This is a genomic window from Priestia sp. D51 (genome assembly GCF_053345675.1).
The window spans coordinates 1-56,172 of the sequence record NZ_JBLTIR010000008.1; the positions used below are offsets into that span (position 1 = coordinate 1).

Sequence of the window (56,172 nt, forward strand, 5' to 3'; positions counted from 1 at the left end):
AGTGAGAAAGAGCCGTCGAATTTTACACTTTTTGCTTATTTGCTTTTTACACTTCTGCTGAAAATACACTTTTTCGATGTTTCATTCGATAACTATCTCCATCCATATGAATGACTTCTACACGATGGAGTAAACGATCTAAAATTGCAGTAGTAATTCCTTGATCTCCCATTAGTTCACCCCACTGTTCAGGGCTTTTATTGGATGTAAGAATGATAGAACTTCGTTCATACAAATGATTAATTAAATGGAAAAACAAATTTGCTTCTCGCTGATCCATTGCCATGTACATTAAATCATCAATGATAATCAGATCGGCGCCTCTTAAGCGCTTTAGCTGCACTTTTGATTTGTTTAGAAACTCTTCCGTTTTTAAAAGATGAATAAGCTCACCCATAGTTACGAAATAGACGTTGAAACCTCTGTGAATAGACTCAACCCCCAAACCAATCGCTAAAAATGTTTTACCAACGCCTGGCGGTCCCAATAAAATTAAATTATACTGCTGCTCAAGCCAGTTTAGCTCTGCGATCTGGGTCAATTGACGTCCCGTTAAAGCTGTTTGCTCTTCTAATTTAAATTCACTTAATGACTTCACGTAAGGGAAGTGCGCCCACTTCATTCTTCTTTCTAAACTCTTTACTTCGCGTTTTCTAAGTTCGTAACGCGTAATAGATTCAAGAAATTCTAAATACGTCCAAGAAGATTTTTCAGCCTCACGTAGGAGCTTTGGTAGCTCCTCAGCTGTTTCAGATAACCTTAATTGGCGAAAATGTTCCTGCAAGTCATTTACAGTCTTATTCACTGTGGGTCACCTCCTAAAATACTTGTGTAAGCAGTAAGGGAGCGAGTTGTTACTATGATGTTGTCTTTACCTGAATGTTTTATAAAGGGAGGCTTAACCTTTTGGGTACATTCAGTTTGTAATGCATTTTGGTGGTTTGCGATATCCCGAAAGTCATTGGCGCTGTAAAGTTTATCTATAATGCATTTAGTCAAGGTGGCTTCAATCCACATTGGATATTTCTCAATGGTGTGTTGAATGATTATGAGCTGATCGCGCCGATACCGTGGGTATCTTAAACAAATTTCATTTAAATAAGAAGTTGCACGTTTCTGATCTTCAAAATGTGAAACCAGTTGTTGCTTAAATTCTTCAATACCTTTTGAGCGATCCCGGATATGATGTAGATGTTGAATAAGCTTTCCCTTTTCATTACTAATGCTATGTTCAGCAATTACTTCTCCATCTAACTGTTTACGGATAATCAACGTTGGCGGTTGGCTCGAAGTGACTTCAATAAAAACCTCATTATCGGAGGCTGCACTATACGTTCCGAGAGGAACGGAATAACGGTTTGATTTAAACCGTATTGTATTGTCCTTACTAATATTCCTTGTTATACTTGGGGTAATGACGCTTTCATATGAGAGTGGTGAAGAGACGGGCTGTAAGTGTTGCTTTTCGACGGGGAACACTTCAGCTGGTCTTTTTTTCGTTGTCTGATGAACATGTTGATTTCCAGTGCGATGTAGCCACTGTAATGCACGGTTATTCCAATCCTCAATATTGCTAAATACTCGGCTATCTGCGAAATTTCCCTTTATGTACTTTACAACGTTCTCAATCATTCCTTTTGATTCTGGGTCTGCCTTACGACATAAATGAACTTTAAACTTACGCTCATTTACATAGCTTTGAAACTCAGAAGTTAAAAGTAGCTGACCTGAATTTTCACTTACTGTAATTAAACGATCCTGATCATACACAATTTCTTCTGTACGTCCTCCATAAAATTGAAATGCATTTTCATGACATCGAATGGCATCATTTGTTGTAAAAGGCCGGTCCTGCCACTCCATATATTTGTATCGAGAGTGAGCTAAGACAAAAGCGATGAAATATAGTTTAATTTCATTCTTTTCAGTTGTCTTCTGTTTTGTTTCTCCCCAATCCACCTGGATTTGCTTACCCATAGGTTGTTCAGGGATTGCTTCATATTGCCGAATTATTACTTTTTTCTCAATCTGATAAATCTCCCGCATCTCTTTCACATAGGCTCTTACTGTACTCTCGCCAACAACTAAATCGGGATAACGCTCTAAGAGCCAATCGTGGATTTGTGCTGCACTGAGATGAGGGTATTCTTCAAGCCAAGCGATAATCCAATCCCTGTAGGGATCCAACTTCTTACCTTTGCCTTGAAGCTGTTCCATGTATGCTTTTGTCTCTTCAAACGTCATTTTTAAATATTTATAAACGGTTGGTCTTGATACTTTGAGCTCCTGTGCAATTTGAGATACTTTAAACTTCCGTTGATGTAATTGTTGAATATTTAAATAAAGCATTAGCTTCTCCTCCAAAACGCTGTCCCCCCAGTAAAATAACACCTTCTATTATTTTACTAGAGTTCTAGCTTATTGAAGCAAAAGTGTAAAATTACGTTGAGCAAAAACTGTCAATTATATTCTAGCGTTTACACCTGATAAGTGGGAACTTTTTTATTTGTTCCGGTAATACGTTTTATGGTAACTAAAGCATGTATTAGTTATGTTTGCTTCTTAATTATCTACTCTTTTTCCTTTTCCATAATAAGTTTGTGATAAATGCACTCAAAAATCCTATAAATATTAAACAAAAGATAATTTGATATAAGATAAAATTCCAACTATCTTCAGAAGAAAAAAGCGAAATTTTTCCTGAATCCATAATGTCGATAACAATAAATAACATGAGTGTAATAAGATATATTAAAGAAAATTTCTTGTAAAAGTATTTTTTATAATTAGTGCTCATTTTAATCACCTCAATATAATTGTACGTTAAGCTTATTTCAATGTTTATTGTATCTTTGAAAAAAGTGTTTAAAGAAAAGGGATTATTAAATTAAATAACAGCACTCTCCTTCCATTTAGGCGAGTGCTGTTATTTTTTTAATGTTCTTATAAGTGTAATTACAGTAACTAGACTTTATATTCTCCGTTAAAGGAACAAGAAAGAGATCAAATACTTACTTAGTCTCTGCTTAATTATTTTTCTGTCTTGATATAAGGAACTTTTTGTGCCGTTGCCCCTACAGAAGCGCCACGAATGAAATCTCTATTTTCTAACGCTTTAAAATTTTGGGTTTGGCCTGTCACCATCACCCCTAAAATTTTGACTTTATCAAATGATTTATCTTTATTCGATGCTAAAAACTTCTCAATCGTCTCATCTTCAGCGTCTGCATTGTACTTTTTAAGGTTTTTGGTAAATTCATTATAAGCATCTTTTGGCGAATCAGATGGATCAAACCCATAAACAGGCATGCCAGCAGGCCCTTTACTTTCATTTGCAATAGGCGATGCCATATACAACCATACAATGTTTAAATTATTGGGAATTTGTTTTTGTATTTCCTTCAATGTATAAGGATGATTAAAAGAGATAGCTACTTCCGCAACATAATTTTTCATTTGTGAGACTGCATTTAAGTCATTTTTTACGCCTCCATAGTAACTCTTAATAGATGGATGATAAAAAATTCCAACCTTCTGTTTAGTTTGTTTATCATAGTGATAGAGCTCTTTATCATACCGGTAGAATCCTGGCACTAATTCATTTGTGTCAATGTGAGACCTAAACCAATCATAAGAGCTTGTTAGTGTACTCCATTGGACTACATAACCATCAATATTCTTGGAACGATTTGTTACAATGTTACCTTCAAACATCGAGCGACCACTTATTGCTTGGGAGTCAATTTGAATATTAGGCCCTGAAATTTCATTATTTAAAAAAAGTGCGTCATGAAGTCTTGCAGTACTTTTGGCTGCAAAATAGCTTCCAGCTCTATAAAGGGTTGCTAATGCCACAATTACAACAACAATTGATATGATGACAATTTTAAAAGCTTGTTTTCGCTTGGCTTTTTGTAAAGCTTTTTGTAGTGAACTCTCCATTAATGTTTTCCTCCTGCTTTTGAGTGAATCAAATTACGTGCACGATATAACTTTTGCTTTACACTGTTTATTTTAACGTCCAACATGACCGCAATTTCTTCATAAGAAAAATCATAGTAATACTTTAAAAAGAACACTTCTTTGTACTCTTTTTTGATGTCCTTTAACAGATAGAAAATTTCATTTTTATTTAAAATGGCATCAAGTTCACAGTCTGTATATTGCAATTTAGAATAAATTTTTTCTGTTAAATAGATATTCTGCTGCTCCTTTTTTCTTTTGAAGTCTATGTATTCATTAAGTGCGACTCTAAAAAACCATGGACGTATTGTGTTCTCTCTTAGATCACCTAATAGTGTATATACCTTATAAAATGTATTCTGAATAATGTCCTCCGCATCTTCTTTCGTCGCACCCTTCGTTATTAACAGTTTGAGTACTTCCTCTCCTAAATCGATAAGATAGGAGGCGAGTATGTCTTCTTTTTTCATCATTTATCCTCCCTATACTTATACAACGAATAAGTAACAATGAATGTATACACTTAAAGGAAAAAATAGAAATTTTTTATTATAAATAAAAGAAGCACTGGCTCTATAACCAATGCTCCTTCTATTTACTACTTATAACTGTGATTATGGTAACTAACAATTAATTAGGTCTCTTTATGTTAAAATGTACATAGAAACATGTATAAGTTTGGAGGCAAGGCCATGAAACGTGCAATAGGTGTACTTCTTATTGCTCAAGCTTTATTAACGTACTTAACTATTAATACAATTTATACTCCTAGTGCGTCCACCATAGTGGATAGAAACACGGGAGTTACGACAGTTTTACATACTTATCCTTGGGTGTATTGGTTAAGTTTTATCGGTTTGGGTATTGTGCTTATTTTGGGCATATATTTAGTTTTCGCTAAGGTAAAGAAGCAGATCTTCAATTAAAGGTCTGCTTCTTTTATCTACAGATAAATGGCTTTATGTTAACTAAAATCGTATGTAATGTAGAGATTAACAGCTATTTAGTACTCATTTGTATATAAAACTTGACTATCTTTTTTGACTGAGACCTGGACAGATTCTCTGGGTGCTTCAGGAGTGGTTTTTTCTGAAAGAATATATCCTTTTTGATCTAAAGATATGTTCTTTCTTACTTTTGTTCCGTCTTCAAATTCTATTTCTATATATTTTCCTTCTTGAATTAATTTATTATTTGTAATGTATATGCCGAGATATGGAACCCCTGATAAGGCTCCTGTAACCTGTATTGGCAAGGTTTTATCTATTGGTACTTCTATTCCCTTGTGCTCTTCAATTCCTTGCCTGCTTTTTGTAAGGATGTAAGTGCCCAATTTAGTATTATCTTTATATAAAATAAGAGCATGAGGATCTGGCTTAGATGTAATATTCTCCTCTTTAAGAATAGATAAGTTAGATTTTCTTTTATCTTCTATAAAATCATTAATTTCTCTTTTAGATAGTATCTTATGATGGTTACTGCTATATAAAAAATAACTACTAAAACCTATTATGATTAATAAACTCAGTAAAACTAATGTGAGATTACGGGATAAAGCCATATTTGTTTTCCCCTTTACTATGTCGTTAGAATTTAACCACATTTTAAGATTAGAAGAACAAAAAATTTATTTAATGCATTTTATGTAGCTTATATAGTTTAGGTTTGTACTTTAATAGTACGGATATTCTTTTTTATTCATGATAATGGAGTCCCAAAACCAGTATATGATGGCTGCACCGAGTGCAAATACAAACATTTTACGAAAATCCCCTATCGGATTAGACCAATTTCCTTGAAACTTATAAGAGATATAAAGGAATAGGATTGCTACGACAGAATAGGTACATAAGTAGAGAATACTAAACTTCTTAGGCCATTTATTTAGAAATAGCTGCAATGGTACGGCTGCAACAGAATAAGGAATGATTGTAATAAGTGAGATCATAAAAAATGCAATAACAGCTCTATAACTAGGCTCAATGATGATAAGAAATATGGAATAAGAAACGCTAGAGCTAATAACTGTTAACGCATGATATGGCAAAAGCTCTTTAAATGTCACTGACTGAACACACCCTTCTTGTCTAGTCTACGGATGTATATTATATAAAGATTAAACCTAGTTAACTTTAGTTTTTTTATTTAGCTTTTTTGATAAATAAAAACAAACTAATCCAGCACCTACCACCTTACAAAAAGGAATAAATGCATAGGAAGGTGCGATTAAAACACTAACAAACAAATAGGCACTTATAGCAAAGATAAGCCAACTGGTTATAAGTAAAAAGCTAGATAAAAAATCCTTCACAGACTTCATCCTTTGGAAAAGATTATATTTTTATCATAACAGATATATCTTCTGATAAGGATATTTTTTCCTGTAATTAGTTTTATATTAACTAAAAGTGAACATATATGTTCAGGTTTGGAGAACGTCATGTTCATTCTATTGAACATGACGTTTTTAATAAAGGTTGCATCAGCTATGCAACCTTTACATAGCAAATCTGCAATATCCTATTGCACGAGTAAAAGAAAAAGCAGGCTTTAGCCTGCCCCTATAGCCTTTAAGGCTAAATAATACAATTATTTTTGAACGTAGATTAATCTAAATGAACACGCTGTAAGCCATATTGTCGAGATTATATTAATATGACTTTACCAATGTTCCTTTTGTTATTTTTCCTTTGCCACTTTCACTGACTTTTACCTTGTAAATAAAAGAGTAGCTATGCTGTTCACCTTTTTCCTTTGTTGCTACCTCTCCCTCTACAATCACTTTATTATCATCGCTTGAATCAATAGATATTGTAGTTATCTCATGTGTAACACTTTTATAGCCCTTTTTAAATTTTTTATAAGAGTGTTTCTTTTTCCATTTAGAACTCCATAAGTTATATGCATCTTTATATTCTTTTTCGTTTAACTTATCAAAGTATTTATAGACAGTATCCATTGCATTCATTGCAGCTGTTGCATCTTCATTATCTAAGGAATCTGTGTCGTATATATCTCCATTTTCGTCATATCCTTTATCTGAATAACTATCTTCGCTATAATCTGTATCGTCCTCGTAATAAGTATCATCAGAATAGGAGCTATCTGAATCGTTATAACTATCGTCAGATGAATCATAGTCCGAGTCATAATAACTACCATCACTCGGTGAAGTCTTTGTTCCTTCTTCTCCCGTATAAGGATTAACGTTTCCCTTAGTGGACCAGTTGTTGTTAAAGTTGCCATCTGGATCACTCCTCATATGAGGTCTAACATACGTGCCATCTTTTCTGTAGTATCCACGTACACTTACATCAGCTTGTGCTTGTATAGTTGCCCCAAATACAAGAAAAACCAACAAAGCAATAAATATTCTCTTTTTATTCATCGTTTTTACTCCCTCTTACGCATTTGTCGTAACTACATTATATTTTATTTTCTTCCATATTTGGTCTTTTTGTGAAAATAATATAGTTCTTATTATCTAAAGAAATACATTTTATTGAATAAGGATAATCTATAACGTCTACATACGTGTTGTGTTGAGGTTTTTTTAACTTGAAGTGTTTTTTTAATAGTTAAATTGTCCATTTTTACGATATAGAACCAAAAATAATCCTTTACCTATGTAGGCAAAGGATTTTCAAATTTATTGGAATAGGGGGAATACGTTATTAGTCTGGCCAGATTTGTAGATTCATATACATATAACTTTAAAAATAAATATTTTAATTGAATAACCTCTTATAAAACAACTTTATTTAAGTGATATTATTTGTTGAGTAAATATTAAAGTATGTTAGTTATTACTAAGGTTTCACTATTTACTTTATGTGACGACAAATACGAAGTTTTTCTACAAGATAGGTAAATGGTATAACTATTTTTAATAAAATACGTTAACTATTACCTCTATTAATAACATTAAATTTAATTTATATAGATATCATTATGATTTTAATCATATACCATGTTTTAATAATGAAAATTAGCCACTCCATCAGGAAGATACGTTAATTAAATAACTCCTTCCAGAATGCTTAGATAGTTGTATTTTCCATAAAGCTTTTAATTTTAGTTACCATAATGTGACTAATAGGTAAAACACCAATTTATACTCACTGACTAAAACATTCGGGTTGAGGTGTGTTAGCATCGTCTTTCCCACCTATAAAAAAGGTAAAATAGTTTCCGTTGTAGTCATCTTCAGCCGTCATTTCCCAATTAATGTCCCTCTCCCAATTCAATTTTTTCACTTTTTTTCCCTGATCATTCACATAATAATATTCTGAATTGTGCCAACCTGAATCTTCCCTAGAATACCAACCAAAAGATTCTGGGGAAGATGTTTCTAACTTTCCATCCTTAGAAATTTTATGAATAACTTTATCATTCTGGACTTTTAAAGGTGGCTTTCCTTTTACGTTATAAAAGACACCAACACAGCCTTTATAACCATTTGGTATTAAATATACGGTATCTATTCCTCTTCGTTCGTGAAAAAATAAAAAATAGATCGTACCAACTAACAACAATAATCCCAAAAATATGTATCCGATTTTTTTCATTTTTTACTCCTTCAATTTTAGTACAAACATTTAATGAATTTATAAAAAATACAAGTTATTTCATATGACAAACGTTATCACTAATAAAAAAGACTCCTCTTATAAGGAGCCTTCAGTCATATCAAGTCCTTTTTCATAACTTTACTTTATTTACTAAGGTAAAATTCATTATCAAAAGTAGATAGATTAACTTCCCTAGAACCTTTTTTATAAACTTGATCTGCTCCCATTGTTTCTCCCTTTCTCCATCCCCTTAACCAAATACTTACTTGGTACCAAGGAGGAATACTTCCTGCCTCAGAAGCAATAAACCATTTGTATTTTTCAGTGATGTAGTCTTCACCTACAGTTGTTTTTACTAAGTGAGCTTCGCGAGGTATAGGAAATTCTTCAACGTCATGAGATGGGGTATAAGCTAGCTTAAAATAACCGATTAATAACAATGCGATAATAACAACAGAAAAAATCTTTTTTCTTTTCTTCATCATAAAATGTATACCTTTACCTTTTTGTTATTAATATAGCACTATAAATAAAGGAAATATATGAAAAATAATAGATATATAGATTTAGTATTTGTTTTTTATTACAGTAACCTGTTTTGTTTTAAGTTCTAGTTAGCAAAATACAGCTTATGAGCACCAAAAAAGGCTCCCTGCAGAGCCTTTTTAGTAATTAGGTATGTCTGTCTTCAAAGGTCATAATACCTTCAACTTCACATCTCAATTTGTAAAACCCTAAAATTAATGGATTAACGTTAGAACTGTATTTCAAATTTTCCAGCTTTCTCTTGCCTAACCTTTTATCTAACATTGCAATAGCTTTGATAATAACACTCTCAGAATTTAAAGCATTGTCAATGGATAGTTGAGGATAGTGAGTAAACGCATCATAGACCACCTCGACATTAAAGATACTTTTATCCTCTAGAATCACTGTAGTGTAGTCTGAATCATTTGTCTTGCCAATGAACTCTGGAAAACATTCATATAAACAGTCAGGGAAAGGTTTGTCTGTTTCCTTTTTTATTTCGGTCCAAAGTTTATCATGTTCCATTAAATAATTTGCTGAAGACGCATTGAAGACTTCCTTTTTATCTAGAGTGATCCATATACGCTTTTGCTCCCCACGAGAAACGTTATATTGAGTCAAATGGATACTTAATCTGTGTTTTAATTTATCGCAAATGAAGCTCTCTATATTTCCTTTTACTTTTGTCCATTTCATAGCATCATTTTACTCCAATTTTTCTTTTGAAACTAAATCTTACAATTGAAATCCTAGAAATATATTATACAAAACATTCTTATTTTAAATAATATTTTTATTGTATACTCTATGCAATAGATTTCCTGAAGTATATCTGTTTAAATGATGTAAATATGTAACTTTTATGGAACTTATTCGTATATATTATAGGAGGCGGTAGTATGAACATCATAAGTATTAATTGGGCAGATATAATTTTTCAAATCTTTTGGTTAGTTTTATTAGTTTCTCTAGGCTTGTTTATTTGGAGAGTTATTAATGTTAGAAAACAAAATAAGCGTTTGAATAAGAACTAATAAGCTGTTTGTCTATACATAGGATACGGTGATTATAAATAAAAAGAGGTGTTTATTTGGAAAAGATTATAAAGAAATACGCATTCATATTAACAGGCTTTATATTTGGCTATCTTTTTTTAGTATTATTTGGTGTAGATATCTCTAACAATACTTTCAAACTATTTATTCCAGTAGCAGTTATCGGGCTCTTATTTGGAGAAATTATAAAAATAATATTTAAACAGCAGAAAGCCAACTTAAGTTAAGCTAATGAACCATATTAAGCAGAAATTCCGTGTGTACTTTATTACGTATCCAATTGTTTGGATCGTTGTGTCTATATTGTGGTTTTGGTTTAAGGATATGAAAGAAAACATTGTTAGTTCTATGGCAATCATCGCTGTGTACTATGTAATTATGAGTATCACGTTTTCATTTAATCTTAAAAAAGAGAATAATTCAGTTGAAAAATAAGAAAAAAATCTTATCTATTTGTAGATAAGATTTTTTGATGGTTAGAATATTGGTTATGTGAACTAAAAGGTTTACCTCTATACAATTTTAATTGTAGTGGATTAAAAGAAAGAGTATTAATTAGCATTACTTAAATGTAAAATTTAAAATAAATATTAAAATCTAGGGTTGGGATAGTATGTTATTAAAAGAGAAAAAATTATACAGAATTGAATTTATAAAGCCTTGTCGGATATACGCGAGTAATTCACTAATGAGATTTAGAAACTCTAGTATTTTAGATATAAACAATCTAAAATCAGATCAGTATGGAATTATTCCCAAAGGGGTTAAAGGGTGGGTTTTAAAAAAGTGGGGTAAATTGTATTTCTCCCCTGACGAATATCAGAAAGAATTAGAGTTCTTTACGCCTCCTGAACAACCTCATATTCTTATCTCCTTAAAAAAGATAGAAAACCATTATAAAAAGGTAATTTCATAGATAAATCTGTATTAATACCTAAGAAAAAGACAAGGAGCACTGATAAGTAATCAGATGCTCTTTTTGTGCCTATAAGATACACTGTGCTTAACTAAAATTGAAAATAACATATCGTCTATAAAGATACATTATTTTTTGTACGTCCATAAAGATTAATTATATTGACTAAATAGACACTTTGTCATTTGATTATAGATAGACTAAAAAGGTGTACCTTTTTAGACTGTTGAGAATGATAGAAGAACTTTGTATTTGTCGTCAGTTAGTGTAAATGATACAACTAAGATTTTTATAAGTTAGTTTATCTATTTACTTTTATAAATAAAATACATTATTTTTGTATTCCTACTTAAAAATATCTAGTTAAAGACATTGTAAGATTAAATATTTCACTATTTTCCTGTTAGGATAATATAAACAAATCAATGTCTTGAAAGAAAAGTAGAAGATAGATTAGTTATAATAAAAAGCTTAATTATTTACTTCTCATTAATATTGATCCTTGTTACGTATTCTCAATAAGTATTATAGTGCTTTATTTCGTTGTGAAAGAAACAAAAACTCGTTATACTGTATACAAATTAGGGAGGAGTTAGTATGGATAAAAGGCAGCAGTTAATGAGTGAACTTATGGATTTGTGTAATGAAATAATCTGGCGTAATAAACCGGAAGTAGAATTGGCTTTAAAGGACTATAAGTTGAGTGAAATAGAATTAATCGAAAATATTGCTTTAATCCCAAATGCAAATGTAACAAAGCTTGCAGCTGCAAGCTACATGACTCGAGGTGCTATAAGTAAGCTTACTAAGAAGCTAATAGCTAAAAATATGATTGAGAGTTATCAAAGTGTTGAAAATAAAAAGGAAATATATTTTCGCCTAACAACCAATGGACAAAAAATAAATGATGTCCATCAAGAATTACACCAATCTTTTCTTGAACGTGATAAAGAAGTATTTAAGTACATGACCGATGAGGAATTTGACACTATTTTTCGTTTCATTGGTCGATATAGACATCATTTGAAAAATATCACTGAGTAAGTGGTGTTTTTTTATGTTGTTTTATTGTTGACAAGGAAACAATAAAACAATAAACTTGTATTTGTTTCCTTAGAAATAATAAAGTCAAAGGAGAACTATTATGCATACTTCAATAAATAAACATGCCCTAACGTTTGGGCTTATCACGGTCTTCTTAACGGGTCTTGGATTGACTATAGTTAGCCCTGTTTTACCTTTTTTAGTAAGGACTTATACTAGTAGTCCCAGCAGTCAGGCTACTGCAGTGACATTACTTACTTCTATATACGCTCTTTCTGTCTTCTTGGCTGCACCAGTCTTAGGTGCGTTAAGCGATAGATATGGTCGTCGTCCAGTATTAATTGTTAGTCTAATCGGCTCTGCCTTTGGTTATTTTATCTTTGGAATTGGAGGTGCACTTTGGATTCTCTTCATTGGCCGTATCATTGAAGGTTTGACAGGTGGTGAAATTTCAGCGATTTTTGCTTACTTTGCAGACATCACACCTTCAAACGAACGCACTAAGTACTTTGGTTGGATTAGTGCTGTTGTTGGGGTGGGCACTGCTTTGGGTCCTATCATTGGAGGTGCACTTGCGACTTTTGGAAACAGTGTTCCTATGTATGCTGGTACGGTTATTACATTACTCAATGCCATATATGGCTATTTTTTTATGCCTGAGAGTCTTGAGAAGTCCAGACGCTCTTCCAGTATCTCTGTTAGACATCTTAATCCATTTATACAATTATCAAAGGTTTTTTCCTTTCACTCTGTAAAATGGCTGCTAATTGCCGGTTTTCTAATTTGGATTCCTAATGGATCATTACAAGCTATCTTCTCTCAGTTTTCAATAGATACATTTGCATGGCAGCCTATATTGATTGGCCTGACATTTTCTATAATAGGTGTACTGGATATCTTTTCCCAAGCACTTATTATGCCACGACTACTCAAATCTTTGACGGATAAAAAAATTGCTCTATTAGGCATGATAAGTCAAATTATTGGTTTTATCCTTATTGCCATTTCAGCCGTTACAGCCTTTTCTCTAGTCTTTATCGTTGGGATGGTTTTCTTCGGACTCGGTGATTCAATCTTTGGGCCATCATTTAACGGGATGCTTTCAAAATCTGTTAGTGACAGTGAACAAGGTCAAATACTAGGGGGAGCTCAAAGTATTCAATCTCTAGCCCGATTTAGTGGACCTATCATTGGTGGTCAGCTGTATTCAATAGTTAGTCACACTACTCCAGCCATCATGGGTGTGGTAATGATTGGTATCTCTGCTCTCGTTTTATCCAAAAAGCATCGTTATATTTAATAAAAAACAACCATTAAACAAGAACAGAAGAACTGCCTTCACCGATGGCAGTTTTTTCTGTTTTATAAATGTATACCTTATAAGCGTTTAGTTAACATAAAACCAATTACAGGAACCAAAGGCCCATTATTCTACAACATAGAAAAATGGGCCTTTAATTACCTATAATTACTTTCTATAAGTTCTCCTAAATTATCCAAATCTTGACTGATATTTAAGATAATTAAGTAATGCCATTCGCCTTTACGTTTCCCTAAATTGACTACTTGATGGACTTCAACTTGATCATTTTTATATTCTCTAGCTGCTTCACACATTTCCCACAACTTACTGCCAAACTCTGTGTTATCCCAATTTCTTATTGTCAAATCGATATAAGACTGGCTCTTTTTTAAATTCATATCCCACTCTCCCTATTACTAAAAATAACATTAAAGTAATAGTTCATGTAAAAAACTTAGTTACCATAATCACTCTTATCGGAAATTTTAATTATAAAACAAAGCCCCTGCTTATCAGCAAAGCCTTTGTTTTATTCGGCTGATTCTTTGATAAGATCAATAAATTCCATTGCATGAGATTGATCTTGTTTTATCATCTTTATTTTTTGAGGATCTAAAAGGATCCTTTTTATTTGTTTGTCCTTCCAAATTGTAGTGTTATAAGACGGAACCTTATACAACTCTTTAAACCACTCCTCCGTTGTTAACTGTTCAATAGCTAATTTTAACTTAGAATAAGAAGTAGGCTTCATTAAAATGCCGTAAGATAGTAAATCTTTAAATTCATCCATCTTGTCACCTTCCCTATATTTAGACTTTATTAAATACTAAGATTATAAATCACCATGTATATTAATCTATAAATATGGCCAAACTAATAACGTATTCCCCCTATTCTAATAAACTTGAAAAACCTTTGCTTATGTTAGCAAAGGATTCTTTTTTGTTCACTTAATGATGAGATTATAAATCGAACTTACTTTTTTAACTTATTTGCTTAAAATATTTGGATCAGGTTAATTGGCTACAAACACCACATAACAAAGCCAATGTACAAGAATCCAAAAGAAACAAATAAAATATACTTTAATATATGTAGACGTGTTTGAGACGTCATATTTAGTTCATTACTCTTCACTTCTTTGTTCATTTCTAGTTACCTCTCATTTTGATCGAAAATATACACATTTGATCTAAAACTAATACTTAAAACGAGCCCCATTAAACACATGCTGCTCATAAGAGAACTGCCCCCATAGCTTATAAAAGGTAAAGGGATGCCTGTAATAGGAAGAAGACCTATACACATTCCTACATTCTCAAGAACATGGAAGAAAATAACGGATATAATTCCTGTACAAATGTACGTAGAATATTTATCTTTTGTATGAAAGGCGACCGTTATAATTTGATAAATTAATACCATAAACAAAAGAAGAACCAAACTTGTTCCCACAAACCCATAGTTCTCTCCAATTGCACTAAAAATGAAATCTGAATGCTTTTCCGGAACATATACAGCATAATGGGAGGTATCTCGCCCTGATATAGAACCCGAACCAATTGCCTTTACAACCTGCAAGTAGTTGTAGGAAAGACTTCCAGCATATGATTCTGGATCAAACCAAGCATAAATACGATCAAACTGGTAGGGGTGTAAATGAAGGTATTTTTCTAGGATTGCCGCATGATTCAGTACCATGTATAAAATGATAGAAGCGACTACTCCCATAGAAGTAAAAATAGGAAGAATGAGCTTCCACGTGACACCTGAAATAAATAACATCATAAAAAATAAAAAAATCATTACGAGTGCTGTTCCCAAATCGGGTTGTTGCATAATCAAAAGTATCGGGATGGAAAGAGTTGCACCCAATTTTCCAATTAGCAGCAAATCACTCCTGACATCTCTAACTCTAAATTTTTCATTGTGTTGTTGAATTACTTTACTAAACGCTAATATTAAGGAGATTTTCATGAACTCGGATGGCTGTATTGAACCAATTCCAGGGAGCACAAACCAACTTTTCGCATTATTTTTGAGAGGAGCAATACTTGTGGGCGAAATAATTAGCAAAATAAGAATAAAAATAGTAAAACCGTAGAAAAACCACGTGATCCGATTCAATTGGTCTTCATCAGGCCTCATCATCATGAAGATAATGACTCCGCCTACAATGTACCATTCCACTTGTTTAACGACAAAGTTTGTTGTGTACTGTCCTGTTTGTTGGGCATTAAAAATAGCGACACAACTAATAATAAAAAATAATAAAAGGGTGAAAGCAAGCCCATAATTAAAGCTTTCTGATTTCTTACGTTCCATTTGTAAAACACCATTTCTATATAAATTTGTTGATACTGTTAATTAGACGCTTCAAAAACAAAATAGTTTTCTATTTCTGAGAAAAATTCACTCATACATAGTAAGGTTATAGCCCGTATTCCGTTTGATATAAACTAAAAAAGAAGTACCCTGAGAAATAGTGAGCCTAATCCTCAGGGGAGGAACCCGTCTATTTAATTTAGTTTTTTCTTTCCTTTAGCGTAAATAATGATTTTATACGGATCACCTTTTATTTTAGCCTTCATGTCATCTGTTTGAAGGAATTCATCAATAATTCCTTCGAGTTCATTGGCAAACTGTTTATTCTCTTCAGAATTGCTTAATGAAGTATAGATCACTACTTGTGGCTCAGGATGAACGGAATAACCAACCATCTTCACATGATATTTTTCTTTCCCTAATAAATCTTCTCCAACGTCACTAATAATGTTTCCCCATCGCCCGTTTTGTTCTTGCTTTTTTAAGTTAATTTTATATACCTTTATAGGTGTTTTTTCTTCGTTGTTTTCAACAAGGACATCTTTAATTACTTGTTTAATCTCTTCGATATGTTTCTCAGTATCAAGTACTTCTAGAGCTACTCTTGCATCTGAGTCAAACCCTGCTATGCTAGCATCTAACACATGATAATTACGTTTTTTTAATTCAGCATCAATCTCTTGGTTTATTTTGTCGTATTTTTCTTGGCGAGGATCAGGTTTATACTTGTCTTGAGTAACATCATACCTTGTAACTTTAACTTTATACGTATCGTATTTGCGTGCTGTTAAGATACCCTTTGTAATCTTATATATATCTTCTTTAACGTCTTTGAAATATTTCTCTGAGCCACCCACATGCACCTCAATCTGTTTCCTGCCTCCATAATAGGTCTGTCCTAGAAGGTCAATTTTATAACCCTTTTCTCTTAACGTATTAATAATTTCAGTACCTACAGACTCTCTTTTAAAAATCTGACCCAAATAAGGTATTTTAGCAGCCACTTGAGCCATTGCTGGAGAAACAAATGCTGAACTAATGAATGCACCACTCAAAATAACAAGTGCAATACCACAGTACACAACATTTCTTAGAAGGTGATTTTTTTTCATAGGTAATATATCGTTTCCAGGCTTTATTGATTCTGATCGCTCTAATTGATCAATGGCTTCTAGAAGTCGCTGCTTCTGTTTTTGTTTTTGATTTGATTTCCAGACCAAATCCTCATTCAGTTTTTCTAGTGAACTATCATCCATAAAAGAATTAAATCGTTTCTTCATATATATATCCGTCCTTTACTAACTGCTTTCTCAAAGCAGGAATTGCCCTGAACTGGGTAGACTTTACTTTGCTTTCAGACCACCCTAAAATGGTCGCCGTATCCTTAACAGAAAAACCTTGAACTTTTCGCAATAAAATAACCTTTCTGTGTCCGTCTTTCAGCTTTTCTAACGCTTGATACAGCTCTAGAGAAGTTTCCTTAAGCTCAATCATCTCTTGAGGTAAGCGATTAGGGTCTGTTTTTGATAGAATAAAATCTTTCAAAAGACTTAAAGGTTTCTGTTTTCTAAAATAATCAATGGTGACATTATGCGCAATGCGGAACAACCAAGTCTTTTCGCTAGAATTTTGCTGAAAGGAATCGTAAGAGAGGTAAGCTTTCACGAAGGTTTCATGCGTCAAATCTTCAGCTTGCTGATAATCTTTCACCAGCATTAAAATAAATTTTAATATGGCGTCGCTATGGTCGTCATACCAACGCTCGATTTCGTCTTTTTTTATATTTTCCAATATCCTGACCATCCTTTTAACCAATATTCGTTACTTAGACGAGAGTTTTTCAAAAAAAGTTGTGTTTTTTATACAAAAAATAAAAAAACTCTCTTATTTGAGAGTTTTTAATAAAGATCTTCATACTTTTCCGTACCTGTTTTATAAAATGAAAATATAGATACATTTTTTAAAACTTTCATTTATGCAATAGGATTGTGCGAAATTGCTATGTAAAGATTGCATAACTGGTGCAACCTTTGAGTAAACTACTTGAGAAGTCTTTCAGGACTCCACTTACAACCTAATATTTATCAGTAGAAAAAGCCATCTTCCCCAAAGATGGCTTTTTCGCCTTTTATTTAAGCTTTTAGTTGCTTAACTCCTTCTTTTACGTTCCATACAATAACACCAAACATAATGAGTATGATTAAAATACTACCACCACTAACTAATATAGAATTAGGTGTCTGTGTTCCAGCTAATTTTGCAGATATGTAATAACTGATTCCTATCACGATAAGGGTCGCAGTTGGTATTAAATGAGATATAAATGCTCTTTTTCCATGCTGCTTCATTTCTTTATAGCCAAATATTAGTGTAATAAGTGGAAAAACAATTGGAGCAAAAAACAAACTAAAATAGTTTAATGCAGACAAAAGACTACGATTAGAGAACATACCTGTTCCTCCCTTTACTTTAATTTTACCTTGCAAAGAATGATCACCTTTTATTAACTCATCAAGACTAATTTCGAATAGTTCACTGAGCAGGATTAGATTTTGAATGTCCGGGTATCCTTTTCCACTTTCCCATTTATAAATTGCTTGTCTGGTAACATTCATTTTTTGACCTAACTGCTCTTGTGAAAGATTTTCGTTTTTACGTATCTTTCTGATTTGTTCAGCAAGTTTCATCTTAACTGCCTCCTTCACATTCAGTTTATGATTTTAATCAATATAAAGCTATAAACCCTTGGTATACATGTGACAACGCTTAGTTTACATTGAGAAAAAGATCACTATTTAGCAAAAAACATTCGCTGAAATAAAAATATGATTTAAAAAAGTTGTTGTAGAAAACAACTTTTTTAAATCATATTCATTTCCTTATTATACCACTAGAAAGAACCGATATATGGTGTCTTTTGAGGAAAAACGATCATAAATAGCTAGTTACCATAATGTGCGCTCTAGGAAGTTTGAATTAGTTTTCCACTTTAGTAATTTAGATTAAAAGATAAATGTTACCATTAATAATACAAGAATATTCTAGGAGGTATTTTAAATTAATGGATAAAGAGAATAAAAACAGCATAAATGATGTTGAAGATCATTTAAATAAGGTTTCAGGAAATCCGACGAAAATCAACACATCAGGAGTTCCTAAAGGAATACGTATAATAGGATACTTTTTTATAACATTTTTTGTGTTATTGATTTTAACTGCTTTTTTTACTTCAGTTCTTAAATAAAACGTTAGTTTAAATATATATGTCTAAGTAAAAAAGATAGTGACGTGTTTATAAAAGTTTAAAAATTAATACTTTGAAGGGATTAAAATTGTGAAAAAATTATTATTTATTCTTAGCATTGTAATAATAGTCCTTATTATAAATGGACGCAGTAATAACTCTGTAAAGGCAATAAAAGCAGATTATGTTGATATTGGTTTAGGGCAAAGTTTATATGAGGGATATGATAAAGTTGAGCGAGAAAGGGTTCAGTCGCTTGTTAATTCATATAATCAAATCGAATATATAGGACAAACCAACCAACAACTGAATCTTGATAAGACAATATCAATAACATTTGTCTATCATGATAAAATTTCAGGAACTTTAATGATAGATGATAAAGGGATTTGTCATACAGATGATAGCGCAAAAAACTATCAAATTGCTTCAAACAACGATACATATGAACAAGCTTTAAAGATATACAAAGATTTGAAACAAGAGTATTAAAATTATGGAATATAAAAGCAGAAAGTATGGATTTTTTTAAAAGCTACGTGTATCACAAACAGGGTTACGGATTATGCGAAATAAAAAGTGGCAACTTCTCATACCAAGTTGCCACTTTTCATAACTTTAAATACTTTTTAACTTGTTTTGTTTAGGTACTTGATTCTTGTATTTTTTCTCGTAATTAGTAAACATCGAGATATTTGTTAGCACTCCCATTGCTAGCATTAATAATGTGAGGGAAGAACCACCAAAGCTTACAAAAGGTAATGTTACACCTGTGATAGGAAGAATACCTGTTACTGCTCCAAGGTTAACAAATGCTTGAATACCAATCATAACTGAAATACCTATAGCTAATAATGCTCCAAATGGATCGTTACACCTTCTTGCTATTTTTAGTCCTTGTAAAATAATAAAAAATAGTAACCCTAAGACAAGAAGTACTCCCCAAAAACCTAACTCCTCAGCAATTACAGCCATAATAAAATCCGTATGTGATTCAGGAAGATAACCAGCTTTTTGAATACCTTGTCCCAATCCTTGACCTTGCAGCCCACCAGTTCCTATAGATAAGTAAGAATTAACAAGTTGATACCCATCTCCCTGTTGATCTCTAAAAGGATGTAAAAACCCTGTAAAACGGGCTAAACGAACAGGGGAGAATACCGTATCGATATGACCTGTTACTAATAAAACAAATAGCATAACAATAACGCCTATTACTCCTAATAAGGCAATCTTTATCATTGATTTTCTTGAGATACCTGAACACAAGACAATCGCTGCGACAATACCCAAGATGAGGAGAATACCACCATAGTCAGGCTGCATCGCAATCAAGAAACAAATAAAAAGTACAATGACAATAGGTGGAATAATAGAACGCTTTAAATCATTGATATACTCTTGCTTGTTCGTAAAGACAGCTGCTAAATATACGATAATTGTGAGTTTGGTTAACTCTAATGGTTGTATCCTAATTGGACCAAGTACGAGCCAACTTGTTGCATTTCCGGCTGTATGTCCAAAAACAAGTACCAAAGCCAAAAGTGCAATGACAGCTACTAACAAGATTTTTAATATTTTTTTGTCTTGATATATTTTATAAGGAATAAAAGCTGTCACACAAAAAAAGAAAAATCCTGCTATAAGAGCAAGTTTTTGCTTTTGATAAAAGTAATCTCCTGCTACTCCATATCGACTAATAGCCGTTACCATGCTTGCACTGTAGACCATTACCAAACCAATAAGGCATAGAACGACTAAAGCCGCGATGAACTTGTAATCATAACACCTTATAATTTTCTTTAACATAAAACTTCCTCATTTCTTGCAAATATAGAAAATCACAATACTTTTAAAAAAAGATACTTAATAAATTATATAAACCAAACCCTGAACTTGCTGCTATTGCCGTGATCCCTGTTGCTTTATTTCTGGTAGTTAAATAATAGTTTACGGCATGTAGTATAAAAGCAATGGAGACAACTAATATAGCTGCTTCGTACCACACAGAACTATTTAAATACCACCCTAAGCTCATAAAAATAAGAAGAAGAGCTAAAGAGATACCTCTTATTTTACTTTCTGTAATAACATCTACGTACTTCATATAACACTCCTATTATTCTATGGAATTACGTTTTTTTACTTTTGTGCTAGCAAATAGTTAAACTTCCTTTAAAAATGGACTACTTATTAAGGTATATCTAGAAGTAAAACTCTTATAAGAGATCTCTGTGAAAGTATTTCCTTTTTTTATTAAAAGTGTGTGATGTTTATCGTCTTTTTCTGTTAAGGTGTACCCTTTCTTTTTCATCATTTCGATGTATGTATCTAAATGTCCTTTAGGTACTAGATACATAATGTTATTATCAACATCTGTCGTTTCAGCTATATCTTTATCTTTAAATTCTAATTGGTACATCGCTTTAGCATTTGCTATAGGTCTGGTGTCACCAAAGATATGCTCCCAGTTAATAAAGATAACGGAGAGTACGATAATGGTTGATATAAGAATAGCTAAACATAATACCAAAATCTTTTTTGCTTTATCCATTATTTCGTTCCTTTCAGAGTTAATTACTAATGTCATTTAGGAAATAAACACATACAATTATTACATAAATTAGAAAATATTTAAATTTATATTTTGAAATATATTTAATTCTGTTTTTTTCTTTGAAAAATATCTTGTTTTGGATGCACAAAAATAAGCAATGCACCATTTTGCATGCATTGCTTATCCTTTATAAATTGCTTCGTAAACTACATATGCAATGAACAAAGCTATAAAAGTAATTCCTATTTCTATAAACAATCCACAGATTATACCTTCAACACATATTTGGCCATTATAAAAAGACACTCCCACAGTTAACATCCTATATAACGACGTTAAAGTATATGTTTGTATGTGTCTTTCTAGTTAACATAAAACGGCTTCTAAGGAGCGTCAAAAACCCACTTCAGGGTCTCATCTTATTATGAAGTGGGTTTTATTTTAATTAATATATAACGTAACTTTTAAATTTTAGTGTTAGCAGCGTCGAGGTCAACTACATCAGGAACATTCTCATAAGCAGAATTAGCATACTCTTGAAGTTTTTTTAGAAAAAGTAGAATCTCTGTACCTTCCATTTTGGCATGAGTAAGATGAAAAATATTATCTTTCCCAATATTAAGCTCATCTTCTGATAAGTATAAAGGCAACGTTCGGAATACATACCAGGGATAATAAAGAGAGATGAATGTTTCTCTAAAATAAATTCCATTTTCACCAATAATAATACCGTCTGTCTTCTTTAAAGGAAACGTACATAAAAAAGCAACAATCTCTTTATTAGGTTGTAAATTAAAATACTTTATTATTTTCTTTTTCAAATCTGAAGGAATATGCTGATTTACTAACAGGCCATTATTAGGCTCAAAAGCTTCTTCATATTTCTCAAATAATGTACTTATATTCATCAAGTCATTATACGTTACAGAAGAAGAAACATTGTGCGGTTTTACAAGTAATTCGTACGAATATTCGTTTAAGAAATCTCTTATACTTGTTAAAAGTTCTATAAATAATGGGATTGGATACGTATTTCCTCCACCTATTAAACATGCTTTTCTATTGTCGAAATGAACTTCGACATTATTTTGAACTGTAATTTGATTGACTTTACCGAATTCAGTCCATTCAATATTGCCTAATTCACCACTTAGATTTTTCCACCTTAACCCCTTATCGGTAAAACACACACCAATTTTCCCCAATCCAAATATCGTACAGTCGAGAAAAGCAACTACTTCTTCATTATTTGAAATGTTAAACCTTTTATTTGCCTTGGATAAAATAGAGAGAGGAATTTCTTCAATAAAAAATTTGTCTTGCTGATACCTTGAGCATAATTCGGTTAAATAATTGAATTTTATATTGTGCATTTCGACAATCCCCGTTCATTTTAATAAATATTTCCAATATCTATTAAAACACAATTTTTAACTTTTATTCCATTAAAGTGAAAAAATTAACTGCAATGTAGTAAAATAAATATGTTATATACTGTAATTTATAGAGGAGGAGTCATAGTTTGAAGAGGGTTTTAACTATATTACTATTATTGCTTATTATTACCGGTTGTTCGAATGGAAATGATAACAAATTAAAGTGGTTTACAACGCAGGATAAAGCTATTAATCAAGGGATTAAAGACGGCGATCTAAATACAAAGGAAAATATTGTTGGAGAAATGAAAGAAAATGGTGAAACATTTGTTTTTTACAAGTTAGAAGAAGAAAATAAGGATATAGTCATCGGTATAGCTAACATAGCTAAGCAGAATGGTAAGTATGCTTGGTACAGAGAGAGCGCAAACATTGGAATTAAGAGTGGTAATAACCCTTCTACTCCCGTAAGTTGGGATACAGAAACACAATCAGGAAAAAAATTCACTGCTTATACAGGAACAGCAGAGGACAAAAATATACCAATTGAAACAGAAGGCGGTGAAGTTACACCGAAAATCAATGAAAAGTTTGGTGTTTATTATTATATTGAACCTCGTAAATAAATCTACTTTTATAACGCATTCATACGATTCTTGTTACACATAAATATTTTCTTAGAGTTTGACTATATTTTGGGAGTATTTATCTTGAAAACATAAAAAATGACCTTATCAAGTTAAATGTATACCATATACACAGCTAGTCAATATAATACACCTTATCGGTAGAAAAAAAGCCTTTAGCTTCAGTCTAAAGGCTTTTTCTCACTTTTCTTTCTTAAAATCCTTTTTTATAGTCCAAAACATTTTCTTAAAATCATCATAAAGAAACATCGTTAAAAAACCTAATATTGTAATACCTGCTGAAAATGTACCTAAATCTAAAAATAATCCTACAAATACAAGAATGATACCAATTAAAAAACCAGGATCAGATAAATCCTCGATGTTGTTCTTTTTTTTATCTATTACTATTTTTTTTTGAAAAGAATGGTCATCTTTAATTAATTTATCTAACGTTATATTGTATAAATCGCTCAACTTAATAAGGTTTTCAATATCAGGATATCCTTTATTATTCTCCCACTTATATACAGCCTGCCTAGATACATTCATCTCTTGAGCTAATTCTTCTCTAGACATGTTTTTTTGTTCTCTTAACTTTTGTAATTGTTCTCCTAATTCCATGTACCATCGCCCCCTCATGTACCACCTTATAACATTTATGGTGTAACTACCACAAACGCTTAGTAACACTGTGTAAACCATTGGTTAACAGAGAATAAATTATAGGAATAGCTTCCGAAATCGTACAATATAAACATCAACTTTAAATAATCACAGTTATCGGAAATCAATAATAAAAGACGCTTAGAATATCAATTCTAAGCGCAGGTATCTACATTTGTTTAGAAGTCTTAGATTCATTATTATTTCTCCTTTTCAATTCCATCAGAAGAGCAATAATCCCAATTAATCCACTTGTCGTAAAGAGGTAAGAAGCAAATGGTATTGGTTCATTTATTAATAAACCTCTGATTCCAAAAATAAACAGAATAATATTACTGATTAAACCAATCACAACTCTAATATTTTTGCTAATGTTTTCCCCCTCCTTACCGTTGAATACCTATTATATGTACATGAGAATAATTAATTATGAATTTATTCTGTTTAGTATCGTTGTTCTGTTTGTAGTGAAAAGTATATAATTTTGCTTCTTAGTTTTAATGAAAATTCGATCAGTTGTTCCATAGGGAGGCCCTATACGGATTGCATCAGCGTCTTTACCTCCATACGTATTGTCTTCTGTAACTTCAATAATATCTTCTAGTGGAATATTAAATTTAGCAAGTTGCCATTTTATAATTAATTCTTTTTCTGTTTTCTTTACATCGATCCCAACTGTAAATATATTAAACATCCCCTTTTTTCCTTATAATTACATTTTAACATAATATAAGGATAGGGAAATGAATGAATATCGTATACAAAGGAAGTTAACACAATGGATTTTCTAGATACCCTTTTGTTATTTATTGGTTATTTTGTTATATTATTTAATAGTTGCAAATAATGAAGGGGGACGAAGAATGAGTGTACTAATAGTAAGTATTATCATTATTTTATCGATCATTGCGGACTATTTTATTTTCGACTATGACGATAAAAGATGGGGCTGGCTAAAAGGACGTTCTAAACGTTTAAGAATAGGAATTATTAGTTGCTACTTAGTTATGTCGTTTATTATTTATTTTGCTTTAAGCCTTAAATATATTTCGTAAGGTTTAAAGCTCTTTTTATGAGGTGAAAAAATTAAAAGTAAACGGGAGGTAAATACTTTGTTAACCTTTATAGCAGGATTGTCTCTTGTGTGGGGAATTATTATTTTCTACTCATCTCTATTTAAAATGAAAAAGAATGATTACAAGAGTGAAAGCCCTATTGGAGTAAGTGGTTATATTGAGCTTGAAGTTTTAATTAAATTATGGAACAGGTTCCCAATGCGTATAGCAAAAACATTAACCATTCTAACAGGTTGTTCTTTTATAACCTTTGGAACACTAGCCCTGTATACGATATACAAAGTTAGTTAACATAAGCAACATTCTAGGTAACCTGTATTTTGTAAAAAGTAAGCAGACTCATTGAGACATAACTGTTCAATGAGTCTGCTTATTTACATCTCTTCTAATTTCTTTTTTCCTTTCTTTAAAAGTTTAAAGCTTAATCTATTTACATGCTCTTCATTATTTACTAACAACGTATACGAATAAAGAATAGGGAGTGTTCGAAGTAGGATATATGAGCTTATAGCAATCATACCCAAACAGAAGGGATAATAAGGAACTAAATCTCCTGAAACAATGCCCTTTCTTTCAAATAAGAAAGGCATTACGCCTGCTGCTAATAAACAAAATCCTACTACCATTACAACAGCATACTTCTTTTTAGTATGATTGTATTTTAAAGATAATTCTTTGAGATGATGATGATCCAACAGCAAAGGTTCTTTACTAAGTACCTTATACTGATGTCCTCCTAAAAAAACGGTAGAAACGATAACGCCTACACCAAATGTAGCAATTAAAATAATTAAAAATGTAGAAAGTGCTTTGTTTTGGTCAAACAACCAGTAAGGTATGCTCGATAGGATGAGTAAGCTAATCCCTAGGGATACATATTTGTATGCTTTTCCTTGATAGGCTAAAAACCCTTCAGCCATTTCCTTACTTACATAATAGCCTTTTTCACGGGTACTCTCTTGCACTACTGTATCTTTTAACAAATAATCAATTGAGACTTCAAATATATTTCCTAACATTAAGAGCTTTTCAGTCTCGGGAAAGCCCTGGCCATTTTCCCACTTACTAATCGCCTGTCTTGTTGTATTTACCTTTTCGGCTAAAGCTTCTTGTGAGAGACCTTTTTCTTTTCTTAATTTAAAAAGTTTTTCACCAAATGTCATATAATAATGACCTCCTATCTTTCGATAGATTAATCATCTCAAATACAACGCTATTTTTCCATCTTATTACAGATGAACATTATCAACTTGTAGTTGCAATCCTGTTATGTGGCTACTTTTATGTATGGTTTCTTAAATAACATATAAAGTGAGTTAACATAATGGATTCTCTAGGTACGCTCTCACAAAAAAGAAATATAATGGTAATATATAGGTGTATTACTTTTAAAAAAGAGGGATTATCAAATGAAAAAAGGACTCATAACGGGCGTAATTGCACTACTTATCGTACTATCTATTTCTTATTTTTCAGGAATTTGGAGTTTTACTTATTACTTATGTGGAGCTATAGGATTAGTATCTATAGTGCTTTCTGTAGATTTTTTAATTTATAGTTTAGGTAATAAACGATTATCAACCTCCGACAGAAAAAAACATAAAAGTCGTTTAGAGGATTCTAAAAAGTTTATTTCAATTGCTCTTCCTAACTTAATAGCAGTATTGATCTATATAATAAACTAATAAAAAACAGCACTACCCCATTTGAATGGACAGTGCTGTTTTTTTATTGGCTGCTTTTTTATTTAAATGGATACGATGTGAAAATCTAGTTACCATAATTACAGTTAGTTATTGGTATAAATAAAAAGAAAACGCCTTTTACTGCAAGTTTTCTTTTTATGCTTATATTATTAATCTTAAATAAACATAAGCAATGTTTCTATATTTCACTCTGTTTTTTATTTCTGAATAAATACGTCATCCCGTACGTAATAATGAAGATAACTATAAAAACACCAATATTCTCAATCCAATTTAGTAAGCCTGAAGGAATTAAGCTTTCTTTTAAGATAACCTTTCTCCATATCACAAAGAGTGCAATACCAAGTAAAGTAGAAACTTCCTCTGCTCTATTTTTCTTTTTCTCATTTTCCTCTAATAAGTCATCTTTAGTTATTCTCATTGTAATTTGTCTAGCTCCAACGTAGATTATGTAAATAATTAAAATGAATAGACTCATACCCCATTCACTCAACGGATGGCTTAATACCAGACCTCTAATGATTACATCTAGTGCTGACAATACAGCAATAAGAAACCCTGCTTCAGCATAAGATCTGTACTCTAACGCTTGAACTCTTTCATCGTCATGTTCTGTAATACGTAGTATTTTTTTGAATTTATTCATTGCTCTCTCTCCCAAAATAGTTCGTCTAGAGTCTTATCTAATGTTTTTGCAATATCAATACATAGTTTCAGTGAAGGATTATACTTACCAGCTTCAATTAACCCAATCGTTTGTCTAGTGACATTTACTTTACTAGCCAAATTTTTTTGAGTTAAGTTCTTCTCTATGCGTGCAATCTTAATTCTATTAACCAAGATAAACCCACCTCTTATCTATATGAAAATCGATGTAAGATATATATTACTTTACGCAATTTATATCTTACATCGATTTTCAGTTTAAAACAAGTAAAAGTTAAAGTCCACTGGTATATTTCGACCAATGGACTCTAATATAACTTACATTAACTTTTTCGTTTAGGTTAGTTTACTTACAAAATTTTAATTAAATAAGTTCTTTGTTTTAATGCATACCGTATGCAAAGCTATTTTACATAAAACGGCTTATAGGAAACAAAAAAAGCCTTTTAAAAGGCTTTTTTTAAAACTTAACTCGTATAAATATTATTTCTTTCTTCAATTTCTAATATAATATCGTGTAAATTCTCCATAGAACTCATTACATAATCTGCATGATCAAAATTCGTATCTTTAGATTCTTGAGAAAAAAATATGGTTTGCATTCCAATTTTTTTTGCAGGGATAATGTCTTTATTATAATCATTGCCTACCATAATACATTCCTGAGGAGTAAAGCCTAAAGTCTGAACAATCTTACTAAAAAAATCAAGACTAGGTTTTGAAAAGCCCAGTTCTCTAGATGTAAAAAGATATTGAAAATATTGTTGTATATCAACACGCTTTAAAGCCATTCCTAATAGTTCTGAATTTGAGGCCCCGGCATTGGAAGCTACACAACATATGTAGCTCTGACTAACAATATGTAAAGATTTACTAACGCCATCTACGATCTCTACATATTCCCAATCAGCCATTGGTCCTTCATATTCAGAAAAATCTTTCATAAGGGTATCCCCCCAATCAAACACAATTGTTTTAATCTTAGGCATTATTTTCTCCTCCTTAAAATCTTCCCATTCTCAAAGCATCTGCCCAATCTTGACGCTGATTTATTTCTGCCATGGCAGCTGCCTTTTCCCATTGATATGGAATACTGATTTGATCAACTAGCCAATTAGCTGATTTCTTTTCAATAATTGTATAGTTCGCATGAGGAGATCCGGATTCCATTCTATGAGGTATCGGTAAATCATCTATGTATGCGGGAAGTCCTACACTACCAGGATTTATAATTAATTTTCCATTTGGTAAATAGAGCGTTCTTGGAATATGACTATGACCACATAATATAACGTCTTGTTCCACGTCTTCTAAATTATTTATAATATCTTTTGAGCTTTTTAAGATTGCTCCTTCTTCCGTCATTTCTTCTAATAAATATATTTTGTCGGAATTAGGTGTACCATGACATAAAAAGATATCATCCATAATTAAGCTACTAGGATGCTGTTTTAACCATTCGAGAGCCTCTGTAGTTAGGCTACGTTTCACATAATTAACTGTAGATGAAGAATCATCGTCTGATGAATCAAATATCATTCGATCACAATTCCCCATAATATGTGTAATATCATGCTTCATTAATAGTTTAAAAGTTCCAATGGGATCTAACGGTCCATACAAACTATCACCTAAATTAAATATAGTATTGATTCCACGATCTGAGATATCACATAATACAGCTTCTAATGCTAAGCTATTTCCGTGAACATCTGAGATAATAGCTATTTTTTGCTTCAATAAATACAACCTCCTTCCTTTATATGTTTTATTATACATAATATTGAATTTTATTCCATAATTTAATATAATAATAGGGGTTATATTGCAAAAAAATGAATATTTATAATAAATTAGGAGAGGTTATTTCTTTGGTTACTTTATTTTTAGCAAATGTATTATTAGGTCTCTCTATCGCTCTACCTGTGGGTACAGTAACAGTGGAGATGACGAAACAGGGATTAAAAAATGGATTTATGCATGGTTGGATTGTAGGTCTCGGTGGTATGACCATCGATTTACTTTTAATTATTCTTCTCTATTCAGGACTAGCTAATTTTTTGGCCACACCCGTTATCCAAATTATTATGTGGTTAGTAGGAGCCTTATTTTTATTATATATAGGGTATGACAGCATCAAAAACGCAGATCATGATATCTCCAGCCCTGGAGAAAAGGTAGAAAAGTCCTTTAAGTCCTCTTACTTAAGTGGTTTACTAGTAGCTATTTCTCCAAGTAATTTAATTTTTTGGTTAAGTGTTTTTGGTACAGTACTAACGAACTCTTTCGAGACAGCTAGTTCTTTTCAATTTTTAATTGTAGGTATAGGTATTATAGTTGGAATTCTTATTCATGATTTAGGGTTGATGACACTGGTAGCTGGTACAAGACGCATGTTAAATACACTTTATATTAAATGGATATCCGTGGCAGCTGGATGTGTGCTAATTGGATTTTCTGTGTATTTCCTTTATAAATTTATCGAAAATATGAAGATGTATTTTTAAATTAATTATGCATATGATATACATTGCTAGTTTACATAAACACTCTTTTCGGAACCAAGCAAGCAAAAGAACCCTTGCGGCAGTAGGGTTCAGCTAAGGATTCTTTTGCTTGAGTATGCAGCTTTTTATACACCGTTGATATGACGATGATCTTCAGGTGTGTGGTTGAAGAAAGAATGTATAAAAAGCGCTCCTTTTATACATATGCAAAAACAAGAAAAATATATATTTATTGGTAAAATATGATATAATTTAGTCGTTGTAGCATTCATTCTTCAACGAGCATAAAAAGCAACCTCGCTTGCCAATTGTCGAGGTTGCTTTTTATTTTGTTAACTATGTTAAAGTAACAATATCTTCGCTCTTAAAATATGTTATTCTTGAATAAAAAAAAGGCGTCTTATAAAATAAGACGCCTTTTTCCTCGGTTTAAACACTCTTTAACTTACGTTGTTTAACTAATTCACCCTTATGTTTTTCTTCGAACTTATTAAACATAGAGATATTAGTCAATACGCCCATAGATAACATTAATAATGTGAGAGAGGATCCACCATAACTCACGAACGGTAAAGTTACACCTGTAATAGGTAAGATACCAGTTACTGCTCCAAGATTCACGAATACTTGAATACCAATCATAACTGAAATACCTATAGCCATTAATGCTCCAAAAGGTTCTTTGCACTTCTGTGCAATTCTTAGCCCTTTAATAACAATAAAAAATAATAAACCCAAGACGATAAGTACACCCCAAAAACCTAGTTCCTCTGCAATAACAGCCATGATAAAATCTGTATGAGATTCAGGTAGATAACCAGCTTTTTGTACACCCTGACCTAGACCTAGCCCCTGTAGCCCACCGGTTCCTATAGCCAGATAAGAATTAACAAGCTGATAACCATTGCCTTGCTGATTTTCGAATGGATGTAAGTATCCTGTAAAACGAGAGATACGTACAGGAGAGAAGACGGTGTCAATATGGCCAGTTACTAATAAAACAACAAGCATAACTCCTATGCCTACTACCCCTAACATTGCAATTTTCAACATTGATTTTCCAGAAATACCAGAACATAAGACAATGGCTGCAACGATTGCTAAAATAAGAAGAATCCCACCATAGTCAGGTTGCATAGCAATTAAAAAGCAAAGGAAAAAGACAATAAGAATAGGTGGAATAATTGCACGCTTTAAGTCATTTATATATTCCTGTTTATTTGTAAAAACAGCTGCTAAATAGACAATAATTACGAGTTTTGTTAATTCCAATGGCTGTATTCTAACTGGACCAAGTACAAGCCAACTTGTTGCATTTCCTGCCGTATGTCCAAATACAAGTACCAGAACTAACAGGGTAGTTATTCCTCCTAATGCAAGCATCAAGAATTTTTTTTCTTGGTACATCTTATAAGGAATAACGGCTGTAACGCAGAAAAAGAAAAGCCCTGCTAAAAGTGCAAACTTTTGTTTTTGATAAAAGTAATCACCCGTGAATCCATATCGAGCGATAGCTGTTACCATACTAGCACTGTAAACCATAATTAAACCAATAATACTTAAAACAACTAAGGCTATGATAAACTTATAGTCATAACACTTTAAAACCTTTTTAAACATAGAAAGATCCTCATTCCTTGCAATATAAAAATATGTTTTTAAAGAAAAACTCTCAATAAATTAAACAACCCAAAGGTTGAACTTGCTACTATAGCCATAGTACCTACTGTTTTGTTCCTTCCTGCTAAATAATAATGTAAACTATGTAAGATAAATGCAACTGAGACAACCATGATGACTGCCTTGTACCAAAAAGAACTATCTAAATACCATCCTAAACTCATAAAAATAAGTAGTAGTACTAAAGATATTGTTCTTATTCTACTTTCCGTGACAACTTCTACGTACTTCATATAACACTCCTACCATCAAATAAAATTCCTATCATATGGTTAATTACCATGTATTAACCATAAATGTAAACGAAGTTATAATTATACCATAATAATTCCTTAAATAAGCTAAAGTATGTTAGCCAAAAATATAATAGTCATTTTGTATATAGGTTGTTCGTTAGCAGTCAACATACTCGTATATCAGAGCAAGCGAAAAAACTCCTTTTACCATCAGGAGTTTAAAAAGCCTTCTTATTATAGCTTAGTGCATAAAAAGTAAACCTTTTATACATATCACAGTTTAGGAAATGATTTTGGATTCAGATATGATACGATGTTAAATAACTGATTCAGCGTCTTAACATACATTTAAAGATGCAGTCCGTAAAGGTATATGTTTACGGATAATTTGCTTATATAGGAAATCTATTATTTTTCCGTTCATTTAAGTTTAAAGATAATTTATGAACGTTCTGTTTAAAATATAGACTTTTACAAACTGTTTTTCTGCATAATATACATATTGATTTAAATTCCCTATAAAAATGCAAAAGAAGAGACGTAGTCTAAATATATATAGGGAATTCATAAAAAGAGTCTTTGACTTATAAAAAGTAAAGACTCTTTTTGGATTTGTTTTATTTAAGATAATTAGAGTAAGATTATCATTTGTTTAACCTTGTTGATTTAGAAGTGAATGGCTCTTTATTTTTAAACATGTTAACTCCATAACCTGCAAGGCCTCCTATAATTGCAGGTAATATCCAGCCTAGTCCAATATGGTAAAGAGGAAGATAGTGAGTAAATAATTGATTAATACCAGGTATGTGTAAGCCAAAATCATTTAATCCATTTACTACACTTACAACAAACGTTAAGAATAGGCTACCTTGGTATACTTCAGCACATCCTCTAAATAAAGAATGAAGGAAAGTCAAAAAGATTAGAACAATTGCTAATGGATAGAGAACTGTTAAAACAGGAACTGAAAAAGAAATTAATTGATTTAATCCAACATTTGCGATTATTGCGCTAAACAAGGATAAACTAATCGCAATTTTCTTATAAGAAATAGATGGTAATAATTTATGGAAATAAGAAGAGCATGCCGTAATAAGCCCCACACTAGTTGTCAGACAAGCTACTGTAATCATTAAGCCTAGTAGTACTCCTCCATATTCTCCAAAATAATAATCAGAAACTTTCGCTAACACCGCACCACCATTATCTAAATGCCCAAGCTTTTCTACACTTGAAGCGCCCATATATGAAAGGGCAGAATAGATAGTTGCAAGAATAATAGCAGCGATCCCCGTAGCTTTTAGGCAAACAGTGATAATTTGTTTCTTTGTTTTAGCGCCTTTCTCTTTAATTGCATTGATAATAATGATTCCGAAAACGAAAGATGCAAGAGTATCCATTGTTAGGTATCCTTCTTGGAACCCATTAAAAAAAGAGTTTGTTATATATTTCGCTGTCGGTGCTTGAAATCTTCCAATAGGATGTATAAAAGCAACTAGAACTAAAATTCCAATGAATATTAATTTAATCGGCGTTAAGAACTTTCCGACAATATCGACAATTTTCGCAGGATTAAGAGAAAAAAAGCATGTAATACTGAAAAATATAATAGTAAATACAAGTAAAGCTACAGAACTAGAGCTTTCAGAAATGAATGGCTTAAGTCCGATTTCAAAAGAGACGTTACCTGTTCGTGGGATAGCAAATAAAGGTCCAATAGCTAGATAAAGAACAGTTGTAAAGACTAACCCAAATACAGGATGCACGCGACTTGCTAATGATTGTAAATCTTCTTTTCCTGAGAATCCAAAAGCTAGTACACCAAGTAAGGGTAGGCCTACTCCAGTAACTAAAAAACCAGCATTTGCTGACCAGATATTTATTCCGGCTGACTGACCAAGCATAGCAGGAAATATTAAATTTCCAGCTCCAAAAAATAACGCAAATAACATTAAACCAATGATTACTATAAAGGAAAATGGCACTTTATTTGACACGGTAAAACCCCCATTAATCACATCTTAAAAGATTAAATTTTCAGATAATTCAGATTGTAAATCACTTATCTTTTTTGTATTATAAACAGTTAACTTACATATTTCAATATATAAATTAAATTTTTTCAGAAAAATTAAAAATATATAAATTTCCCATTATGATCTCGTGATTTAAATGAGAATAAGATTAGAAACAAAATTTTTCATTCAAAACGCGTACATTGATTGCCCTAGAAGCAACAATATGGAAGTTAGAGAAAACATAAGACGTATTCGTAATGCGTATATTATTCCATCATTGGATTTAAGTAAATAGCATGTAAGTAGCTTAAGAAAGTATTATTACAAAATCTATAATGTTTTTTAGCATAAACTGAATTTCTATAAATCAAAACAGCCATCTAATATATATTTAATTCTCAAGAAAAAGATTTTGATTTTCTTTTTATTTGTCTTAGGAGTACCGGTAATCAAACTTATGTAAACTCAAAAAAATAAGCCTATCTTTAAAGAAAAAAGCTACTTCCTTACCTGTGGAAGTAGCTTTTTCTTAAGAATCTCATACATGAAGAATAGTAGGAATTGGGGTTCCTATACTCTTAGATCGCTCAAAAATTTTAATTTTATGCTTTTATTTTGAGTGAAAAATCAGTATAGAAGCCAGAGACTGTCACCTTAATTTGCTTGCTATAATAAAAATTTTTATAATTTCTCTATAGAAATTCTTTTCATTAGTCTTTTTAATTTATTTTCTGTATCTGTTTCCTCTACTGGTGTGTAGATACTACACCGCAAATCCATATCCCCTTGAACTTGAAGGGAAGTTAAATTAAATAACATTTTCCCTGCTTTGGCATGTCTAAATTCAATAACCATTTCAGGAGCTTTACTCACTTGGCTTTCATTCCATAAGGCCTGGAATTCTGGATGTAAATGACTCATCTGACTAATAAACTGGTTGTACCATTCATCACCTAAATAGTGTCCATAATAGGTACGGAAAATAGCAAGAAAACCTTTCGCAAAATGCTCCCAATTGACAGCTAATGCTTTCAATTCTTTTCGGGCGAACACTAATTGAATTAGATTTCTTTGATCATTTGGAATTTGTTCGAAATCTAGAAAAACATGAGCTGCTGCGGGGTTCCATCCTACAATATGGCAATGGCGATCTGTCACGATAGTCGGACAATAAGTTAATTCAGCGAGTATTCGATTTAGAGAAGGGCTAAGCTCTAATTGATCTTTTTTTGGATGAACAATTTCTAACTTTGTTTCTAATGCTAAATCATATAAATAGTCTCTTTCATCGCTATTTAGTTGTAGAGCTGTAGAAATACAATCAAGCACAATCGAAGAAACTTTTATATCTCTTCCTTGCTCTAACCATGTGTACCAAGTGGTACTTACCCCTGCTAATTGTGCAACTTCTTCTCGTCTTAATCCGGGTGTCCTTCTTCGGGTTCCAGCTGGTAACCCAATAGACTCTGGCTTAATTTGAGCACGTTTAGCTTTTAGGAATGTAGACAGGGCCTCAAGCCTAGTTTTATCGTTCATTTTTAAAACTCCTCATCATACAATTTACCCTAGTAGTAGTTATACCAGGATAAACAATCCCTTGTAATAGGATAAAAGGACTGTAAAATACAAGTATATTATTGATTTGGAGTGATGAAAAGTGGAAAGAGTTGTGATTACAGGTATGGGAGTAGTCTCTCCTATAGGAAATAACATCAGAACATTTTGGAACAACCTAATTAAAGGAGAGTCCGGAATCTCCTCTATAGATACATTTGATATTACTGACCATAAGGCAAAAATTGCAGGAATTGTTCGGGATTTTGATGCAGATGAAATTTTAGGAAAGAAAGAAGCAAGGCGTTTAGATCGCTTTTCCCAATTTGCTATAGCTGCAGCTGAACAAGCCTGGGCAGATTCTAAGTTAGATCTCAATCATATAGATCCAGAAAGGTTAGGCGTATACGTAGGTTCAGGTATAGGCGGCATTGAAACCTTAATTGAAAATATTGATGCACTTAGACAGAAAGGGCCAAGGAGAGTCAGTCCAACTCTCGTGCCGGGTATGATTTCTAATGCTGCTGCAGCACAAATTAGCATCAAGTGGAATGCAATGGGTCCTTCTATGTCGCCTGTTTCTGCTTGTGCCATCGGGAATACAGCTATTGGGGAAGCCTTTAGACTCATTCGTTCTGGAGAAGTGGATGCTGTGTTCGCAGGTGGAACAGAAGCTGCTATAACAGACTTATCAGTAGCCAGTTTTGGAAATGCCACCGCATTATCAACAAGGAATGACAATCCTACTCAAGCTAGTCGTCCATTTGATGAAGACCGTGACGGATTTGTCATGTCAGAAGGAGCAGGAATTCTAATCTTAGAATCTTTATCTCATGCTTTGCGTAGAGGAGCAAACATTCATGCAGAAGTCATTGGATATGGTGCAAGCTCAGACGCACACCATATGGTTGCTACACACCCAGAAGGTAAAGGTGCTTATCTTGCAATGAAAGCAGCTTTAAAAAATGCAAACATACCCCTCGAAGAGATTGATGTTATTAGCGCTCATGCAACAAGTACAAAGGTGGGTGACATCTCTGAAACCAAGGCTATCAAGGAACTGTTTGGAAAACATGCTTATCAGATTCCAATAACAGCTAATAAATCTATGATTGGTCACATGTTAGGAGCAGCTGGGGGGGTTGAAGCAATTGCTTTATCAATGAGCCTTAAGGAAGGCATAATTCCTCCAACAATAAACTTAGAAAATCCGGATACATTATGCGATTTAGATTATGTACCAGGTATTGCTCGCCAAGTAAAAATAAATACTGGTGTATCTAATTCGTTTGGGTTTGGAGGTCATAATGCAGCTATTGTTTTAAAGAAATACGAGTGAGTATATTTTTAGGGAGTTTAAATACTTGATAAAATATAATTGCAATTTGCTATTTAAGTTGGAGTAAAGATACCCAAAATCGAATCCATATGGCAAACCATGCCCTAATTATAGAAGTTCCTTAGGTACTGGCTGAAGAGCCAGATTAATGTCCTTTTATATCCTAACTGCCACCCTAAACTATATTTTCAAAATACTAAAAGAAATGTTGAGAAGTAACAAGCGAGCATTAAAGTAAAAGAGCACACTCTAGTGACAAGGAGTTTGCTTTTTTTATTTATGTCTTTTGAAGCCAAAACTCACCATATAAGCTATTACCAAGGAGGTAACAGTAGCAATACTAACCTTTATGTAAGAAAGTTCTAAGGCCCACGGACCGTATTTATGTGGATTCAAACGATACATAGACCACCACTGTCCATTTATACCTTCAAAGAATGAAATGACGATCCATAAAAGAACTAAAACTAAAAACCATGAAAAAAAGATAATATAATTAGAGCTTTTTTTAACCATTGCTCAATCCTCAGTCTTCTCAATTCGTCTACAATATTCTTCTCTCTTATTATAGTAACAATAATCGGGAAAACTTTAGAGTTTTTATTGATGAAAGAACGTTTGTTCGTATATAATATACAGAACAAACGTTCTTTTATTTAAGGAGTATTTTCAATGGATGATGAGCAGCTACCAAACAGAGTGATTATTTGTATAGACATGAAATCGTTTTTTGCCTCGGTTTCCTCTGTCATACGGGGGTTAAATCCGTTGAAAACAAGGCTTGCGGTGGTGGGAGATATCCAAAGATCAGGATCGGTTGTGCTAGCTGCCACACCTTTATTAAGGAAAGAAGGGATTAAAACTGGAAGTCGTCTTTTCGACATTCCTAAAAGGAAAGATATCCATGTAGTGAATCCATCTATGGAGAGATATATTAAGGCTTCGAACTATATTTCGAGTTTGGTGTTACAGTATGTGGCTCCTGAAGACTTTCATGCCTACAGCATTGATGAGTTATTTATTGATGCGACAGCTTCTTTGCATTTATTCGCTAAAACGCCAGAAGAGCTGGCCTATAAAATCATTAACGAGATTTATCGCAAGACACGGCTGACAGCTACCGCAGGTATCGGTCCGAATCTCTTACTGGCGAAGGTGAGCTTAGATCATGAAGCCAAGAATAGCCCAACAGGAGTTGCCTATTGGCGATATAAGGATATTCCCTTTAAGTTGTGGTCCATTCATCCGATGAAGGATTTCTGGGGGATCTCGTCTGCTACGGAAAGACGCTTACAACGGCTAGGCATTCACACCATCAAAGAACTCGCTCTTTCTTCAAAAGAGATGTTACAAAAGGAATTTGGCATACTAGGCGAAGAGTTGCACCAACATGCGAATGGCATTGATTATAGTCGCATTTCTGATGTGTACATTCCTAGCTCTCGTTCCTTTGGAAAGAGTCAAATTCTATTCCGTGATTATACAAACCGAAAAGAAGTGGAGTTATTGTTGTTGGAGCTATTGGACGATGTCTGTTTTCGTTTACGCATGCACCAAGTGGTGGCCCAAACGGTTCATTTATCCATTGGCTACAGTAAACAAACAGGTGGAGGCTTCTCCAGACAAAAGAAAATGGGGAGAGCTTCTAACTTAAGCCAGGATATCTTTCCATATTGTTTAACCATTTTACATACATATGATAGTGGGATGCCTATTCGCTCCATTGGCATTTCATTATCCAAAACAAGCATTCAAGAAGAGGAGCAAATGAGCTTATTTGAGGACATTGATCAGCGTGAAAGAGCCTATGCTCTTGCCAAAACGATTGATGACATTCGGCTGCGTTATGGCAAGAATAGTGTACTACGTGCGTCTAGTCACCTTCCTTATTCAACAGCTCGTTATCGAAACGGCCTTATAGGTGGCCATAAATCCTAAGGAGGAAAAAGATATGGAAGCTAGAGGAATGAAAAAATGGCGTCCATTCGCCACTATGCCCGAGCAATACATAGGATTAAAGGAAATGATGAATAAACAAGCAGAAGTAGCTCAACCTGTTTTAACAGAAGAGCAAATGGAACAAATTAATTTCACCTTGATTGAAGCCTTACATACAAATAACCAAGTATACCTTACTTATTATAAGAAAGGTCAATGCTTAACAGAGACAGGTTTCATTCAGTTTGTTGATTCCCTTGGGGACGTATTTATTTTTATTGATGAGGTGTTTGAGTTAAAGAACAAAATGAGATTAAGCGAGCTCGTCGATGTTCGCATGGCTTAGTTCCTGAAGAAATTGTGTAAAGGAATCATTTAATTAGGTGGAGGTACATTCATGTACAATTTTAGAATATATACGTTACGTGACGGTTCGAAGAGAATCGTTAAACTAAAAGAAGGAGAATCATTTAAACAGGAACTCCAAAAAGCCGGTATTCAAGAAACGCAAATTTTCCAGATGCAACTAGTGGAAAAACCAGAGTAATTTTAACATACCCCTTCTATGTGGATGTAATTGTGTTAGTCTAAGAAAAGCCAAATAGAAAAGAGTGATTAACCTGGAAGAAATAAAAGAGCAAGAAATCGATCTTGATAAAGTGTATGACTATGTGGAATTTCCTGATAAGGTCAGTGGCAGGTGCGACAACTGCAACTCAGCTTACTTCAAAAGTTCAGTGAAAAGTGGGGTTTTCTTGCGCGAATGTCGGGATTGTGGCATGAAGAAAAGTATCTAATCATAAAGGGCTATAAGGAGTATGAATATGGAACACATAGTTGATATATTAGAAACTAAAAAAAATTCTCTAAGTGATGAAAATCAAGAACTGTTAAAGAAATTGATACGAAAAATAAAATCATTTTCTACTAGCCCACTCAATCACAAACATTGTTTACGTATGGGGCCATTTGCTGACTCTAAAGAGATAACAGAAGTTGTGATTAATATTATACAACCGTACGAGCTGAAGTTGCTTGGCGACAGCTGCTTTCGTGGCTACGATAGCATTGGATATCACTATTGCATCTCATTACTTGCTTGCAGAGTTGCATTAAACGAGGTAGATGAATTAGAAGTTGTAACAGTGCTTGAACATGAAGTAGAGAAAAAATTGAAAGAACATGAACTGGTAGCCTCTAGAGGTGGAGAAAATTTTCATGTAATGCTTCGTATTTTTAATTGTTTTAAAAAAGATACAGATAAGTTAAATCATTTGATAATACGACTACAAGATCACAAGGATTGAGATGCAAAAGCATGTCATTTGCTGCTTTAGTCTACAAAATATTAGGATAGAGATTATGAAGGTACCGTTTTCTAGTGCTGCATCTACAGTATTTAGAAAGGTGAAGGGATAGCTGACCAAGTACAAAGAAGAACAGAAACTGAATAGATAAAGCAAATAACTCCTAAACCAGTAAGTTTGGGAGTTATCTATCCATGTCATAGACAAAAGGTTGTTGAGTCCCTTTTTTTAAATATGATTATATTCCCACGACAATGACGAATTTTTTGTTTTGTAAAAAAATTACAAAACTGCGATAAACTCAATGCAACATGCTCTCTAATCTTGAACATCACTTCTATTTTTCTTTCTTTTCAATAAAAACTAATGCATTCTTCACATGAGTAAACGTTGTTAAGTCATTAAAATTAACATACAAATCACCCATTTTTCTGGCTAACAAGGGCGTAATCCCGGTAATCATCACTTCAGTTCCTGTTAGACTAATTAAACGATTTAAGTTATAAATACATGAAACGGTATAGGTATCAATCTCTAATAGTCCAGAGAAGTCGACAATAAAGTAGTCATCTTTTGATTCCTCAATATACGTCGATACTTTTTCCATCAACATATCGTAACGCTGCTCGTTTAATACACCGATAATGGGTAAAATAGAAACCCCATCTTTGACTGGTACAATAGGAGTAGACATCTGTGTCATTTGTTCATGATAATCGACAATAAGATTTCCTTGTTTTACTTTTTCTGTTATATCTTTTTGGACGCCTACGAAATATAATTTATCTTCCGTCCATAAAGGATCAATATACAATTCATTCCAAAAAGGACGGTTGTCTTTCGTATAATTTAAAATTTGAACAGTGATTGATGAGCGTGCGGCAATAGCTTGTTTCATTTCCTTAACTGTGGTGGGATTCGTTTGTTTACCTTGTAGAAAACGACAGTTTGTCCCCAGGATTTCTTCTATGTCGTATCCAGTTAAGTCTAAAAATCCTTTATTTGCATAGATAATGGGGTTATCAGACAAAGATGGATCCGTTATAATCAGACCAGCACGTGTATAATCAAGAGCTTTCTGAATAAATTGTAGTTCATTTATAGAATCTTTATATAGGACCATTACATGCTCCCCCTTATTTTCTTTATTCTTGATATAAAGTATAGCAGTGAATGAATAATATACTATTATAAGTGTGCAGATACATATGTAATTCTAGAACTCTTGGTTTACCGATACGAACGTGTAATACAATCATGTCCTGTCGGGAGGACGTATACAGCCTACCTTCTATTAAATGTCATTTACTTTGAAGCACATTTTTAGATTTGTATTGTGTAAGCAACGGATGATACATAAATAAAAAAGGAAGAATGAATTATTCATTCTTCCTTTTTTATTAAATTTAATAATACAAATAATAAATCATGTATTGTTAGTTTTTATTATATAATTGGAATTATTCTTTAACCAACTTAACAAGCATATGAGCTAGATGATGTTTCTCTTCTTCATTTCCAACTTTCCATAACTGATGTAACAAGTATTGCTCTTCATTTTGTGGCTCTTCATGTTTCGCAAGATAATCAGCTATTTTTTTAGCGCCTAAAGTTAATTGGTCATCATTTAAGCCTAATTTCTCACCTTTTCTGACCTTATCTCCTAAGTATGTTTTAAATTCATTAAAACTAGAAAGAATGTTTTCCTTCTTCTCTTGGCTCATCTCATTTAATTTATTGTCTACTTTATTTTCAACAGTCCCAGTATTAGTGTTCATTTTTATTCTCCTCCTATTTAGATATTGTTGTTCTTGTAAGATAAATCCCCTAATGACAAGTATGTAAACATTTAATGCCAATTGAATGTGCTCTAGTGAAATTTATTGCTTCTAATCCCGCGATACTTAGTAATCTCGTATGCCTTTGTAGTAACAATAAACTAAATAAAAAGGTATCCCCATATGTTGTAAAAAGACATGCTATAGAGTTGAAAGAAAAGGAAAAGCTTCGTCATCAATAAATAGAAAATGAGCCGTACCTAAAAGGTACAGCTCTTTTTTCAAACATGGCAAATATTGATTTTCATGACAAGGAAATGAAACAGCTAATTCCACTTTTTACAGTGTCATTTGTTACTAAAAAATAGTATAGGAAGCACCTAAGAAAATAATACATCCATTATTTACTATGTATGTACTTCTCCTAAGATAGGAACTTTAAAAGAAACAAGGAGGTGACACAACATGGCAAACAACAAAAGCAGCAACAACAACGAATTATTAGTATACGGTGCTGAACAAGCAATCGATCAAATGAAATATGAAATCGCGAGCGAATTTGGTGTAAACCTTGGTGCTGACACAACTGCACGTGCAAACGGATCAGTAGGTGGCGAAATCACTAAGCGTCTTGTACAATTAGCTGAGCAACAACTTGGCGGCGGACGTTTCTAATACAACTTTATAAAATAATGGCTGAAGGAAGAGTGAGTTCCATTCTTCCTTTTTACTTGTGAAGAAATGATTTGAGGTATCCTAAATAGTTTACTAATTTGTTTGAGTAGAACATTTTTCGAAGTTAATAGAAGCCCTCTACAAACTAAAATAAGCGACCTTATATACGTAAAGAACGTTACTAAGGTCGCTTATACTCCATTCCTATTTATTATTTTGGGTTTCTTTTCTTTGTAATAACATACCTGGCTTCTCATTAAGCTCCCGATGGAATTTCACCCTCATGGTTGATTTTATCGAATAAATAAGTAAGGTAAGAATCCAATTCAAATTGATTATCTTCAACAAAACCTGCTAACACAGACTTACTTTCTTCTCTCATCTTTAGTCCCTCCACTTTATATATGTTACATTATTTTGCATGACGACCATGATTTTTGTTCTGACCCATTTTTCGCAAAATGAAGCTTACAATAAGTACTAAAACGACAGATCCGATAATCGTTGGGATGATGGCAAAACCACCGATAACAGGTCCCCAACTTCCTAAAATAAGACCGCCTAACCATGAACCGATAAAACCAGCAAGCCATCCAATAATTCCACCTACAATTAGTGTCCATATAATGCTCATGCATTATTCTCTCCTCTCGAAATAGTTGGTGGACTTTACCCTTAAATAAGAATCATTAATCTTGTTATTTTTTCTTATACAAAAGGACATCTTCTAATTTCTCGTCCGTTTTATGAAAAAGTGAAGCAAATAGGACAGCCATCGTCATATAAAAACCATTTATCCTTACATAATTAGCTCCCTCTTTATCTATTATAAGAAAGGCCAATGCATTACAGAGACGGGATTTATTCAGTTTGTTGATTCGCTGAGGGAACTATTTATCTTCATTAATGACGTACTTGAGTTAAAGAATAAAATGAGGCTAAACGAACTTATTGATGTTCGATTTGTATAAGTTAGACACACTAAGGCAGTAAATATAAACGATAAAGTTCTAAGCAAGCATTAATAGCCATATCGAGTGGCCATTAGAATTTAAGTGAATAAATAGATTGTACGTAGGTACAACTGCTCTGCGCAATTGAATTGCCCTCTGAATTAGCATAGATAAAGACAGATGTCTGGAGTTTACAACGAAAATAGTCAATAAATTAAGAAAATAATTATAATTATACTTAGTTTTACAAATTTCGACACCCTTTATATGGTAATGTTTTATATAAATTTACATGTTGGAATTACAACAAAGTAGTTGAAAAGTAAAAAATAATTCTAAACATCCAAGTTCCATTCATTATAAAAGACAGACCATTTCAAAATTTGGAGGAGTTTACTTTTATGAATAATAGAAAGGAAGTAATGACGCCAACTTTAGATTTAGAATGGGTTGACCTGATTCATGAAGCTAAGGAAATAGGATTATCTATTGAAGAAATAAAAAAGTTTTTAGCTAGTAAATCAATGCCTTAAAAGCAAAAAACATTAGATGTTTATTATCTAATGTTTTTTGCTTTTTTGTTATTTTCAGTTTTTTCTTCTAAAAACTGTTTAAATTGTTCTTTACTCACATTCGAATTCATTGCGTCTCTAACTAATTTCATCCATTCTTCGGGAAGATCTTTTATAGAATGCTTCATCACCGTTACCTCCTACACTTATTCGACTACCCTTGAATTGTAACTTAAAACGATCTATTACAAATAAATATCTAAATATACTTTCCCTAATCATCGTATCTTTTTTTTATAAGTTTAAAGGTGAAGTTCATGCGGATTAATGCAGATGTATAATCAAACGCTAAAGATAATGTTTAGAGAAAATTATACCAGTTATAAATTTTATTATTTATAAGACATTATTTGCACGTCTTTTTCTTTTAAAAGAATCCATGAACATATTGCACTCTAGTGTTCATATTCATAGTTAGCAATTTTTGAATAAATGTAATCAAAGAAATGAATGGTTGTATAGTTTGCTCCTGAATTAAATGGTGGTTGTGCTACTAGTCGTTTATGAAATTCACTTGCATATTTATGGTCTTCTTGATCAAGAAAATATAATGTAGCCAACGCATATACAGCACTAGACTCAAAACCTTTTCTTGGATTAAGCGTATCACGGTTATAGTTCCCATACACTTTTCCTTTTTCCGTAAATTCTTTCTTTAACCACTTATCAAATTTTTTAGGAGGAGTTCCCTTTATCTGCTCATATTGAATAGCAATTAATAGTTGATCAATCATGTTTACACTTTCAGAGTGTGCATGTTTGTACTCCTTTTTGTCCACATCATATATTTCAAAAAAGAAAGGAGATTTCGGGTCTATTCCTTTCTCAACGACACTTTGATACGAAACAGATAAACTTTTCATATTTTTCAGGGCAGAATCATCAATATAACTTAAATGAAGGATGTTAGTTTGGCTTTTTGAAGACCAATCATAAAAATCCACAAGTTGATTATTTCTGATATGAGTGTGTAACAGTGTACTTTCAATACTGGCAGCTAAAGTATTATATCTTTTTTCTTTAAACTCTTTACTTCCTTTTTTTAGCGCATCAATTAAACGTATATCGTCAATCAATGCATTAGTAGTACCTTCAGTTAAATTCCATTTTATAAAGGTATTATCCTGTTTTTGCACCAAAAAATGTCTACCTAATAAGTTAACCTGTTTGTCAAATTCTTTTTTCTCTTTTGCTAGTACTAGGTATTGCATATAGAGACCAATACTTTCAGAAAGATATTGAATATCTTGTTTTCCCTCATACGTTTTAATTAGCCCATCTTGATTTTTATAATGTGTAGTAACCGTTTCAACAACGGGATCCTTTTGATTCAACAAAAGAAATAGGCTTGTAAAAATAATACCTAACAAAAGTGTCCCACTAATGAAAAGTTTGAATTTACTCACATGGTTTCTCCTTTGAATCGTTTTGTTTTATCCCATTGAATTGTTTTCTTTCGTAAACGGCTCCAGATGTAGGCACTAGCGCTCTTAACCAATAGAAGTAGAAATACTTGAGCATACGTAAAGTACATAATTGTTCCGACAAGCACATTCATAGGCGTAACCGTTCGCTCAAGAACCATTGCACTTAAAATTTGCGCTGTGTATACAACATAACTCATAAACCAAAATAAAAGAAGTGGTGATTCAAAATTTGGTAGTTGATAGCCAGCTAACCCTAGAATAAACCATATATCAGAAAACAAAAGTAAGATGACAAAAAGAAAATAAGTTAAAAGATGCTGCAGACTATGAACTAAAGTTCTCCCTTTCCAGTAGGATACTTCATGTATGGCTTTTTCTAATAAATATAGGTTTCCTGTAAGCCAACGTGTACGCTGTCGAATAAAGATATTCATCTTTTCAGGTTCTTGTTCCCATGTGCGTGATTGATGAACCACAGGTAATGTTTGATTAATAGCTGTTATTCGCATCGTTAATTCAGCATCTTCTGCCAAAGCATAAGGATCATATCCACCTAGTTCTTCAATCACACTTCTTCGTAATAACATGTTTGTTCCAGCTAATGACCCGGTTTTAAAAACTTTCCACCTGCCACTTTGCATTAATAATTGAAATACTTGAAATTCAATGGCAATCATTCGTGTTAAAAGGTTTCGATTAGCATTAATCGTTTTTACATACCCTACAGCTCCAGCAGCATTATCTGTGGTTTCAGCTGCATAGACTAACTCTGTAACGGCCTCTTTCTCAGGCTGATTATCCGCATCAAATACTAGAAAATACTCCGAAGAGGTAATAGATAACCCATAATTTAAGACACGTGATTTTCCTTTAGGGGAGCCCGGTGGTACTTTTACATAATGAATACGTGAAAAAGTCTCACTAAAGCTTTTTACAATAGAAGCTGTATCATCAGTGGAGGCGTCATCTAAGACAAATACATCTAAATCCCCCTCATAAGTTAATTTAACCATTGCGTCTAAAGTTTCTTTAATAACAACGCCCTCATTATGAGCAGGAATAAGAACTGCAACCGAAGGAAACCTATCTAAGCTTTTCTTTCTGTTTATTTTTAACCGTTCTATAACGCCAGCTATAGTCAAAAATGAGTAATATATCAGTAAAAACCAAAAGAAAAACATAACGAGAATTAGAATGGCTTTCACGATGATTTTCCTCCTTTTTTTGCTGTCACTAATCTATTGAGCATAACTGTGACGTCATCCTCTACCTTTATCACGTTATACTCCAAGGGAAGCTCAATTGTATTAAGTTTCGTACGCAATGATTCTAATAATCTATTTATCACGATTTGAGTACCTTTTTCATCTGTATTTTGCAAAAAAAACAATGGCGTTTTTTTGTTAAGAAGAGTAACTAAATCAAAGTCTGCACGTACGGTTTTTAATATAGAACTTGTAATAACGTGTCTCAGAGCATCTTCTACTTTTTTGGACGCATCAATCTCTATATGGATCAAATAGCTGTTTTCACCCCTTCGATTAACTCCCTTCATAATCACATTTGCGCGGTTTAAAAATTCAGAGTATGACAATAAGAGAGGCATGTTTTCAAATCTCTTCAATTCATTCACTTGTCTAGCTAACTCTATATTTTCTTCATATACACGACGAATGTGATTAAAAAGTAACCATAAGAGAATAAGAGATACGGTAAGTAAAAGATCCTGAAACATTAAATTGACTTGTAAAGAAGATGAAGCTTTTTGAAAGTAAGCATAAAAGAGAAAACTAAATCCTACTAACAAGCTTATTGTTAGCACGTATAAATACTTATAAGCATTGTTTAATATACTCATAAGTATTAAAGATACTGTTAGTATGAAAAGGTTTAAAATAGAAAAGAAACCTGATGAAAAATAAATTAATCCCACCACACTACATAAAAGTGAGACTATAAGTATTGATAATGATAAATAATATGATCTCATAACTTTTCCTTTCTTATAGCGAGAATAAAAAATCATAAACTAAAATTAGTTTAGTTACTTAATACAAGCTACTTTTTATTTTGAAAACAAAAAAACCAACCATAAAAAATGGTTGGCTGCACTACTAGCTTCTCATTATTAAGTTGTCCTCATAATGATTCATCGCTCAATTTTTACAGAATTCATTATATTGAACGATTTAGTAGTATATTGAACATTTTTATACAATTAGATATTTTAACCTATTTTTTAAAAATATCAATAAATATTTTACTTACCTATTACCTATAAAAAGTAATAAAAGGAGCTTTTTACTTCATATGGTACCTTATATTCCCTAAAAGTATGCTGAAATATACCATTTGTTCCTAACCTCATACACTTCTTCTCGTCATATTATAACTGTTAGTAAAGGAGTAAGGTTGACAGAACTTTACTTACACATTCCCGTTCATCAATTCACTATCCAAACAGGATCTTCCCACAGTACTTAAGTGATTTTTTAATCTCTTGTTTTTTTAACAACAATAACCTCCCTACTAAATGCTTAAAGCAATCTCATATATTTTTTTAATCTCCAATGACTCTTTCAAGAATTTATTTCAACTTGAAAACTTTCTACTGCATTATCTAACTCAATAATCACTTTAGATAAGTGATCCGTATGACGTGTTAGCTCATTTGAAGATGTAGATTGTTCTTCTGCTATAGATGCTATTTCTTGAGCAGATGCCGTAGTAACCCTTATCATGGTAATGTACTCAAAATAAGGTGCGAGATGAATTTATGAGAGCAAAGATTGAGAAAGCAAACCATGTGGTAATGTTCGAAACGGCTGGTGAATTTTATGCCCATGAAGTGACTCAAGGTATTAATGTAGGTTTCTTTGCCTGTCCCTCTTGTGGAGTAAAAGTGTATCCCAAACAGGATCATTTCTTTTCCCGTGACCATGATCGCACATGTATTTATGTAAAAGATCAATTTCAGAAGAAATTATAAACTTGTCTTGATCTCTGTTTTACAAGATCATTATAGGTTAATTTATACATTTATAGTATAATATGAAAGTTATACTTACGAACATATAAAAGGAGAGTCAGCATGAAGGGACTAAGTACGTTGAGAAAGATAGATGCAGTGGGGCGTATAGTGATTCCTATTGAGCTAAGAAAGCTACTGGATATAGGTAAAGAAGATGAAGTAGAAGTTTTATTGGAAGATAATCATATAGAAATAAAAAAATACAAAGAATCTAATGAATGTCTGATTACAGGTGAGATAACGCCTCAAAATCGTAGATATGCAAATAACTTAGTTCTAAGTCCATTAGGCGCAAAAATTTTATTTAACGAAATAAAAGATAAACAAAAAACCTTTGAATCGTAAATTCAAAGGTTTTTTAGGTCGAACTATTTTTTATGCTGTATACTTTCTAACCAGTTTTGTACAGAAGACCCTAAGCTAGTTGCTCCTACTTTTAATTCATCCATAATATAAGAAATCAAATTGTGTAGACTGTACTCTTCTTTATAAGGGTTATTTTTATTGATGAATTTTAATACCTCTTTTAATTCCTTTATTCTTCCCTGGTCCAATTCTTCTTCTAAATGGCGAGTCATGTATTCATCAACAAAATCAGAATTCCTGATGCTTGCTTCAATTAAGAAAGATGCTGCTAATGCTGGAGAGCAATCTAAAGCATAAGCTAAGCGTTTCAGAATATCATACGTTTCTCCATGTCCATCTTTTAAGCGCGTAGAGACACGCTCTTTCTCAATATTCTTGTATAGATGTCTAATTGGCTCTTTGGACATATCTCCCATATACACAGTGCTGCCAAAGCTAAATCCTCTTCTAAAATAATTTGATAGGTAGTCCATTACTTTTGAAGAAGCAAGGCCTGATATACAAATTGATTCAATTACATTTTTTACAGGCGTATTTGTAATGTAAGACAATCGATAAACACATTCTTTAAGATCAATCGGAAGTGATGGTTTTACATCTCGTTTTTTGTCACTTCGAATTTTTCTTTTCTTCTCTTCTACTCTCACATAATCACTCCTAAAATCTAAAATTATCTCTAGGACAATGACTTTTTGTACATACCTAAAACATGTATATGGCAGGGGAGGGAGGAGCATGTATATTTTTTTGAGATAGTGGAAAAAACTTATAATACTAGAACATGAGAGGAGTCTTTTGTATGAAAATGACGAAAGAAGAAGCACAAGAAATCGCAAAAAAAATAAAAGAAAACTCTAATAAGTACGGATTACCTGTAAAAAAAAAGAAAAATGCTAGCGCAACTTAAAAGGGGATATATAAGAAAAAGTCTTCAAGTTAATAAAAAATATAAGACTTATATTTTCCTACTATAGTACGCAATAACATTTAGTACGCTGCATAATAAAGAGAAAATAAATATAAACTAACTCAATTACAATAAACTTCAAATTAGATGTGCTGATAATGAGGAAGTTAAAACAGGGACTGCCTAACAAATTAATTTGTTAGGCAGTCCCTGTTTTAATTATGATTATTGGTGACGTAATTTATCAATTTCTTCTGGTGTAAGGTTTGTAAATTCAGCGATTGTTTGGTTATCTAAACCCTTTTGAATCATACTTAGGGCCACCTTTATGATACCTTTCTTCTCGCCTATTTCTTCACCTATTTGTTTTCCTTTTTCTTCTCCAAGTTTCTCAGCTCGTTTTAAAGCTGACTTTTCATCTAATAATGCTTTTCTTCGTGCTTCATATGCTAGTAGTACTTCTGGATCTTGGCTAACACGTTCCCACTCGTCCATTGCTTTCTTTAATACTTGATCTTCTTGCATCGCAATCTCCTCCAATACCTGAGTGATTTCTTCATCTTCGGATGCTTCAAGTAATAATAACCATCGCACAAGTTGATCTTCCCGTGGATCTACCTCTCTGTTACGCCATTTTATTAATAACTTAGGTAGCTCCATAAAATGAATTTCCAGCATATCCGTTAAGAGTAATTTCTGCTCTCGCTCATATAACTGAAAAGTGGAGTGATAATCATGAATATGAGATAAATAACGGAAGTTCACAATGTTAATGGTAATCGTTTTACAAAGCTCTCCGTAGTCCATTCCTTCTTTCATTTGACTACTGTACATTTTAGACCAGTAATAGAGTGTTCTTTTTTCCATGTCATGTTTGTTATTAAGCTGAATTTCAATATTAACTCGGCTTCCATCCTCTAACTGTGCGTGCACATCTAAAATAGAGCGTTTATCTTCTTGGTTTTCTTTATTAAAATGCGGATCTAATAACTGCACCGTCTGAATTTTTTTATCATCTGGAAAACGGAGTGCTGCGTTCAAAAAAGCAGCTAAAATAGATTCATTTCCATGTGTGCCAAATAGTGATTTAAATGCAAAGTCGACACGCAAATCTAATCGTTTTGTCATGATACCCTCCATCATTTCCATGTTTGTTATTAGTATACCATGACTATACCGATTCCTTCTATCTAACACTTTAGGAGTAATTTTATTATCAATACAGTATCTGTTACACCTAATTATTAATGTTCTTCAGGCAAAGAAGTAAGGAGGGGATTTAGAATAAATAGAAGTACTCGTGCTGATTGCTATTGCTCATAAATAAAATCCCCCTTATCAGTATTCTTTTAGTCCGATCAGGTTCTTTATATATATGGAAATACATTAAAAATCAATAAACTATATAAAGCAAAAAAGCCACTAGGATACCTAGTGGCTTAGTGTTTTAAAAATCGCTATACTCTTCCAAATCATCGTCATCTAAAGAACCAGATACTTGCTCTAAATCTGCAATCTTACCTTCTCTTAAGGTTTGACTTTCTGAAGGCTTGTCTTCTAACTCCTCTTGCTTGACTATAAAGCCATTAGCCTTAGCTAATTGTTTTAATTCCTTCAGTTCTGAATTGATATGTTCAAGAAGTTCTTCTGTTCTGTGAGCTGAATCTACTTGGTCGTTAGATGAGTGATGAAGGTCCCGAACAATTAAAGATGAAATATAGTCCCCTAATTTTCGAGACTTCGCATATTTTGCAAGTACGTCATAGACTTCATCACTCAATCGGTTGGTCTTAATAGTAAAGGCGTTTTGACGCTCTGACATGGTTATCACCTACGCTGTTAGGATTTAACGGCTTTCTTCTCAGCTTGTTTCTTTTGAAGGTAACCGATGCTTCGGATTTCTAGGCCAAATAAGTTTAAGTGACGGCTATCCTCTGGTACTTTATGATATTTCTCTGTACGTTCTTCGCCAATCTTTTCACTCATGCTTGTCATAATAGCTACTTCTAGTGTTGGAGCGACACCACCACTATATACGTATTTACGGATTTTATTTGCCGGTGGTGGGGCCACATCATTTAACTTCGCTAGTAAAATCTCCACATACTCTTTTAAAGAAGATGTAATTCGAGCTGTTAAATCGATAGATGCGCCTGTGTTTTCATTTTTTAACTCGAATTTTTGTTTACTGTAGTTATCTAAAATAAACTGATCAAAAGCACGTAAATCCGTAAATAGCTCAGGGAACTTTTCTTTGCGCAATTTATCAATATGAGCTAAGTACGGAATACCTTCAATACTTTGGAATGATTCACGGCTGTTGGCAGCTTTTAAACCTTCCGGTAAAATCACGACATCGATGGATCCACCACCAATATCAACCATTACAGTTTCACATTCCACATATTCATTGGCATCTTCGCGATCTTGAAGTGTAAGGTCTTTCTTCAACGCAAAGCGCGCGATTTCGCCTTCTTTGAGGCAAGCACTTTCTTCTACAGTTACCTTTAATTCTTTTTCAAATCCTGGAGTATGAATACGGAACGTATGGTCACCTAGGAAGCGAGTGGCCATGGCTTTTTGAGCTTCACCGAAGGTACTTTCTTTTTTCAATAACCAGATTGGTAACATCGTAGAGAAATAGTCAATTTCAATGTTGTTATCTTTTTGATCTTTTGCATGCAACGCATGGTAGTATGCAATGGCAGCCAAAAATGTCACGTAAGGAATATGGCTTGTAATTTTGTTATGTAAACGATTGATGTGATTGTTGGCAAGTTGTTGGCTTGCTGCAATGTCACCCACTAAGAAATAACGTTCTTTTTCTTCGTCACTGATTTTCGTAGATAGTAAGATACGCTTCTTAAATTCTTCTGGTGCTGTTACTGCATCTGTAAAAAATGAATCAGCAACATCTTTTTGTAGTTCTACAACGTTGGTTGGGAAATCAAATAGGTATCCATCAATGATATTCATATCAACGGAGTTTCCACAGTCTTTATTAAAACGCGAAATTTTCATGTTTATACACCTCATTTTTAAGTTGAACTTCTGTTGAACTTATTATACAAGAAGAAGGACGGAATTTCAATCCTTTAGTTCAACTTATTTGTCATCAAAAATTTACATATATCAACAATTTTTTTTGTTTAGTTGAACTTATTTTTTGTAATAGGTATTTTAAACTGGATTTTTTCTAATCCTGGAAGCACTCTAAAATCTGCAACAAAACAATTGGATATCCCAAAAAATACAGTATGTGTGAGTATAGATGGATTAGTAAGTCTAGGATTAGTTGAAAGAAAGCAATCAACGGAAAAGCGAAGAGAAGTACATTTAAAAGTAACAACTAGAGGAAAAGACGTATCACAGAGATTAATTAAAAATACTTCATCATATAAAGCCATGGCAAAAGCATTAGAAAATCTTTCAAAAAAAAGAAATATCAAATTTTCTTCTAAATTATCTAAAAATATAATTTTAACAGGACTATTCTTATCTAGCTTTTCTGTAGTATACGTTCTGTTTCTATTAACAAAATTATTGAATATAAGTAATTTTATTGTTTATAAGGATTTTATTACCTTTTATGTTATACTCAAATTTATGATATTTATAGGAGATGGTTTTGGATTGAGGGGATTTCTATTCAACTACTGATGTGATTAGTACATTGTTTATTTTATTGTTTAAGGAAAACTACTAAAAGATTAGGGGGATTAGAGTGAAAAAAAATATATTATTTTTCATTATATTTTTAGTCATAGGTATAGCTTTAGGGATAATATCTAAATATTTGGATAATTTCGCGGGTGTTGATGGAGATTGGTTTATGAATATTCCCTCGTATTTGGGAGATTTATTTACGAGGTTAGGTATCTGGATATTAATTGCTACAATCATAGCTGCATACAGTAAAACACAGATTAGTGCTGCTCTTAATACTTTCATATTTTTTATAGGAATGCTAATTAGTTATTATATCTATTCAGCTTATTTATTTGGCATTTTTCCAACCCGTGATTTTATATATTGGGGTAGTCTAGCACTAATTTCTCCCTTTATGGCGGCTATTGTATGGAATGGAAAGAACAATATAAGGTTAGCCTGGATTTTACCAGCACTACCTATAGCATTATTATTAAGCCTTTCTTTAGGAATAGGATTATTTTATATAAGGTTGAATTACATTGAAGAGTTAATTATGTCTGTTATTTTATGCCTAGTCTTTTATAAATCTCCAAAACAAATGGTGGTATTAATACTCGTTTCCTTTGTTCTTTCGTTTGTTATCAAACAAATAAGCCCATTCCATTTTTGATTCTACTTAGAGTTCTGGAATTAATAAAGGTTCTTTAATAATTTGTGGTGCCTTTTCCACACGAGTTTTTTTTATAATAGGTATTATATTTTTAAATAATGGATTCATATTTTATCAGAGGATTATACTATATTAATTTTATGATTGTTAAATCACGAATTATCGACATACGAAGAATTATTTAAAAAGAACAACCCTCTGTGTGAGGGTTGTTCTTTCAAAGAAATATTCAGGTTTACAGAATTATTTTCTTTTAATCTTATGTAAATGAAGAAGTGAAAGATAGCTATAAATAGTACTCAAATTTAAAGTGTCAGAATCACCATCTAGTAATAATACATCTTTAGTACCCCTAGCATTAAAGTAAGTATCTATTTCACTTTTTGTTCCTGATTTCCCCATAGATTCTTTTAAAATTTGATATAAAAAAAATGCTTTTTCATTCATAATATTTTTATTTTTCTCGAGATAATCCTTATTTAGCTTCCATAAATTATAAACTTCTTTTTCATCTTCATTGTAAGTGTAGTTTAAATCAAGACACACAATAATGTTCCAAACTTCGCCTTTATTAATTGCATCTTTTGTTTCAGATTTTAATTGTTTTATTTGCTTGGTATTTAACTTATAACCTAACACAGCTCCAGCTTGAAAAAGATAATAATTCTCCACTAATTCCGTTTTATTATTTAAACTATGGTAAATTGATTTAGTTTTATTTTTTGGAAAATCAAAATCATTTAATTTAAAAAACAGCGTTTCATAGTATAATTCTGTTTGTGAGGAGCTTAATTTACTATTTGTGATAGTCTTTTTTAAATAATTGGTCAAATAATGATTGTATGTTTTGTTAGAATCATATAGATAATCCATTATTAATTGCCATGTAATCATATCAATCATATTATTCTTTTCAACTGCTACCATTGGATAAAAGTTATCTTTTGAAGGTAATATTTTATTTAAATAATCAATATACATTTTTTTATATGACTTATTTATTCCTTTTTCACCTTCGTTTAAAAGCTTCAAACTAAAATATATATCGTATAAATTAAAGTTATAATTAAATGTATCAATAGAATTTGTAATATTATCCGTTTTTAAATCGTAAGGGTTTTTTAACAAGTTACTTAAAGAATATAGAATATACACAGTTTGTTTGTCTTTGTAATCTTTAAGAGAGGATTTTTTAATTGTTTTATTTGCTTTGCCCAATATCTCTTGATGGTATTTAGAAGTTGAGAACCCATCGTTTACAAGGCTAAAATACCAGTATAAATAGTATATCAAATTCTCCTCATTAGATTCTGTCAATATAAACTGACCGATAATTTCTGTTGCCTTATCGCTTTTAAATTGAGGTATATTCTTTGAGAGATAATAAATTATATATGGACTACTTTCAGTTAAGCAATTCGAGCATTGTAGTTGTTTTTTTAATTCCAGTTCCATCTTGTTATATGTATCTTTAGATAGAGTAGCGTTCTTTACTAAGGGATCTATATATGCATATGAAAAAGGGTCATAATCTAGCTCATTAGCTACAGAGTCACTATATGAATCAAGTAATTTGGAACTAACCCTTTGACCAAGTAATTCATTTATCTTTATGTAATAATAGGTTTGATCTAAACTCTCCTCATTAGAGTCAATTCGAATGGATTCAAATTTATTATGAGTTTGAGGCATTTTACTTAGAAACTTATAAAGCTTTTTTTCTTCTTCAACATTTTTGTCACTTTCTTTTATTCTTTTATTTGTATATGCTAATTCAGTTTCAAGAGTTTTATTCTCTTCATTATTAAAGAATAAAAAGGCGATCAAAAAAGTCGAAATAGCTATAAAAGGTATTAAAAAATACAAAATAAGTTTTTTCATAGTTAATTCTCCAGAAAAATTAATTTAATTCTCTCTTCTGATGAAAATATTTGTGTAGTT

The 56,172-nt window shown here is 32.3% G+C and carries 68 protein-coding genes and 1 pseudogene; 24 read left to right on the forward strand and 45 right to left on the reverse strand.

The window, feature by feature from the left end; genetic code table 11:
• Window positions 1-46: 46 nt before the first annotated feature.
• The 4 genes from istB to ACNHOZ_RS23705 all read right to left on the reverse strand — a co-directional run bounded on the left by istB (window position 47) and on the right by ACNHOZ_RS23705 (window position 4,433).
• On the reverse strand, window positions 47-805 hold the full coding sequence (istB, locus tag ACNHOZ_RS23690; protein WP_447697299.1) for an IS21-like element helper ATPase IstB: 759 nt from the start codon (window positions 803-805) through the stop codon (window positions 47-49).
• Window positions 802-2,349, reverse strand: coding sequence for an IS21 family transposase (gene istA / locus ACNHOZ_RS23695; RefSeq protein WP_152669682.1), 1,548 nt, complete (start codon window positions 2,347-2,349; stop codon window positions 802-804). Before istA ends, istB begins: the two co-directional genes overlap by 4 nt.
• 681 nt (window positions 2,350-3,030) lie before the next feature.
• Window positions 3,031-3,942: a sigma factor regulator N-terminal domain-containing protein gene (locus tag ACNHOZ_RS23700; protein ID WP_447697300.1), complete on the reverse strand. Its 912-nt coding sequence runs from the start codon at window positions 3,940-3,942 to the stop codon at window positions 3,031-3,033.
• Entirely contained in the window at window positions 3,942-4,433 is a 492-nt protein-coding gene (locus ACNHOZ_RS23705; RefSeq protein ID WP_277448023.1) for an RNA polymerase sigma factor, read from the reverse strand. The genes ACNHOZ_RS23700 and ACNHOZ_RS23705 overlap by 1 nt, the downstream gene beginning before the upstream one ends.
• A 222-nt stretch (window positions 4,434-4,655) precedes the next feature.
• On the opposite strand from ACNHOZ_RS23705, the gene ACNHOZ_RS23710 reads away from it, so the two are divergent.
• Window positions 4,656-4,889, forward strand: coding sequence for a hypothetical protein (locus ACNHOZ_RS23710; RefSeq protein ID WP_376187477.1), 234 nt, complete (start codon window positions 4,656-4,658; stop codon window positions 4,887-4,889).
• A gap of 77 nt (window positions 4,890-4,966) precedes the next feature.
• Here the strand turns inward: ACNHOZ_RS23710 and ACNHOZ_RS23715 are convergent, their stop codons facing one another.
• The 6 genes from ACNHOZ_RS23715 to ACNHOZ_RS23740 form a co-directional block, all read right to left on the reverse strand.
• Window positions 4,967-5,524, reverse strand: a complete 558-nt coding sequence (locus tag ACNHOZ_RS23715; protein ID WP_447697301.1) for a hypothetical protein — start codon at window positions 5,522-5,524, stop codon at window positions 4,967-4,969.
• A 111-nt stretch (window positions 5,525-5,635) separates the two neighbouring features.
• Window positions 5,636-6,028 carry a UPF0715 family protein gene (locus ACNHOZ_RS23720; RefSeq protein ID WP_447697302.1) on the reverse strand — a complete coding sequence of 131 codons (393 nt, stop codon included), beginning with the start codon at window positions 6,026-6,028 and terminating at the stop codon, window positions 5,636-5,638.
• Window positions 6,029-6,613: 585 nt separating this feature from the next.
• On the reverse strand, window positions 6,614-7,351 hold the full coding sequence (locus ACNHOZ_RS23725; RefSeq protein WP_337050653.1) for a hypothetical protein: 738 nt from the start codon (window positions 7,349-7,351) through the stop codon (window positions 6,614-6,616).
• A 730-nt stretch (window positions 7,352-8,081) separates the two neighbouring features.
• Window positions 8,082-8,531: a DUF6843 domain-containing protein gene (locus tag ACNHOZ_RS23730; protein ID WP_263036170.1), complete on the reverse strand. Its 450-nt coding sequence runs from the start codon at window positions 8,529-8,531 to the stop codon at window positions 8,082-8,084.
• 146 nt (window positions 8,532-8,677) lie between these two features.
• Entirely contained in the window at window positions 8,678-9,019 is a 342-nt protein-coding gene (locus ACNHOZ_RS23735; protein WP_182031614.1) for a hypothetical protein, read from the reverse strand.
• 187 nt (window positions 9,020-9,206) lie between these two features.
• Window positions 9,207-9,758, reverse strand: a complete 552-nt coding sequence (locus tag ACNHOZ_RS23740) for an SF0329 family protein (protein ID WP_182031612.1) — start codon at window positions 9,756-9,758, stop codon at window positions 9,207-9,209.
• A 394-nt stretch (window positions 9,759-10,152) separates the two neighbouring features.
• On the opposite strand from ACNHOZ_RS23740, the gene ACNHOZ_RS23745 reads away from it, so the two are divergent.
• From ACNHOZ_RS23745 to ACNHOZ_RS23760, 4 genes are all read left to right on the forward strand, one after another.
• Window positions 10,153-10,344: a hypothetical protein gene (locus ACNHOZ_RS23745; RefSeq protein ID WP_182031733.1), complete on the forward strand. Its 192-nt coding sequence runs from the start codon at window positions 10,153-10,155 to the stop codon at window positions 10,342-10,344.
• A 386-nt stretch (window positions 10,345-10,730) separates the two neighbouring features.
• Window positions 10,731-11,033: a hypothetical protein gene (locus ACNHOZ_RS23750; RefSeq protein WP_182031735.1), complete on the forward strand. Its 303-nt coding sequence runs from the start codon at window positions 10,731-10,733 to the stop codon at window positions 11,031-11,033.
• Between the two features lie 597 nt (window positions 11,034-11,630).
• Complete coding sequence (locus tag ACNHOZ_RS23755; protein WP_098113792.1) at window positions 11,631-12,077, forward strand: MarR family transcriptional regulator; 447 nt, start codon at window positions 11,631-11,633, stop codon at window positions 12,075-12,077.
• Between the two features lie 100 nt (window positions 12,078-12,177).
• Window positions 12,178-13,377: an MFS transporter gene (locus ACNHOZ_RS23760; RefSeq protein ID WP_098113791.1), complete on the forward strand. Its 1,200-nt coding sequence runs from the start codon at window positions 12,178-12,180 to the stop codon at window positions 13,375-13,377.
• 158 nt (window positions 13,378-13,535) lie between these two features.
• Here ACNHOZ_RS23760 and ACNHOZ_RS23765 read toward each other — a convergent pair whose 3' ends face one another.
• The 6 genes from ACNHOZ_RS23765 to ACNHOZ_RS23790 all read right to left on the reverse strand — a co-directional run bounded on the left by ACNHOZ_RS23765 (window position 13,536) and on the right by ACNHOZ_RS23790 (window position 18,392).
• The gene (locus ACNHOZ_RS23765) at window positions 13,536-13,778 is read right to left on the reverse strand and encodes a hypothetical protein (protein WP_047751991.1); all 243 of its coding nucleotides are present in this window, start codon (window positions 13,776-13,778) and stop codon (window positions 13,536-13,538) included.
• 131 nt (window positions 13,779-13,909) lie between these two features.
• Window positions 13,910-14,170, reverse strand: a complete 261-nt coding sequence (locus ACNHOZ_RS23770; RefSeq protein ID WP_154992555.1) for a hypothetical protein — start codon at window positions 14,168-14,170, stop codon at window positions 13,910-13,912.
• Between the two features lie 365 nt (window positions 14,171-14,535).
• Window positions 14,536-15,705 carry an FtsW/RodA/SpoVE family cell cycle protein gene (locus ACNHOZ_RS23775; protein WP_447697303.1) on the reverse strand — a complete coding sequence of 390 codons (1,170 nt, stop codon included), beginning with the start codon at window positions 15,703-15,705 and terminating at the stop codon, window positions 14,536-14,538.
• A gap of 194 nt (window positions 15,706-15,899) precedes the next feature.
• Window positions 15,900-16,985 carry a DUF4030 domain-containing protein gene (locus ACNHOZ_RS23780; protein WP_098113941.1) on the reverse strand — a complete coding sequence of 362 codons (1,086 nt, stop codon included), beginning with the start codon at window positions 16,983-16,985 and terminating at the stop codon, window positions 15,900-15,902.
• Complete coding sequence (locus tag ACNHOZ_RS23785) at window positions 16,969-17,496, reverse strand: RNA polymerase sigma factor (protein WP_182031610.1); 528 nt, start codon at window positions 17,494-17,496, stop codon at window positions 16,969-16,971. The genes ACNHOZ_RS23780 and ACNHOZ_RS23785 overlap by 17 nt, the downstream gene beginning before the upstream one ends.
• 341 nt (window positions 17,497-17,837) lie before the next feature.
• Window positions 17,838-18,392: a helix-turn-helix transcriptional regulator gene (locus ACNHOZ_RS23790; RefSeq protein ID WP_053074095.1), complete on the reverse strand. Its 555-nt coding sequence runs from the start codon at window positions 18,390-18,392 to the stop codon at window positions 17,838-17,840.
• A gap of 374 nt (window positions 18,393-18,766) precedes the next feature.
• Here ACNHOZ_RS23790 and ACNHOZ_RS23795 point away from each other — a divergent pair, with 374 nt between their 5' ends.
• Both ACNHOZ_RS23795 and ACNHOZ_RS23800 read left to right on the forward strand, forming a co-directional pair.
• Window positions 18,767-18,949 (forward strand): hypothetical protein, encoded by a 183-nt coding sequence (locus ACNHOZ_RS23795; RefSeq protein WP_048022071.1) that lies wholly within the window; start codon window positions 18,767-18,769, stop codon window positions 18,947-18,949.
• Between the two features lie 90 nt (window positions 18,950-19,039).
• Window positions 19,040-19,441 carry a hypothetical protein gene (locus tag ACNHOZ_RS23800; protein WP_421545583.1) on the forward strand — a complete coding sequence of 134 codons (402 nt, stop codon included), beginning with the start codon at window positions 19,040-19,042 and terminating at the stop codon, window positions 19,439-19,441.
• Window positions 19,442-19,567: 126 nt separating this feature from the next.
• On the opposite strand, the gene ftsW is transcribed toward ACNHOZ_RS23800, so the two are convergent.
• The 4 genes from ftsW to ACNHOZ_RS23820 form a co-directional block, all read right to left on the reverse strand.
• Window positions 19,568-20,758 carry a putative lipid II flippase FtsW gene (gene ftsW / locus ACNHOZ_RS23805; protein WP_311265557.1) on the reverse strand — a complete coding sequence of 397 codons (1,191 nt, stop codon included), beginning with the start codon at window positions 20,756-20,758 and terminating at the stop codon, window positions 19,568-19,570.
• A gap of 43 nt (window positions 20,759-20,801) precedes the next feature.
• Window positions 20,802-21,056: a hypothetical protein gene (locus ACNHOZ_RS23810; protein ID WP_048022065.1), complete on the reverse strand. Its 255-nt coding sequence runs from the start codon at window positions 21,054-21,056 to the stop codon at window positions 20,802-20,804.
• Between the two features lie 57 nt (window positions 21,057-21,113).
• Window positions 21,114-21,503: a hypothetical protein gene (locus ACNHOZ_RS23815; RefSeq protein WP_421545584.1), complete on the reverse strand. Its 390-nt coding sequence runs from the start codon at window positions 21,501-21,503 to the stop codon at window positions 21,114-21,116.
• A 467-nt stretch (window positions 21,504-21,970) separates the two neighbouring features.
• A complete protein-coding gene (locus ACNHOZ_RS23820; protein WP_421545585.1) occupies window positions 21,971-22,879 on the reverse strand; it encodes a hypothetical protein in 909 nt (302 codons plus the stop codon).
• A 149-nt stretch (window positions 22,880-23,028) separates the two neighbouring features.
• Between ACNHOZ_RS23820 and ACNHOZ_RS23825 the strand changes: the two genes are divergently transcribed.
• Window positions 23,029-23,508 carry a hypothetical protein gene (locus ACNHOZ_RS23825; protein ID WP_226556652.1) on the forward strand — a complete coding sequence of 160 codons (480 nt, stop codon included), beginning with the start codon at window positions 23,029-23,031 and terminating at the stop codon, window positions 23,506-23,508.
• Between the two features lie 201 nt (window positions 23,509-23,709).
• On the opposite strand, the gene ACNHOZ_RS23830 is transcribed toward ACNHOZ_RS23825, so the two are convergent.
• Together ACNHOZ_RS23830 and ACNHOZ_RS23835 are read right to left on the reverse strand one after the other, a co-directional pair.
• Window positions 23,710-24,132, reverse strand: a complete 423-nt coding sequence (locus ACNHOZ_RS23830; protein ID WP_421545586.1) for a helix-turn-helix domain-containing protein — start codon at window positions 24,130-24,132, stop codon at window positions 23,710-23,712.
• 469 nt (window positions 24,133-24,601) lie between these two features.
• Complete coding sequence (locus ACNHOZ_RS23835) at window positions 24,602-24,868, reverse strand: SunI/YnzG family protein (protein WP_421545587.1); 267 nt, start codon at window positions 24,866-24,868, stop codon at window positions 24,602-24,604.
• A gap of 169 nt (window positions 24,869-25,037) precedes the next feature.
• On the opposite strand from ACNHOZ_RS23835, the gene ACNHOZ_RS23840 reads away from it, so the two are divergent.
• Together ACNHOZ_RS23840 and ACNHOZ_RS23845 are read left to right on the forward strand one after the other, a co-directional pair.
• Window positions 25,038-25,229 carry a hypothetical protein gene (locus tag ACNHOZ_RS23840; protein WP_043981794.1) on the forward strand — a complete coding sequence of 64 codons (192 nt, stop codon included), beginning with the start codon at window positions 25,038-25,040 and terminating at the stop codon, window positions 25,227-25,229.
• Between the two features lie 57 nt (window positions 25,230-25,286).
• Entirely contained in the window at window positions 25,287-25,541 is a 255-nt protein-coding gene (locus ACNHOZ_RS23845) for a hypothetical protein (RefSeq protein WP_226556650.1), read from the forward strand.
• An 83-nt stretch (window positions 25,542-25,624) separates the two neighbouring features.
• On the opposite strand, the gene ACNHOZ_RS23850 is transcribed toward ACNHOZ_RS23845, so the two are convergent.
• Window positions 25,625-26,413 (reverse strand): helix-turn-helix domain-containing protein, encoded by a 789-nt coding sequence (locus ACNHOZ_RS23850; RefSeq protein WP_226556649.1) that lies wholly within the window; start codon window positions 26,411-26,413, stop codon window positions 25,625-25,627.
• Between the two features lie 246 nt (window positions 26,414-26,659).
• On the opposite strand from ACNHOZ_RS23850, the gene ACNHOZ_RS23855 reads away from it, so the two are divergent.
• Window positions 26,660-26,935, forward strand: a complete 276-nt coding sequence (locus ACNHOZ_RS23855; protein ID WP_226556648.1) for a DUF5316 family protein — start codon at window positions 26,660-26,662, stop codon at window positions 26,933-26,935.
• A gap of 199 nt (window positions 26,936-27,134) precedes the next feature.
• On the opposite strand, the gene ACNHOZ_RS23860 is transcribed toward ACNHOZ_RS23855, so the two are convergent.
• The 4 genes from ACNHOZ_RS23860 to ACNHOZ_RS23875 all read right to left on the reverse strand — a co-directional run bounded on the left by ACNHOZ_RS23860 (window position 27,135) and on the right by ACNHOZ_RS23875 (window position 29,401).
• Window positions 27,135-27,602, reverse strand: coding sequence for a DUF6773 family protein (locus ACNHOZ_RS23860; protein WP_226556647.1), 468 nt, complete (start codon window positions 27,600-27,602; stop codon window positions 27,135-27,137).
• Complete coding sequence (locus ACNHOZ_RS23865) at window positions 27,599-27,796, reverse strand: helix-turn-helix transcriptional regulator (RefSeq protein ID WP_264195338.1); 198 nt, start codon at window positions 27,794-27,796, stop codon at window positions 27,599-27,601. The genes ACNHOZ_RS23860 and ACNHOZ_RS23865 overlap by 4 nt, the downstream gene beginning before the upstream one ends.
• 293 nt (window positions 27,797-28,089) lie before the next feature.
• Entirely contained in the window at window positions 28,090-28,611 is a 522-nt protein-coding gene (locus ACNHOZ_RS23870) for an HAD family hydrolase (RefSeq protein WP_367018643.1), read from the reverse strand.
• A gap of 13 nt (window positions 28,612-28,624) precedes the next feature.
• A complete protein-coding gene (locus ACNHOZ_RS23875; RefSeq protein WP_394555688.1) occupies window positions 28,625-29,401 on the reverse strand; it encodes a metallophosphoesterase family protein in 777 nt (258 codons plus the stop codon).
• Between the two features lie 56 nt (window positions 29,402-29,457).
• On the opposite strand from ACNHOZ_RS23875, the gene ACNHOZ_RS23880 reads away from it, so the two are divergent.
• Window positions 29,458-30,129, forward strand: a complete 672-nt coding sequence (locus tag ACNHOZ_RS23880; protein ID WP_328253122.1) for a LysE family translocator — start codon at window positions 29,458-29,460, stop codon at window positions 30,127-30,129.
• A gap of 429 nt (window positions 30,130-30,558) precedes the next feature.
• Here ACNHOZ_RS23880 and ACNHOZ_RS23885 read toward each other — a convergent pair whose 3' ends face one another.
• From ACNHOZ_RS23885 to ACNHOZ_RS23900, 4 genes are all read right to left on the reverse strand, one after another.
• Window positions 30,559-31,749: an FtsW/RodA/SpoVE family cell cycle protein gene (locus tag ACNHOZ_RS23885; protein ID WP_311265543.1), complete on the reverse strand. Its 1,191-nt coding sequence runs from the start codon at window positions 31,747-31,749 to the stop codon at window positions 30,559-30,561.
• A gap of 38 nt (window positions 31,750-31,787) precedes the next feature.
• Window positions 31,788-32,042 carry a hypothetical protein gene (locus ACNHOZ_RS23890; protein WP_049164752.1) on the reverse strand — a complete coding sequence of 85 codons (255 nt, stop codon included), beginning with the start codon at window positions 32,040-32,042 and terminating at the stop codon, window positions 31,788-31,790.
• 647 nt (window positions 32,043-32,689) lie between these two features.
• A complete protein-coding gene (gene brnQ / locus ACNHOZ_RS23895; protein WP_048018814.1) occupies window positions 32,690-34,042 on the reverse strand; it encodes a branched-chain amino acid transport system II carrier protein in 1,353 nt (450 codons plus the stop codon).
• Between the two features lie 702 nt (window positions 34,043-34,744).
• Window positions 34,745-35,599 (reverse strand): helix-turn-helix transcriptional regulator, encoded by an 855-nt coding sequence (locus ACNHOZ_RS23900; RefSeq protein WP_255906690.1) that lies wholly within the window; start codon window positions 35,597-35,599, stop codon window positions 34,745-34,747.
• 121 nt (window positions 35,600-35,720) lie between these two features.
• Between ACNHOZ_RS23900 and fabF the strand changes: the two genes are divergently transcribed.
• The 6 genes from fabF to ACNHOZ_RS23930 all read left to right on the forward strand — a co-directional run bounded on the left by fabF (window position 35,721) and on the right by ACNHOZ_RS23930 (window position 40,201).
• Complete coding sequence (gene fabF, locus ACNHOZ_RS23905; RefSeq protein ID WP_275211291.1) at window positions 35,721-36,956, forward strand: beta-ketoacyl-ACP synthase II; 1,236 nt, start codon at window positions 35,721-35,723, stop codon at window positions 36,954-36,956.
• 672 nt (window positions 36,957-37,628) lie between these two features.
• Window positions 37,629-38,894, forward strand: coding sequence for a Y-family DNA polymerase (locus tag ACNHOZ_RS23910; RefSeq protein ID WP_275211292.1), 1,266 nt, complete (start codon window positions 37,629-37,631; stop codon window positions 38,892-38,894).
• Between the two features lie 13 nt (window positions 38,895-38,907).
• The gene (locus tag ACNHOZ_RS23915) at window positions 38,908-39,240 is read left to right on the forward strand and encodes a YolD-like family protein (protein WP_275211293.1); all 333 of its coding nucleotides are present in this window, start codon (window positions 38,908-38,910) and stop codon (window positions 39,238-39,240) included.
• 51 nt (window positions 39,241-39,291) lie between these two features.
• Window positions 39,292-39,441 (forward strand): hypothetical protein, encoded by a 150-nt coding sequence (locus ACNHOZ_RS23920; protein WP_275211294.1) that lies wholly within the window; start codon window positions 39,292-39,294, stop codon window positions 39,439-39,441.
• A 64-nt stretch (window positions 39,442-39,505) separates the two neighbouring features.
• Complete coding sequence (locus ACNHOZ_RS23925) at window positions 39,506-39,691, forward strand: hypothetical protein (RefSeq protein WP_080968584.1); 186 nt, start codon at window positions 39,506-39,508, stop codon at window positions 39,689-39,691.
• Between the two features lie 27 nt (window positions 39,692-39,718).
• Complete coding sequence (locus ACNHOZ_RS23930; RefSeq protein WP_275211295.1) at window positions 39,719-40,201, forward strand: hypothetical protein; 483 nt, start codon at window positions 39,719-39,721, stop codon at window positions 40,199-40,201.
• A 337-nt stretch (window positions 40,202-40,538) separates the two neighbouring features.
• Here ACNHOZ_RS23930 and ACNHOZ_RS23935 read toward each other — a convergent pair whose 3' ends face one another.
• Together ACNHOZ_RS23935 and ACNHOZ_RS23940 are read right to left on the reverse strand one after the other, a co-directional pair.
• A complete protein-coding gene (locus ACNHOZ_RS23935) occupies window positions 40,539-41,324 on the reverse strand; it encodes a PAS domain-containing protein (protein ID WP_275211296.1) in 786 nt (261 codons plus the stop codon).
• A gap of 337 nt (window positions 41,325-41,661) precedes the next feature.
• Window positions 41,662-41,979 carry a DUF3243 domain-containing protein gene (locus ACNHOZ_RS23940; RefSeq protein ID WP_048018806.1) on the reverse strand — a complete coding sequence of 106 codons (318 nt, stop codon included), beginning with the start codon at window positions 41,977-41,979 and terminating at the stop codon, window positions 41,662-41,664.
• Between the two features lie 465 nt (window positions 41,980-42,444).
• Between ACNHOZ_RS23940 and ACNHOZ_RS23945 the strand changes: the two genes are divergently transcribed.
• Complete coding sequence (locus ACNHOZ_RS23945; RefSeq protein WP_013058452.1) at window positions 42,445-42,654, forward strand: alpha/beta-type small acid-soluble spore protein; 210 nt, start codon at window positions 42,445-42,447, stop codon at window positions 42,652-42,654.
• Between the two features lie 256 nt (window positions 42,655-42,910).
• Here the strand turns inward: ACNHOZ_RS23945 and ACNHOZ_RS23950 are convergent, their stop codons facing one another.
• Window positions 42,911-43,036 (reverse strand): hypothetical protein, encoded by a 126-nt coding sequence (locus ACNHOZ_RS23950; protein WP_255906693.1) that lies wholly within the window; start codon window positions 43,034-43,036, stop codon window positions 42,911-42,913.
• A gap of 30 nt (window positions 43,037-43,066) precedes the next feature.
• A complete protein-coding gene (locus tag ACNHOZ_RS23955) occupies window positions 43,067-43,288 on the reverse strand; it encodes a GlsB/YeaQ/YmgE family stress response membrane protein (protein WP_447697304.1) in 222 nt (73 codons plus the stop codon).
• A 720-nt stretch (window positions 43,289-44,008) separates the two neighbouring features.
• Here ACNHOZ_RS23955 and ACNHOZ_RS23960 point away from each other — a divergent pair.
• Window positions 44,009-44,140: an anti-repressor SinI family protein gene (locus ACNHOZ_RS23960; protein WP_275211297.1), complete on the forward strand. Its 132-nt coding sequence runs from the start codon at window positions 44,009-44,011 to the stop codon at window positions 44,138-44,140.
• A gap of 23 nt (window positions 44,141-44,163) precedes the next feature.
• Here the strand turns inward: ACNHOZ_RS23960 and ACNHOZ_RS23965 are convergent.
• The 5 genes and pseudogenes from ACNHOZ_RS23965 to ACNHOZ_RS23985 all read right to left on the reverse strand — a co-directional run.
• A pseudogene (locus tag ACNHOZ_RS23965) lies at window positions 44,164-44,289 on the reverse strand (anti-repressor SinI family protein); the annotation flags it as partial.
• Between the two features lie 285 nt (window positions 44,290-44,574).
• On the reverse strand, window positions 44,575-45,585 hold the full coding sequence (locus ACNHOZ_RS23970; protein ID WP_275211298.1) for a hypothetical protein: 1,011 nt from the start codon (window positions 45,583-45,585) through the stop codon (window positions 44,575-44,577).
• Window positions 45,582-46,811: a glycosyltransferase family 2 protein gene (locus tag ACNHOZ_RS23975; RefSeq protein ID WP_275211299.1), complete on the reverse strand. Its 1,230-nt coding sequence runs from the start codon at window positions 46,809-46,811 to the stop codon at window positions 45,582-45,584. Before ACNHOZ_RS23975 ends, ACNHOZ_RS23970 begins: the two co-directional genes overlap by 4 nt.
• Window positions 46,808-47,596: a hypothetical protein gene (locus ACNHOZ_RS23980; RefSeq protein ID WP_275211300.1), complete on the reverse strand. Its 789-nt coding sequence runs from the start codon at window positions 47,594-47,596 to the stop codon at window positions 46,808-46,810. The genes ACNHOZ_RS23975 and ACNHOZ_RS23980 overlap by 4 nt, the downstream gene beginning before the upstream one ends.
• 589 nt (window positions 47,597-48,185) lie before the next feature.
• Entirely contained in the window at window positions 48,186-48,347 is a 162-nt protein-coding gene (locus ACNHOZ_RS23985) for a hypothetical protein (RefSeq protein ID WP_447697305.1), read from the reverse strand.
• A 35-nt stretch (window positions 48,348-48,382) separates the two neighbouring features.
• On the opposite strand from ACNHOZ_RS23985, the gene ACNHOZ_RS23990 reads away from it, so the two are divergent.
• A complete protein-coding gene (locus ACNHOZ_RS23990) occupies window positions 48,383-48,595 on the forward strand; it encodes a hypothetical protein (protein ID WP_163081197.1) in 213 nt (70 codons plus the stop codon).
• Between the two features lie 102 nt (window positions 48,596-48,697).
• Window positions 48,698-48,982: an AbrB/MazE/SpoVT family DNA-binding domain-containing protein gene (locus ACNHOZ_RS23995; protein ID WP_275211302.1), complete on the forward strand. Its 285-nt coding sequence runs from the start codon at window positions 48,698-48,700 to the stop codon at window positions 48,980-48,982.
• A 23-nt stretch (window positions 48,983-49,005) separates the two neighbouring features.
• On the opposite strand, the gene ACNHOZ_RS24000 is transcribed toward ACNHOZ_RS23995, so the two are convergent.
• The 4 genes from ACNHOZ_RS24000 to ACNHOZ_RS24015 all read right to left on the reverse strand — a co-directional run bounded on the left by ACNHOZ_RS24000 (window position 49,006) and on the right by ACNHOZ_RS24015 (window position 52,931).
• Window positions 49,006-49,650, reverse strand: coding sequence for a hypothetical protein (locus ACNHOZ_RS24000; RefSeq protein ID WP_209369581.1), 645 nt, complete (start codon window positions 49,648-49,650; stop codon window positions 49,006-49,008).
• 485 nt (window positions 49,651-50,135) lie between these two features.
• Window positions 50,136-51,038: an Rpn family recombination-promoting nuclease/putative transposase gene (locus ACNHOZ_RS24005; protein ID WP_129703801.1), complete on the reverse strand. Its 903-nt coding sequence runs from the start codon at window positions 51,036-51,038 to the stop codon at window positions 50,136-50,138.
• Window positions 51,039-51,357: 319 nt separating this feature from the next.
• Window positions 51,358-51,732 (reverse strand): hypothetical protein, encoded by a 375-nt coding sequence (locus ACNHOZ_RS24010; protein WP_430030698.1) that lies wholly within the window; start codon window positions 51,730-51,732, stop codon window positions 51,358-51,360.
• A gap of 17 nt (window positions 51,733-51,749) precedes the next feature.
• A complete protein-coding gene (locus ACNHOZ_RS24015; RefSeq protein WP_447697306.1) occupies window positions 51,750-52,931 on the reverse strand; it encodes an Alp7A family actin-like protein in 1,182 nt (393 codons plus the stop codon).
• 132 nt (window positions 52,932-53,063) lie between these two features.
• Between ACNHOZ_RS24015 and ACNHOZ_RS24020 the strand changes: the two genes are divergently transcribed.
• Window positions 53,064-53,570: a MarR family winged helix-turn-helix transcriptional regulator gene (locus ACNHOZ_RS24020; RefSeq protein ID WP_154974856.1), complete on the forward strand. Its 507-nt coding sequence runs from the start codon at window positions 53,064-53,066 to the stop codon at window positions 53,568-53,570.
• A 64-nt stretch (window positions 53,571-53,634) separates the two neighbouring features.
• Window positions 53,635-54,231 carry a hypothetical protein gene (locus ACNHOZ_RS24025; protein ID WP_255257728.1) on the forward strand — a complete coding sequence of 199 codons (597 nt, stop codon included), beginning with the start codon at window positions 53,635-53,637 and terminating at the stop codon, window positions 54,229-54,231.
• A gap of 243 nt (window positions 54,232-54,474) precedes the next feature.
• On the opposite strand, the gene ACNHOZ_RS24030 is transcribed toward ACNHOZ_RS24025, so the two are convergent.
• The gene (locus ACNHOZ_RS24030; protein ID WP_168761501.1) at window positions 54,475-56,112 is read right to left on the reverse strand and encodes a hypothetical protein; all 1,638 of its coding nucleotides are present in this window, start codon (window positions 56,110-56,112) and stop codon (window positions 54,475-54,477) included.
• Between the last annotated feature and the right edge of the window lie 60 nt (window positions 56,113-56,172).

Bases quoted from the DNA above. Each gene is read 5' to 3' on its own strand.
- istA (WP_152669682.1), bottom strand. From the start codon at position 2,349: ATGCTTTATTTAAATATTCAACAATTACATCAACGGAAGTTTAAAGTA.
- ACNHOZ_RS23700 (WP_447697300.1), bottom strand. From the start codon at position 3,942: ATGGAGAGTTCACTACAAAAAGCTTTACAAAAAGCCAAGCGAAAACAA.
- ACNHOZ_RS23705 (WP_277448023.1), bottom strand. From the start codon at position 4,433: ATGAAAAAAGAAGACATACTCGCCTCCTATCTTATCGATTTAGGAGAG.
- ACNHOZ_RS23710 (WP_376187477.1), top strand. From the start codon at position 4,656: ATGAAACGTGCAATAGGTGTACTTCTTATTGCTCAAGCTTTATTAACG.
- ACNHOZ_RS23715 (WP_447697301.1), bottom strand. From the start codon at position 5,524: ATGGCTTTATCCCGTAATCTCACATTAGTTTTACTGAGTTTATTAATC.
- ACNHOZ_RS23725 (WP_337050653.1), bottom strand. From the start codon at position 7,351: ATGAATAAAAAGAGAATATTTATTGCTTTGTTGGTTTTTCTTGTATTT.
- ACNHOZ_RS23730 (WP_263036170.1), bottom strand. From the start codon at position 8,531: ATGAAAAAAATCGGATACATATTTTTGGGATTATTGTTGTTAGTTGGT.
- ACNHOZ_RS23735 (WP_182031614.1), bottom strand. From the start codon at position 9,019: ATGATGAAGAAAAGAAAAAAGATTTTTTCTGTTGTTATTATCGCATTG.
- ACNHOZ_RS23740 (WP_182031612.1), bottom strand. From the start codon at position 9,758: ATGAAATGGACAAAAGTAAAAGGAAATATAGAGAGCTTCATTTGCGAT.
- ACNHOZ_RS23750 (WP_182031735.1), top strand. From the start codon at position 10,731: ATGTTATTAAAAGAGAAAAAATTATACAGAATTGAATTTATAAAGCCT.
- ACNHOZ_RS23755 (WP_098113792.1), top strand. From the start codon at position 11,631: ATGGATAAAAGGCAGCAGTTAATGAGTGAACTTATGGATTTGTGTAAT.
- ACNHOZ_RS23760 (WP_098113791.1), top strand. From the start codon at position 12,178: ATGCATACTTCAATAAATAAACATGCCCTAACGTTTGGGCTTATCACG.
- ACNHOZ_RS23765 (WP_047751991.1), bottom strand. From the start codon at position 13,778: ATGAATTTAAAAAAGAGCCAGTCTTATATCGATTTGACAATAAGAAAT.
- ACNHOZ_RS23770 (WP_154992555.1), bottom strand. From the start codon at position 14,170: ATGGATGAATTTAAAGATTTACTATCTTACGGCATTTTAATGAAGCCT.
- ACNHOZ_RS23775 (WP_447697303.1), bottom strand. From the start codon at position 15,705: ATGGAACGTAAGAAATCAGAAAGCTTTAATTATGGGCTTGCTTTCACC.
- ACNHOZ_RS23780 (WP_098113941.1), bottom strand. From the start codon at position 16,985: ATGAAGAAACGATTTAATTCTTTTATGGATGATAGTTCACTAGAAAAA.
- ACNHOZ_RS23790 (WP_053074095.1), bottom strand. From the start codon at position 18,392: ATGAAACTTGCTGAACAAATCAGAAAGATACGTAAAAACGAAAATCTT.
- ACNHOZ_RS23795 (WP_048022071.1), top strand. From the start codon at position 18,767: ATGGATAAAGAGAATAAAAACAGCATAAATGATGTTGAAGATCATTTA.
- ftsW (WP_311265557.1), bottom strand. From the start codon at position 20,758: ATGTTAAAGAAAATTATAAGGTGTTATGATTACAAGTTCATCGCGGCT.
- ACNHOZ_RS23810 (WP_048022065.1), bottom strand. From the start codon at position 21,056: ATGAAGTACGTAGATGTTATTACAGAAAGTAAAATAAGAGGTATCTCT.
- ACNHOZ_RS23815 (WP_421545584.1), bottom strand. From the start codon at position 21,503: ATGGATAAAGCAAAAAAGATTTTGGTATTATGTTTAGCTATTCTTATA.
- ACNHOZ_RS23820 (WP_421545585.1), bottom strand. From the start codon at position 22,879: ATGCACAATATAAAATTCAATTATTTAACCGAATTATGCTCAAGGTAT.
- ACNHOZ_RS23830 (WP_421545586.1), bottom strand. From the start codon at position 24,132: ATGGAATTAGGAGAACAATTACAAAAGTTAAGAGAACAAAAAAACATG.
- ACNHOZ_RS23835 (WP_421545587.1), bottom strand. From the start codon at position 24,868: ATGTTTAATATATTTACAGTTGGGATCGATGTAAAGAAAACAGAAAAA.
- ACNHOZ_RS23840 (WP_043981794.1), top strand. From the start codon at position 25,038: ATGAGTGTACTAATAGTAAGTATTATCATTATTTTATCGATCATTGCG.
- ACNHOZ_RS23850 (WP_226556649.1), bottom strand. From the start codon at position 26,413: ATGACATTTGGTGAAAAACTTTTTAAATTAAGAAAAGAAAAAGGTCTC.
- ACNHOZ_RS23855 (WP_226556648.1), top strand. From the start codon at position 26,660: ATGAAAAAAGGACTCATAACGGGCGTAATTGCACTACTTATCGTACTA.
- ACNHOZ_RS23860 (WP_226556647.1), bottom strand. From the start codon at position 27,602: ATGAATAAATTCAAAAAAATACTACGTATTACAGAACATGACGATGAA.
- ACNHOZ_RS23870 (WP_367018643.1), bottom strand. From the start codon at position 28,611: ATGCCTAAGATTAAAACAATTGTGTTTGATTGGGGGGATACCCTTATG.
- ACNHOZ_RS23875 (WP_394555688.1), bottom strand. From the start codon at position 29,401: ATGTATAATAAAACATATAAAGGAAGGAGGTTGTATTTATTGAAGCAA.
- ACNHOZ_RS23880 (WP_328253122.1), top strand. From the start codon at position 29,458: ATGAATATTTATAATAAATTAGGAGAGGTTATTTCTTTGGTTACTTTA.
- ACNHOZ_RS23885 (WP_311265543.1), bottom strand. From the start codon at position 31,749: ATGTTTAAAAAGGTTTTAAAGTGTTATGACTATAAGTTTATCATAGCC.
- ACNHOZ_RS23890 (WP_049164752.1), bottom strand. From the start codon at position 32,042: ATGAAGTACGTAGAAGTTGTCACGGAAAGTAGAATAAGAACAATATCT.
- ACNHOZ_RS23900 (WP_255906690.1), bottom strand. From the start codon at position 35,599: ATGAACGATAAAACTAGGCTTGAGGCCCTGTCTACATTCCTAAAAGCT.
- ACNHOZ_RS23910 (WP_275211292.1), top strand. From the start codon at position 37,629: ATGGATGATGAGCAGCTACCAAACAGAGTGATTATTTGTATAGACATG.
- ACNHOZ_RS23915 (WP_275211293.1), top strand. From the start codon at position 38,908: ATGGAAGCTAGAGGAATGAAAAAATGGCGTCCATTCGCCACTATGCCC.
- ACNHOZ_RS23920 (WP_275211294.1), top strand. From the start codon at position 39,292: ATGTACAATTTTAGAATATATACGTTACGTGACGGTTCGAAGAGAATC.
- ACNHOZ_RS23930 (WP_275211295.1), top strand. From the start codon at position 39,719: ATGGAACACATAGTTGATATATTAGAAACTAAAAAAAATTCTCTAAGT.
- ACNHOZ_RS23935 (WP_275211296.1), bottom strand. From the start codon at position 41,324: ATGGTCCTATATAAAGATTCTATAAATGAACTACAATTTATTCAGAAA.
- ACNHOZ_RS23940 (WP_048018806.1), bottom strand. From the start codon at position 41,979: ATGAACACTAATACTGGGACTGTTGAAAATAAAGTAGACAATAAATTA.
- ACNHOZ_RS23945 (WP_013058452.1), top strand. From the start codon at position 42,445: ATGGCAAACAACAAAAGCAGCAACAACAACGAATTATTAGTATACGGT.
- ACNHOZ_RS23950 (WP_255906693.1), bottom strand. From the start codon at position 43,036: ATGAGAGAAGAAAGTAAGTCTGTGTTAGCAGGTTTTGTTGAAGATAAT.
- ACNHOZ_RS23955 (WP_447697304.1), bottom strand. From the start codon at position 43,288: ATGAGCATTATATGGACACTAATTGTAGGTGGAATTATTGGATGGCTT.
- ACNHOZ_RS23960 (WP_275211297.1), top strand. From the start codon at position 44,009: ATGAATAATAGAAAGGAAGTAATGACGCCAACTTTAGATTTAGAATGG.
- ACNHOZ_RS23980 (WP_275211300.1), bottom strand. From the start codon at position 47,596: ATGAGATCATATTATTTATCATTATCAATACTTATAGTCTCACTTTTA.
- ACNHOZ_RS23985 (WP_447697305.1), bottom strand. From the start codon at position 48,347: ATGATAAGGGTTACTACGGCATCTGCTCAAGAAATAGCATCTATAGCA.
- ACNHOZ_RS23990 (WP_163081197.1), top strand. From the start codon at position 48,383: ATGAGAGCAAAGATTGAGAAAGCAAACCATGTGGTAATGTTCGAAACG.
- ACNHOZ_RS23995 (WP_275211302.1), top strand. From the start codon at position 48,698: ATGAAGGGACTAAGTACGTTGAGAAAGATAGATGCAGTGGGGCGTATA.
- ACNHOZ_RS24005 (WP_129703801.1), bottom strand. From the start codon at position 51,038: ATGACAAAACGATTAGATTTGCGTGTCGACTTTGCATTTAAATCACTA.
- ACNHOZ_RS24010 (WP_430030698.1), bottom strand. From the start codon at position 51,732: ATGTCAGAGCGTCAAAACGCCTTTACTATTAAGACCAACCGATTGAGT.
- ACNHOZ_RS24015 (WP_447697306.1), bottom strand. From the start codon at position 52,931: ATGAAAATTTCGCGTTTTAATAAAGACTGTGGAAACTCCGTTGATATG.
- ACNHOZ_RS24030 (WP_168761501.1), bottom strand. From the start codon at position 56,112: ATGAAAAAACTTATTTTGTATTTTTTAATACCTTTTATAGCTATTTCG.